Here is a 55,489-nt window from a genome sequence, read left to right as displayed (position 1 = left end):
GCCGCGATCATAACCGGATGGTGGTGGGCGTGACCGGGCCGCGCGAGCCGGGGGCCTGGTATTTCTATGACCGCCAGGCCCGGGCCGTGGTCAATCTGGGCGCCATTCGCCCGCTCGACTTCGAGCGGCTGGGCCTGACCGACACCCTGAAGGTGACGACGCGCGACGGGGCCTCGATCGAGGCCTATCTGACCGCCCCCCCCGGAGGCCGGCCCGGCCCGCTGGTGGTGCTGCCGCACGGGGGCCCCGAGGTCCGTGACCTGCGGACCTGGGACCGTCAGGTGCAGGTGCTGGCCGCCCAGGGCTGGTGGGTGCTGCGGCCCAATTTCCGCGGCTCGGGCGGCTACGGAATGGCCTTTGCGCGCGAAGGGTGGGGCCGATGGGGCGACCGCATGCAAGAAGACGTCGAGGACGCCATCGATCATGCCATCGCCCTGAAAGGGCTGGACGCGAACCGCGTGGCGATCATGGGGTCAAGCTACGGCGGCTATGCGGCCCTGATGGGGGCTGTGCGGCGGCCCGACCTGTACAAGGCGGCCATCGCCATCTGTGGCGTCGCAGACCTGCTTGAGATGCTGGAATGGGAGCGCCGCGAGGACGATACCGAAGGGCGGCTGGTCTATGACTTCTGGACCAAACGCATCGGCGATCCGGCGACGATGGAGACCGAACTGGCCTCGGCCTCGCCCCGCAGGCGGGCGGCCGAGATCGCCTGTCCGGTCCTGCTGGTGCATGGCGTCGACGATCCCGTCGTGCCGGTCGTCGAATCGCGCCGCATGAAGGAGGCGCTGGACCGGGCGGGCAAGACGGCCGAGCTGATCGAGGTCGAGGATGCCGGACACGCCGACTGGCCGGCCGCGAAGGAGCAGGAGCTGCTGGAACGCTATATCGTCCTGCTGAAACAGGCCTTCGCCTGATTTTCAGCCGCACACCGGGCAGGTCGGGTCCGCAGTGACCGTAACGGTGCGACTGCGCCCGGCCAGGGCGTCATGGATCCACAGACGGCCGGTCAGGGGCTGGCCCGCGCCGGTCACCCGCTTGATGGCTTCCAGCGCCGCCATACTGCCGACCAGACCGGCCAGGGCGCCGACCACGCCAACGCGGGCGCAGGTTTCGGCATCGGGCGGCACTTCGGGCACCAGACAGCGGTAGCAGGGCCGCCCCTCGAACACCCCGACCTGTCCGCTCCAGGCGCCGAGGGCCCCTGAGACCAGCGGAATGCCGGAGGCCACACAGGCCCCGTTGACCGCCATGCGGGTGTCGAAGTCATCCGTGCCGTCGATCACCAGATCCCAGCCGGCCAGACGCGACGCCGCGCTGTCCTCGGTGAGGCGTTCGGCAAAGGTCTGGACGTCGACGTGAGGGTTGAGCGCCGTCAGTCGCCGGACCGAGACCGCGACCTTGGGCGCGCCGATGTCCGGCGTATCGAACTGGATCTGACGCTGAAGGTTGGACAGGGCCACCGTGTCGTCGTCGATCAGGCCCAGGGTCCCGACCCCGGCTGCTGCCAGATAGAGGGCCGCCGGGCCGCCGACGCCGCCCATCCCCACGACCAGCACGCGCGCGGCCTTGAGCCTCTGCTGGCCGGGGCCGCCGACGTCGGCGAGCACCAGATGGCGGGCGTAGCGTTCGATCTCGTCTTCGGAAAAGGTCACGCAGCCTGTCTAGGACGCTTCCGTCCATCAGGCGACAGCGAAGGTAACCCTAGCCGTCGGTTCCCGTCCGCACCGCCGAATCGTCCTCACCCCGGGCGCATTCGGCCAGCAGGGATTCCGCGAGGTCCACGGCAATACGGCCTTCCGACAGGTCGGCCAGATCGAGACGCGTGTTCCATGTCTCCAGATGGCAATGGGCCATCGGCGCCTGGAAAAGGCGGTCGGCCACAGGGCGGTCAGCCAGAACGCGCAGGTTCGCATGGCGGGGATCGCCCGTCAGCCTGTTCATGAGCCGGTCGATGTCGATACGCGTGCCCTCGATGACCTGAACGATGTGGCCCGCCTCGATCGCGATCGCGCCCGTCAGATGGTCACGGCGATTGTTGACCTCGGACACCCCGAGGACGTGAGCCATGGACAACAGGCTTGTACCGAGCGAGCCCATGGCGTCGCTCACATAGGTGAGACGATAAAGCATAGAGGTCCTGCGGAATGGATGTGCGCGACAAGGCGCAATTGTCGGAATTGAATTCTACTGTAACTGTTTACATGGGCCAAAATGTGGCGGTCGCCGGGCCGTTACAATTCAATCAGTTGAGGTTGCAGGGCTGGATCGGCGGCCCCATCTGGGCGCCATGAACCAGACAGACGATTCCGCCTCTCACTCCGGCCCCGGCTGGCACGGGACCACCATTCTGGCCGTTCGCAAGGGCGGCACCACCGTCATTGCCGGGGACGGACAGGTCTCCATGGGCCCGACCATCGTCAAGGGGGCCGCGCGCAAGGTGCGGACCCTGGCCGGGGGGCGCGTGGTGGCGGGCTTTGCGGGCGCAACCGCCGACGCCTTTACCCTGCTGGAACGGCTGGAGGCCAAGCTCGAGCAATACCCGGATCAGCTGGCGCGTGCCTGCGTCGATCTGGCCAAGGACTGGCGCACGGACCGCTACCTCCGGCGGCTGGAGGCCATGCTGCTGGTGGCGGACAAGACGTCGATCTTTACCGTCACCGGCGTGGGTGACGTTCTGGAGCCCGAGCACGGCGTGGCGGCGGTCGGATCGGGCGGGAATTTCGCCTTGTCTGCCGCCCGCGCCCTGATCGAGAACACCGACCTGGATGCCGAGGCGGTGGCCCGCAAGGCCATGGCCATCGCCGCCGAGGTCTGCGTCTACACCAATGGCAATCTGACCGTCGAAACGCTGGGAGACCGAAAATGACCGATCTGTCGCCCCGTGAAATTGTCTCCGAACTGGACCGCTTCATCGTCGGTCAGGCCGATGCCAAGCGCGCCGTGGCGCTTGCCCTGCGCAACCGCTGGCGCCGCAAGCAGGTGGCCGAGCCCCTGCGCGACGAGGTGACGCCCAAAAACATCCTGATGATCGGGCCGACGGGCGTCGGCAAGACCGAGATCGCCCGCCGGCTGGCGCGGCTGACCGGATCGCCCTTCCTCAAGGTCGAGGCCACCAAATTCACCGAGGTCGGCTATGTCGGCCGGGACGTGGACCAGATCCTGCGCGATCTGGTCGAGGCCGCCCTGGTGCTGGTGCGGGATCGTCGCCGGGGCGAGGTGCGCGCCCAGGCCGAGCGCGCGGCCGAGGACCGGATTCTGGACGCCCTGGTCGGCGCGGGCGCCCAGTCGACCACCCGCGATGCCTTCCGGGCCAAACTGCGCAAGGGCGAGCTGGACGACAAGGAAATCGATCTGGCACTGGCCGACACGGCCTCGCCCGTTCCGGGGCTGGATCTGCCGGGCATGGGCCCGGGCGGCAATGTCGGCATGATCAATCTGACGGAAATGCTGGGCAAGATGGGCGGTCCGCGCACAAAGACCGTGCGCCTGTCGGTCAAGGCGGCCCATGCCCCCCTGATCGCCGAGGAGTCGGACAAGCTGCTCGACAATGACAGTCTGGCCCGCGAGGCGGTTCAGCTGGCGGAAACCGAGGGCATCGTCTTCATAGACGAGATCGACAAGGTCGCCGCGCGCCAGGATCGCGGCGGCGCTGACGTCAGCCGCGAGGGCGTGCAGCGCGACCTGCTGCCCCTGATCGAGGGCACCACGGTCGCCACTCGCTACGGACCGGTGAAATCGGATCATGTGCTGTTCGTGGCCTCGGGTGCCTTCCACGTGTCCAAGCCCAGCGACCTGCTGCCCGAGCTGCAGGGGCGACTGCCGATCCGTGTCGAGCTGAAGGCCCTGACGCGCGAGGACTTCCGCCGCATCCTGACCGAGCCCGAGGCCAATCTGATCCGCCAGAACCAGGCCTTGCTGGCGACCGAGGATGTGACCCTCGAGTTTACCGACGATGCGGTCGAGGCGATGGCTGACGCCGCCGTGGCAGCCAACAGCGCCATCGAGAACATCGGCGCCCGGCGGCTGATCACCGTGGTCGAACGGGTGCTGGAGGAGACCAGTTTCAAGGCCGCCGACCTCTCTGGACAGACGATCCGCTTTGATGCGGAGGCGGTCCGCGAGCGGCTGGGCGACCTGACGGGTGACACGGATCTGAGCCGCTACATCCTGTAGCGCTGCGGGCGCCGGCCTGTGGCACCCGGGCCGCAGGCCAAAAACTTATGGCCCGCAGGGGAGCCTGTTCAGGGGCTGGTCATTGAAGGGCCGTAAGGTCGGCCAGACTGGCTGTTTCCGTATGACCCCGCCTCGACCGGAAGGCATGGCCCATGATGAAGACCCCGCTCCGCCTGTTTCGCCGGATCATGCAACCGGACGAGCTCGACATGATCGAGCACTATGAGACCCGCGGCGAGCGGTTGGCGGACCTGTGGGTACACCTGATCGGCCTCGGTCTGGCCGGTATCGGCGGCATTGTTCTGGCGGTGATGTCGTCCTTCTCGGCCGACAGTGCAGGCCTGATCGTGGCGACGGCGGTCTACGCCCTGTGCCTGATCGCCATGCTGACGGCCTCGACCGTCTACAACCTGACCCGGCCCTGCGCCGCGCGGCCCCTGCTGCGGCGGCTGGACGAGGCCGCCATCTTCCTGATGATCGCGGGCAGCTATACCCCCTTCACCACCCAGCGGTTCGAGGGCGCCTGGTCGACGGGCTTCACCCTGCTGATCTGGGCGCTGGCGCTGGGCGGGGTGGCCGCCAAACTGGTGCTGCCGCGCCTGTCGGACGCGATCTGGAGCACCGTCTATGTGATCTTCGGCTGGCTGGCCGTGCTGGCGCTGAAACCCATGCTGGACACCGTCCATCCGGCGGCCCTGATCCTGCTGGTGATCGGGGGGCTGGTCTATACGTCGGGCGTGTTCGTCTTCATCAGCCCCAAGGTGAAGTTCCGGCGCGCCATCTGGCATGGATTTGTCGTGGCGGGGGCCGGTGTGCACTGGGCCGCCGTGCTGGTCGGGGTGGTGCTGGTACCCGGCACCTGAGGTCCTTTCCGTCGAGTCTGGCGCAAACCCGTTTCGCGCGCGATAGTGGCGGCGGTTTCACCACAAGGACATCAGCGTGACGGATGCCAAGCCCGGTGGCGACACGATCGTCATCAAGAAGTACGCGAACCGCCGACTCTACAACACGGCCACCTCCTCCTATGTGACGCTGGACGACCTGGCGGCCATGGTACGCGAGGGCGTTGATTTCGTCGTCTATGACGCCAAGACCAACGACGATCTGACCCGTACCATCCTGACCCAGATCATCTTCGAGGAGGAGAGCCGGGGCGAGGCCCTGCTTCCCGTGCAATTCCTGCGGCGGCTGATCGGCTTTTACGGCGGACAGATGCAGGGGGTGCTGCCCAGCTATCTGGAGATGTCGCTGGACACCTTCTCGAAGCAGCAGGAGCAGTTCCGCAGCCAGCTGAACCGGGCGTTCGGCACCGGGGCCGGGGCCGGGCTGATGGAGGATGTGGTGCGCCAGAACATGGCCATGTTCCAGCGCGCCATGACCCTGTTCCCGGGCTTCAACCCCTATCGCAGCGATACGGGCGAGACGACCGAGGCGCCGGAAGCCGCACCGGCCGCACCCCCCCGCGCGGAGGATGCGGCCCTCGACGAAATGCGCCGCCAGATGGACGAGATGCGCGCCCAGATCGACCGGCTGGCCCAGGGCAGCGCCCGGTCGGCGAAGAAGGGCGGATCGGACCCCGCATGACCGACCGCATCCCGCCGGTCGGTCCTTCGGCCCCCGTCAGCGGCGCGGTGCCGGACCGTCGCGAGCGGCGGCGGCGCGAGGATGAGCGGCGTCAGGCCGACCGGCGCGCCGAGGGCCGGGCGCTGGTGCCCCGGGAAGACGATGCCGGGTCCCGGGATGAAACTGCCGGTCCGGCGGCAAGCCCTGCCGCGGCCCATACCGTCCCGCCGGTCAGTGCCTCGGGGGCCTTCGAGGCGCAGATGCTGGGCCAGACCGGTGTCCGCAAGGGCCTGAGAGGCGGCCCGCCGGTGCTGGATGCCGCGCGCTCGGCCTATCTGGGCACCGAATATACGGGCGAGAAGGACCGCCGCCCGCCGCCGGGCCAGGCCAAAAAGACCGAAATCTGAGCGCCGGATCGCGCGGCATGACCCTTGCTGGGCACGGGATCCCTGTCCCGTACCGGAGCCTGGACCATGCCGATGGCCACCCTCATGTCGCTCGTCGCCCGCACCACCGATGTGCTGATTGTGGCGCTGGTGTTCAGCGTGTTCGGCTGATCAGCCGCCGCCGAAGTCCAGATCCTTGCGGGCGGCGATGATCGTCACGATGAAGCCCGCCAGCACGTCCAACATGATCATGATGGTGATCAGGAAGAAGGTGGACGTGGCAAAGCTGGGGATCAGCAGGAACTGCACCAGACAGACGACGAACAGGATCATCGACAGGGCGTGGTTGATGATGGCGACCTTCTGGCTGGAGGTCGACTTCAGCAGTTCGAAGAACAGGAAAATCAGCCCGAAAAACAGGATCATGTCGCCGACGCCGACATTCCAGCGCACGCCCGAGGCCATGGGAATGCTGAAGACGGCCTGACGCAGCGCCGGGTCAGCCCCCAGCGACGGATCCCCGCCGAGCAGGCCGGTCAGGACCACGACATTGTAAATCAGCCACGGCACGACCAGCAGCGGTACGGCAATCCACATAGCCTGTTCCCTCCATGTCCGCAGGGCGAACGTCCGCACCGATAGTGAGGCCGGTTAACCTTTCCGGCAACCCTGTTCCCCTGTGCCGTGTCCGCGGGCGAGGGCGCGGTCCCCGCTCAGACCTCGGTGATGTGGCCGGGGTTCCGGGCCCGGGATTTCAGCCACATGACGCCGAGCAGGTCCGACAGGCTGGCCATCAGCCGCTCCCAGTTGGTGTATTTGGACTGGCCTGTGTCGCGCGCGCGATGCGAGATCGGCAGATAGCGGTTCTGATAGCCCTCGCGGATCATCAGGGCCGGCAGGTAGCGGTGGATGTGATCGAAATAGGGAAGCCGCAGAAAGACATCGCGGCGAAAGGCCTTGAGCCCGCAACCGGTATCGTCGGCATCGTCGCCCAGCAGTCGCTTGCGGATGCGGTTGGCCCAGCGCGAGGCCCACAGCTTGGCCCCCGTGTCCTGCCGGCGCTGTCGAACGCCACCGACCAGCGCGACCTCGGGCGGGGCGGCCAGCAGGGCGTCGACCAATTTGGGCGCCTCTGACGGCGGGTTCTGGCCGTCCCCGTCCAGGGTCACCACCACCTCGCCCCGCGCGGCCAGCACGCCGGTGCGCACCGCCCGGCTCTGGCCCGCATTGGTGCCGTGTGACAGCACGCGCAGCGTGGGAAAACGCGCCTTCAGGCCCTCCAGCAAGGCCAGGGTCTGGTCGCGGCTGGCGTCATTGACCAGCACCATTTCATGGTTCCGGCCGGCAAAGGCCTCGGCGATTTCGGTGACCAGGGCTTCGACCGCCCCGGCCTCGTCATGCACGGGAACGACCACGGAGATGAGGGGCGCAGCGGCTGTCATGGCCGCTGTCTAGCGGGTTTTGTGCGGAAGGGGGAGGGTCGCGCGCGCGGCCGGTCACGCTCGCGCGAGGCGGCTGACGCAATCGGAAAGTGCGTGATAGAAGCGGAGCCATGACCGGACTGGATCTCGCCCATCGACTGCGCGGCTGGCGCGGCCTGGCCCTTGCCGCCCTGGTGGCGTTCGTCGCCGGCCTGCCCGGCCTGTTGCTGTTGCCGCCTCTGGACCGGGATGAGAGCCGCTATGCGCAGGCGACGTCCCAGATGCTGGAGACCGGCGACTTCGTCGACATCCGCTTTCAGGACGAACCGCGCTGGAAGAAGCCGGTCGGCATCTACTGGATGCAGGCCGCCGCGGTCGCGGTGACCGGCAATGCCGAGAACCGCGCCATCCAGCCCTATCGGCTGCCCTCGCTGCTGGGAGCGATGATCGCGGCCCTCGCCTGTGCCTGGGTCGGCACAGCCGTCTTCGGCACCCGCACCGGCGTGCTGGCCGGGGCGATACTGGGGGCCTGTTTCCTGCTGTCGACCGAGGCCGGGATCGCCAAGACCGACGCGGTCCTGATGGCCTGTGTGACCGCGGCGATGGCCGCCCTCATGCGCATCTATCTGGCGGTACGCGCCAATGATCCGCCGCGCCGGCCGCACAAGCTGATCTTCTGGGGGGCACTGGGCCTGTCGATTCTGGTCAAGGGGCCGATCGGCCTGGTCGTCATCCTGCCCGCCATTCTGGCCCTGTCGGTCTGGGACCGGGACTTCCTCTGGCTGAAACCGCTGGGCTGGGGCTGGGGACTGGCGCTGGTCGCCCTGATCGTCGGCCCGTGGGCGCTGGCCATCACGGTCGCCACTGACGGTGGCTTCTGGCGCGAGGCCATTGCCGGGGATCTGGCGCCCAAGGTGGCGGGGGGCCATGAGAGCCACGGCGCCCCTCCGGGCGTCTATCTGCTGCTGCTGCCCCTGCTGTTCTTCCCGGCCACCCTGCTGCTGCCGGCCTCGATCTCGACGGCCTGGCACCGGCGGACCGAACCGGCCATCCGCTTCCTTATCTGCTGGCTGGTGCCCGGCTGGCTGATCTTCGAGCTGACGCCGACCAAGCTGGTCCACTACACCCTGCCGACCTTTGGCGCGCTGGCGCTGCTGGCCGCCGTGGCCCTGACGCGGCCCATCGGCGCCCTCTCGCGCCGGGTGGGGGCCGTCCTCGGTCTGGTCGCGGCCGGGCTGATCGTGGCCATCACCGTCTACGGGGTGTCGAACTACGCCACCTCGACCGCCCAGACCTGGGCGGCGATCACCATGGTCTCGGCCGTCGCGGCCGCTGCCGTCGGGGGCTTCCTGCTCCTGAACAAGGCGCCGGTAGCGGCTCTGGTCACCGCTTTGGCCCTGGGCGTTCTCAGCCACACCGCCCTGTCGGGCACGATCCGGCAGCTGCGTCCGCTGGCCATCGCCCCGCAGCTGACCAAGGTGTTGAAGGAGGCCAATCTGCACCCGCGTCAGGGGCTGACCACCAGCCCCGTGGCGATTACCACCTTCCACGAGCCCAGCTTTGTCTTCCTGACCGGGCGCACCACCCAGCTGACCGATGCCGAGGGCGCTGCCCGTGCGCTGTCCGAGGGACGGCCGGCCATCGTCGAGGCGCGCGACGCCGAAGCTTTTGCCCAGGCGGCGGCGCGGCTGGGCGTGACCGGCCGCGCGGTCGGCGAGGTGAGCGGCCACAACTATTCGACCGGCGATGACGTGGATTTGACCGTCTATGCGCCCCCGGGCGCCGATGTGCCGGTCGAGGGCGCGCAATGAGCCGCCGGATCGAGATTGTCGAGGTCGGTCCCCGCGACGGCCTGCAGAATGAAAAGATGGTGCTGGAGCCCGCCGTCCGCGCCGAGCTGGCCCGCCGGCTCGAGACCGCCGGCGCGCGCCGCATCGAGGCCGTCAGTTTCGTCCACCCGAAATATGTGCCGCAGATGGCCGGCGCCGAAGAGGTCATGGCCGCCCTGCCCCCCGAGCCGGGCCGCAGCCGGATCGGCCTGGTGCTGAACGGGCGAGGCTATGACCGGGCCATCACCACGGCGGTCGATGAGGTCAATGTTTCGGTCGCCGCCACCGACGGGTTCGGGCTCAAGAACCAGGGGCTGGACCGGGCCGGACAGCGCGCCATGGTCGAGGCCATCGTCGCCCGCCGCCACAATGCCGCCCCCGGGGATGCTGCGCCGTCGCTGTCGGTGACCCTGTCTTGCGTCTGGGGCTGCCCGTTCGACGGCGAGGTCAGTGTCGATCAGGTCGCCGACATGGTGGGCGCCTATGCCGCCATGGGCATTCGCGAGATCGCCCTGGCCGACACCATCGGCGCCGGCGACCCATGGGCGGTTACGAAAAAGGTCGAGGCGGCGCGCAAGGCGGCGCCCGATGCCACGCTGCGCCTGCATTTCCATGACACCCGCAACACCGGTCTGGCCAATGCCCATGCGGGGATAGAGGCCGGGGTCGACGTTCTGGACGCCTCGGTGGGCGGCATCGGGGGGTGTCCGTTCGCCCCCGGGGCCACGGGCAATATCGCCACCGAGGACCTGGTCTATATGCTCGAGCGCGCGGGCTTCGAGACCGGCTATGACCTCGACGCCCTGATCGAAACCGCGCGCTGGATCGGCGAGAAGATCGGCCGCCCCGCCCCCAGCGCCCTCAGCCGCGCAGGGGGATGGCCGGGGGGCTAGGTTTTCACTTAGCGCGGCCGCGTGCCGTGATATAGTTGACCATTAAAGAGAGGTGAGCGACTCATGGCAAAGCAAGGTCAGCACGTCGTGCCCCAAGGCTCTTCATGGAGTGTGAAGAAAGCCGGATCGGCCAAAGCGTCCAGCACTCATGCGACACAAGCTGCAGCCATAGCGGCAGCTACTCGGATCGCGAAGAACCAGCGAACTGAGCTGTATATTCACGGTCAAGACGGTCGTATCAGAGAGCGAAATTCTTACGGTAAGGACCCGCATCCTCCGAAGGGATGAAAATGCCGCCCTTCGAACGATCAGTCTTCATAAACTGTCCATTCGACGAGGACTTCGCGCCGATCCTTCAAGCGATGGCATTTTGCGTGGTTTTCCTCGGCTTCTGGCCGAGACTGGCCCCCGAGAATGCCGACAATGCATCGGGACGACTGGATCGAATTGTGGAGCTTATCGGCAGTTCGAAATATGCGATCCACGATTTGTCTCGCTGTAGGGCGAAAAGCGAAGGCGATCTCGCCCGAATGAATATGCCTTTCGAGCTTGGTCTCGACTACGGGTGTCGAAAGTTCGGTGATGACTCTCAGTCGTCCAAATCAATCCTGATATTCGAGCACGAGAGATACGAGTATCAAAAAGTCCTATCCGACATATCAGGATGGGACATCCGGGCTCACGGGAGTGATTTTGAAAAGGCGATGGCACATGTGAGAGACTGGCTAGTCGGACATGCTGGTGCCGAGCGCCTCGGACGTGCGCTTGTAAGCGGGAAATATGTCGCGTTCCAAGAGTGGTACTGGGAGATGCAACTTGCCGCCGGCTCATCCGAGGAGGATATCAGAGAATACCCGACGGGCGAGATGATCACCGCGATGCACGAATGGATGGCTGCGGGCCAACCCACGTAGTCCGCAGCTTTACAAATTCATCAGCGCCGGGTCACCGCCCTGGGCCGCGATATTGTTCGAGATGGCCTTTTCAGCCGCGAAGCGGATCAGGCTGTGGGGACCGCCGGCCTTGGGACCGGTGCCCGACAGGCCCTCGCCGCCGAACGGCTGGACGCCGACCACGGCGCCGGTCATCGAGCGGTTGATGTAGACATTGCCGGCGGGCACCAGCCGGATGACCTGATCGGCAAAGGCCTCGATCCGGCTGTGCACGCCCAGCGTCAGCCCGTAGCCACGCGCGGCCAGCTTCTCGGTGACCGACTTCAGCTCGTTCGGGCCATAGCGATAGATGTGCAGGATCGGGCCGAAGACCTCCTTTTCGAGGAAGTCGGAGGTCGGAATCTCGGCGATCACCGGGGCAAACAGGTCCCCGCGACCGGCGTCTGCCGGAAGGTTGCCCCGGGCAATGACCTTGCCCTCCTTTTCCAGGCGGGCAACGTGGTCCTCCAGCACCTTGCGGCTCTCGGCGTCAATCACCGGACCGATGTCGGTCGAGGGATCGGCCGGATCCCCGATCACGAGGGCATCCAGCGCGCCCTTCAGCCCGTCGACCAGTACCTGGGCGCCGTCCTTCGGCACATACAGGACACGCAGGGCCGAGCACCGCTGGCCGGCGGATCCGAAGGCCGACACCAGCACATCGTCGATCACCTGTTCGCGCAGGGCAGTGGTGTCCACGAACATGGCGTTCAGACCGCCGGTCTCGGCGATGAAGGGAAGGATCGGACCGGGCCGGGCCGCGATGGCACGGTTGATCGCCCAGGCCGTTTCGGTGCCGCCGGTGAAGGCGACGCCGTTGATCCCGGGGTGCGACACCAGCTTGGCGCCGACCGTCTCGCCCCGGCCCGGCAGGAGGGCCAGAACATCAGGCTCGAGGCCGCAGCGCTGGAACAGGCGGACCGCCTCGGCGGCGATCAGCGGGGTCTGCTCGGCCGGTTTGGCCACCACGGCATTGCCGGCAGCCAGTGCTGCGGCCACCTGACCGGTGAAGATGGCCAGCGGGAAGTTCCACGGGCTGATGCAGGCGAACACGCCGCGCCCGTGCAGCATCAGCCGGTTGGTCTCGCCCGCCGGACCGGTGAGCGTCTCGGGACCGGCAAAGTCGCGCTCGGCCAGCATGGCGTAGTAGCGGCAGAAGTCGGCGGCTTCGCGCACCTCGGCCACGCCATCGTTCAGCGTCTTGCCCGCCTCGCGGCTGAGCAGGGCGACCAGACGGTCGAGGTCGGCTTCCAGCCCGTCGGCCATGGCGCGCAGGACATGGGCGCGCGCGGGGCCGCCCTGACGGTCCCAGGCCAGCTGGGCGCGGCCGGCCTTTTCGATGGCGGTGTCGATCTCGTCCGGCGAGGCCTCGGACACATGGCCCAGAATGTCGTCACGCCGATAGGGGTTGGTCACATCCTCGGCATGAACGCCGGCGTGCAGCAGTCCCCCGATCATGGGGCCCGACGTCAGCCGTTCGCGGTCCACCAGTTCGAGCGCCTCGGCATGGGTTTCGCGATCGCTCTTGCGGGTATAGTCGCGGCCCAGTGAGTTCAGGCGGTCGCCGTACATCGCCCGGGGCACGGGAATGCGGGCGTGGCGGTCGGGCTGGGCCTCGACCAGCGAGACGGGATCGGTGGCGACCGATATCGCGGGCACCCGCTCGTCCATCAGCACATGGACGAAGGACGAGTTGGCGCCGTTCTCCAGCAGGCGACGGACCAGATAGGGCAGCAGTTCCTCGTGTCCGCCGACAGGGGCATAGGCGCGCACCACCGGACGGTCGTCCTTCCAGCGGGCCTCGGCCGCGTCATAGAGGGCCTCGCCCATGCCGTGCAGGCGCTGGAACTCGACCTTCACATCGGCGCGGCGCGCCATGCGGTGGATCGCGGTCAGGGAGACGGCATTGTGCGTGGCGAACTGGCCGTACAGATGCGGGGCCGCATCGATGATGGCCTGGGCGCAGACCAGATAGTTCACGTCGGTCGCGGCCTTGGTCGTATAGACGGGGTAGTCCGCCCGCCCCATGACCTGGGCGCGCTTGATCTCGGTGTCCCAATAGGCGCCCTTGACCAGCCGGACCATCAAGCGCCGGCCCGAGGTCCGGGCCAGCTCGGCGACGCGGGCCACCACTTCCGGGGCCCGCTTTTGATAGGCCTGGACCGCCAGGCCCAGCCCCTTCCATTCGCCGAGGTCGGGGTCGTTCGCCAGCCGGTCGAGCAGTTTCAGCGAAATGACGAGGCGGTCGGCCTCTTCCGCGTCCATGCAGAAATTCATGTCGTATTCGGCGGCGATCAGGGCCAGCCGCTTGACCCGGGGATAGAGCTCTTCCCAGACGCGGCCGCTCTGCACTGCCTCATAGCGGGGCGACAGGGCCGACAGCTTGACCGACACGCCGTGGCCGGTCTGGGGCCCCCTGGACTCCGGGCGCTGGGCCCGTCCCTTGCCGACCGCATGGATGGCGTCGGCGTAGATTTTCTCATAGCGCTCGGCATCGGCGGCCGTACGGGCGCCCTCGCCCAGCATGTCGAAGCTGCACAGCCATTTTTCACGGTTGGCGCGCTTGAGGGCACCGCCGATGGTACGGCCCACGACGAACTGCTCGCCCATCATGCGGACGGCAGCGGCCACGGCCTGGCGGATCACGGGCTCGCCGACCCGGCCCGCCACCCGGCGCAGGAAGCCCGGCAGGTCACGGCGGGCGTCCTCGTCCACCTCGACCAGGCGTCCGGTCAGCATCAGCCCCCAGGTCGAGGCATTGACGAACAGGCTGTCGGACTGACCCATATGCTTGGCCCAGTCGGCCGATCCGATCTTTTCGGCGATCAGCTTGTCACGCGTGTCCTCGTCCGGCGTCCGCAGCAGGGCCTCGGCCAGACACATGAGGGCCAGCCCTTCCCGGGTGCCGAGCGAGAACTCCTGGAGGAAGCTCTCGACCACGCCTTCGAGGCGATAGTCCTTGCGGGCCGACTCGACGAGGGTGACGGCTTCGTCCACGGCGGCGGCACGTTCCTCGCCGGATAGCGGGATCTGGCTAAGCAGCGCGCGGACCGACTGGGTCTCGTCAACGAATTTGGACTGGTCGAGCGCGTCCCAGTCCTGCGAGAGGGCGGATTCGTCAAACGGGGCGGAGATATAATTCAGGGCCATCCGGCCCCCATAACGACTTCTTTGGGGGAGCGGGAGGGGGGTGCCGACAAGTCTTTCCTGCCACGCTTGCCGCGTTCATCGCTCGCCTTCGCCCGCGCTTCGGGGTAAGTCTTCGGCCCGGAAAGACACAAAGGCTGCAGCGGCCCCTCCATGCGCATTATTCTGGCCACCGACGCCTGGGAGCCCCAGGTCAACGGCGTCGTCCGCACCCTGACCCGAACCGTGGCGGAATGCCGCGGCATGGGCCATGAGGTCGAGGTCATCGAGCCCAGCCAGTTCAAGACCATTCCCTGCCCCACCTATCCGGAAATCCGGCTGGCGCTGGGCGCGGAAGAGGAAATTCGCGAGCGGCTGCGCGCGTTCGAGCCCGACGCCGTCCACATCGCCACCGAAGGCCCGATCGGCATCGCCACGCGGCGCATCTGCGTGGAGTGGAAGCTGCCGTTCACGACCAGCTACCACACGAAATTCCCTGAATATATCTCGGCGCGTTTCCCGGTCCCGGTGCAGGTCGGCTATGCCTATATGAAGTGGTTCCACAAGCCGTCCGGACGGCTGATGGTGGCCACCCCGACCCTGCGCGACGAACTGGTCGAGCACGGCTTCCGCAATGTCTCGCCCTGGTCGCGGGGCGTGGATACCGAGCTGTTCAATCCCGATCTCCCGCGCATCTACGACGAGCTGGGCGGCAAGGACTGGCCCCGGCCCTTCTGGCTGAACGTCGGCCGGGTGGCGGTCGAGAAGAACATCGAGACCTTCCTCGAACAGGACCTGCCCGGCACCAAGATCGTGGTCGGCGACGGCCCGGCCCGCGCCGAGCTCCAGGAAAAATACCCCGAGGCCAAATTCCTGGGCGCCCGCTTCGGCGAGGAGCTGGCCCGCTGCTTCCGCGACGCCGACGTCTTCGTCTTCCCCAGCTGGACCGACACCTTCGGGCTGGTGATCCTCGAGGCCATGGCGACCGGTACGCCCGTGGCGGCCTTTCCGGCCCATGGACCGATCGACATCATTCCGGGCTCGGGCGCCGGCGCCATCGATGACGATCTGAAGAAGGCCTGCATGGCCTGTCTGGAGCTGGATCGCGCAAACGTCCGCGCCTATGCGGAGAAATTCAGCTGGCGGGCCTCGGCCGAGCAGTTCGTCGAGAACCTCGAACCCTATCCCGAGCCCGAGCGCGGTCGCTTCTGGCGACGGCTGCGCCGCATCACCCGGCTGCGTCGGCGGGCCCAGGCTGCATGAGACTGCCGCTCGCGCTTACCCGGTGGATCTACCGCCGCCGTCTCGCGGGTCGCCTTCGCCCGGACGCCGCCTCGCGCTTCAGTCTTGTCTTTCACGATCGGCGCTGGGAATCGGCCGAGAGCGCATCCGGCCCCGGTTCGGAACGCGCCTCGGAGCCTGTGCGTCACACGCTCAGGGTGCTGGAACGCCTCCTGGAGGAGCGGGACATCCACTCGATCGCCGACGTGGCCTGTGGCGACTTCAACTGGATGCCGATGCTGCTGGGCGCCCACCCCGGGCTGGCCTATGTCGGCTATGACGTCGTGCCGGAGCTGGTGCGCCTGAACCGCCGCCGCTACCCGCACGTCCGGTTCGAGACCCTCGACATCACACGGCGGGCGCCCGAACGCGCTGATCTGGTGCTGTGCAAGGATTTGCTCAATCACCTGGACGAAGCCGATGTCCACAGCGCGCTGCGGCACATGGTGGCGTCGGGAGCGCGCTATCTGCTGATCACCAGCAACAGGGGCCACGCCAATGCGGCGCTTTCCCCGCGCCATCCCCACGGATCACGCCACCTGGACCTGCAGGCACCGCCCTATAGCCTGCCCGAGCCCCTGGAGTCGGATCACTATCTGGCGCTGTGGGAGACGCGCGCGGTGGCAGAGCACCTGGCCGCGCGCGCCTGACACCCGGGTCTACTCGGGGCGAGCCATCGGGGTGTGGGCCCGGGCGGCTTCACGCTGGGCGACCAGCTCGGCTTCCGGCAGCGGCACCAGGCCACGATCCTGCAGATAACCTCCGGGGCCCGAAGCGGCGTCCGAGACGAACTCGGCGACGAACTGGTCCAGACCCGGCGTGACGCCGATATGGGCCTTCTTGACGTAGATATACATCGACCGGCTGATCGGATACTCGCCCGACGAAATGGTCTCGAGCGTCGGATAGACGCCGTTGACGCTGGCGGCCTTCACCGACTCGCTGTTCTGCTCGAGGAAGGAATAGCCGAACACGCCGACCGAGCCAGGGGTCCGGGTCAGGGTCTGGACGATGGCATTGTCATTCTCGCCCGAGTCGACCCAGACGCCGTCCTCACGCAGGGTATGGGCGCGAGCCTCGAACGCATCCTCGTCGCTTTCCGCCAGGGCCGCGAGCGTCGGCAGGTTTTTCGCGGCCGGCGCCATGGCCAGTTCCAGCCAGGAATCGCGCGTGCCCGAGGTGGGCGGCGGGCCATAAACCAGGATGCGCGCAGACGGCAGGCCCGAGCGCACCTGATCCCAGCTGGTGTTCGGGTTGGCGATGAAGCCGTCCCCGCCGGGCACGTCCTTGGCCAGCGCCAGATAGAGGTCGGCGCCCTGGAAGGCGAAATCCGCGCCGTCGCGGGCCGTGGCGATCACCAGACCGTCAAAGCCGATCTTGATCTCGATGATCTCGGTCACGCCATTCTGGGCGCACAGATCGTATTCGGACGGCTTCATCCGGCGCGAGGCGTTGGCGATGTCCGGGGTCTGGGGGCCGACGCCCTGACAGAAGGCCTGGATGCCGCCGCCGGTGCCCAGCGACTCGACGCGCGGCATGGCGCCACCGGTGTTGCGGGCGAAATTCTCGGCCACGCGGGTCGTGAAGGGGAAGACGGTCGACGAGCCGGCCGCCCAGATGCCCTCACGGGTGCCGGAACCGCCCTGATCCCCGCAGGCGGCAAGGGCAAGCGCCGACACGGCGGCGACAGTCAGAATGCTGAGACGCATGAAACAATCCTCGTATACGGATGACAGCCTGGCGCCCTTAAAGCAGACGTTTGCGCATGACTTGTGACAGCATGTCGATCAGCGTCACCGCCACGATGATGATGATCGCGATGGTCGAGACCGTATTGTAGTCGAAGGCCTGCAGGCTCTCGAACAGGACCTGGCCGATCCCGCCCGCGCCGATCAGGCCGAGCACGGTCGCCGCGCGGCTGTTCGACTCGAACCGGTAGAGCGCAAAGCTGGTCCACAGCGGGGCCACCTGGGGAATCACGCCCCAGGCGATCTCGTGCAGACGGCCGGCGCCGGTCGCCTTGACCCCGTCGATGGGGCCGTTGTCGATCGACTCGACCGCTTCCGAGAACAGCTTGGCCAGCACCCCCGCGGTGTTGAGGCCGATGGCCAGCACACCGGCCAGCGGGCCCAGACCCACGGCCACGATAAACAGGGTGGCACTGACCAGATCGGGAATGGAGCGCAGAAGGTCCATGACGCGTCGCACCGGCCAGACCAGCCAGGCGGGCGCCAGATTGCGCGACGCCATCAAGCTGAGCGGCACGGCGAGGAAGACGGCCAGGAACGTGCCCCACAGGGCGATCTGGACCGTAAGCCACATCTGGCCGACCAGCAGCTTCCAGTCCGAGAAGTCCGGCGACAGGAAGTCGCGGCCATAGTTCCGCATGTTCTCGCCGTTCGAGAACAGATTACCCAGATTGGGCATGTCCACCCGGCCGAAGCTGGCGATCAGGATCACAGCAAGCCCGCCCCAGAGCAGCAGGTCGAGCGACCAGGCGGAGACGGATTTCTCGGGTGGCGGGGGCACTTCGGCCGCATCCCGCACCTCGGGCGCCGGCGCCGGACGAAGGTTGGCGAGGACGGCAAACAGGGCCAGCAAACCGATGAAGCCGAACGGGCCCCACTGGCGGGCCATCTGCACCAGATTCACCGGCTCGGGCGGGGCGACCTCGGGGGGCGTCCCCTCGCGGCGGGCCTGATCGGCCTTCATCTCGCGAATCGGATTGAGGTAGCTGTTATCGGCAGCACGGAACTGGGAATAGTTCAGCCCCTGCATCACGCGCCGCTGACGGTCGGCCTCGGCTCCGAACCCCTGGCCATAGCCGGTGAAGAACTCCGCGATCTCGGCCTTGAGCCAGCCGGGCAGGCTGCCGCGCACCAGAATACCGGACTCCGGAATGGGCGGGGATTCCCAGATGGTCTCGATCTGTTCGGCGATCTCGGGGTTCTGGCGGGTCAGGAAGACGGTATTGACCGAGTTCGAGGTCGCCACATCCAGCTGACCGTTGGCGATGGCAAAGGAATTGCCCTGGTGGTTTGACGACCGCACCGTGGCGAAACAGCGGCGCGGGTCGATGTTCCGCGGGCTGAAGAAATAGGTCATCGGCGCCAGGGTGCCTGAGGTCGACTGCGCGTCGCCAAGGCCGAAATCCAGCGAACGGTCGCAGCGTTCGATATCGGCAATGGTGATGCCCGAGCCTCTCCGCACAATCAGCAGCGAGGTGTAGGAGTCCTTGCCCTCGACATCGACGGTGCGGGCAATGACTTCTGCGCCGGCCCGGTCGATGGCCTGAACGGCCGGCAGGGCGGAGAACCAACCGATCTGGGTCTGGTCGGCGCTCATCGCCTCAACGAGGACGGAATAGTTCGAGCCGAAGATGGGCTCGACCGGAATGCCGAGATAGCGCTCCAGATCGTCGAGCAGCGGCTCCCACAGCGGGCCGGACGAGGCCTGGCCCTCGGCCGAGAGGATGGAGAAGACCAGTTTTTCCGGCGCATCCGGACGGGTCGGCGCGGTCTGGGCCGCAACGGGCAGGCCCGTCGTCAGGACGGCAAGGGTGGCGACAAGGGCGGGGGCCAGACGGCCGAACAGGGCGCGGATCATGCCTTGGCCTCCCAGAACGCATCCTCGAACTCGGGGCCGTAGATCTCGATCAGCCGGTCATGGTCCAGGCCGGTCGCCGGGCCGTCATAGACCAGCTTGCCGGCCTTCAGCGCCACCACGCGATTGCAGTAGCGGATGGCGTAGTCGACCTGGTGAAGGGTCACCAGCACGCCCATGCCGTCGCGCGTGTTCAGCTCGACCAGCATCTCCATGACCTTGCGGGCCGATACCGGGTCGAGCGAGGCGACCGGCTCGTCCGCCAGGATGGCGCGGGCGCCCTGGACGATGGCGCGGGCGATGGCGCCGCGCTGCTGCTGGCCGCCCGACAGGGTATTGGCGCGCTGGCCGGCATAGTCGGCCACACCCACGCGGTGCAGCGCAGCCATGGCGCGCTGGCGGTCCTCCGCCGGCCACAGGCCCATGAGGCCCTTCCATGCCGGGATGCGGCCCAGCGCCCCCAGCATGACATTGGTGAACAGGCTCAGCCGGCCGACCAGATTGAATTGTTGAAAGATCATGCCGAGACGCGACCGGGCCCGGCGCACGGCCGAGGTTATGCGGCCATTGGCCTGCACGGTCTCGCCGAACACCTCGATCCGGCCGCCCTGGTCGATATTCACCAGCCCGGTGATCGACCGCAGCAGCGTCGACTTGCCCGAGCCCGAAGGCCCGATCAGGGCGACCATCTCGCCGGGCTGGACCGACAGGGACACGCCGTCCAGGGCCTTGCGGGCCCCGAAGGTCTTGGACACGTCACGCACGGACACGAAGCCGGTCGTATCGGCGCTGGCAGAGGAGGAATTCATGAGCGGGCTGTTCGCGGTTCGACGGGCGCCCGGGACGGGGCGCAGCCTGCGCGCGGGCAGGTCTTAATGGCAGGCGGGGGCCATGCCGTCCAGACCGCATGCGCGCTCAGACCGTGATCGCCTCGACACGGCTGCGGTCGGACTTCGTCGCGGGCCCGTTGTGAATGCGCTCCAGCTGGTCACGGGCCAGAGCGCGGGCCGGTTCCCGGAACGGCCCCGGCTCGGCCGCCAGACTGGCCAGGATCTTGCGCAGACGCAGCGAGACCGCCAGATCCGAGCTCCCGTAACGGGCCGAAGTGCCCATGACGTCCTCGAGCAGGTCGCCCGGGTTGAGCGGCGACGCCAGCAGGCGGTCGCAGGTCACCGGATCCGGCTCGGCGCGGGCCCTCTCCCACTCATCCAGCAGGCGGAAGCCCGCCGCAATCACCTGAACAGCGGTCCCGGGGTCATTGACGCCCGGCGACAGGGCGCGGGCGGCGATCTCGCCCAGCACGATCAGGCCATAGCGGGGGTCCTGATCGAACGAGCGGCTCTCGCCCACGGCGAAGGCCAGTTGCCAGTCGTGACAGGCCTTGTCGTCCAGCCGGTCGAGGCTGAGCCGGGCCAGCGGTTCACCCCGGCGGACGAGGGTACCGGGCATGGCGAGGATTTCCACCCGACAGTCCGCCTCGCTCGCCAGCGACTGAAGCCGGTCGGGGTCGACGTTCTGGACATAGCCGGTAGCAGGCGACGGAAGCGGAAAGCCCGTGCCCAGCCGGCCTTCGGCACCGCCCATGAAGGGCTTGGCGGCGCGCTGGCACAGGGCCTGGCGGGCCTCGGTCTCGACCCGCTCGATCATGTGGCCGACACGGGCCAGCTGGGCCAGGGTGTTGATCCACGCCAGCAGGCGAAAGGCGACCAGTCCGACCACGCCCAGACTCACGAGGAACAGGATCGCCCGACCCCCTTCGCCATAGTACTGGGCATTGATCGCCGTGACCGAGACGATGGCATAGAGGAAGGCCCCGACAAAGGTCGACAGGGCTTTCTGCGTCCGGTCATCCGACGTCACCAGCGCCGCGACGCGGGGCGTGGCCGATCCCGAGACCGACGTATAGGCTGTGACCATGGCCCCGACCGAGAAGGTGGCCACCGCCAGCAGGCTGGAGGCCAGGATGGTCAGGATTTCCTCGACCGACTCATTGCCCAGCCGCTCGGCCATCTCGTCTGGCACGAAGGGCGCGCCCCAGGCAGCGATCAGGGCCGCCCCGACCCCCAGCCCGGCATAGGCCGTGGCCCTGACCCAGAGCTGGCGGGTCAGCTTGCGCCAGTAGAAGAGCCAGCGATTCATGAGACGGGGGCGATGGGCATCCGCCTAGCCTGCCTGAAGGTCGGGGTCCTGGACAAGCGATTCCGCAGGCGCCTCGGGCAGGGTCAGGCTGACCTCCGCCCCGCCGCCCGGGGCCCGGTCGATCGACAGCCGGCCGTGGGCCTGCCGGGCAAAGGCGTGGACCTGGGCCAGACCCAGACCCTGGGCGCCCGGCCGGGTGGTGAAGAAGGGCTCGACCGCGCGGTTGCGGGCCTCATCGGAAAAGCCCGGTCCACTGTCCCGCACCGAGAGCAGCCAGCCGCCTTCCAGACGCGGCTCCAGACGCACCGCCACCGAGCCCCGCCCCTCCACGGCCTCGATCGCATTGGTCACGAGCGCCCGGACGGCGCCGTCAAAGATCACCGGGTCCAGCCGAACCGGGACGGGTGTGGACGGCACCTCGACCATCAGGTCCACGTCGGGACCGGCCTCGGCCCGCAGCCTGGTCTCCAGCCCTCTGAGCAGCCGGGATACATCCATGACCTGCACGGGGGACTCGTCCTCGCCCTCGCTGAAGGCCCCCAGCCGGCGCGTCAGGCTCTCGCCCCTTTGCCCGGCGGCAAGCGCCGCCTCGCCCAGACGCCGGATACGGCCCGGGTCGTCGGCCTGCTTCAGCATCATGTCGAGCGCACTGGTCATGACGCCGATCAGGGAATTGAGGTCCTGCACCAGTCCGCCGGTCAGACGGCCGACATCGGCCAATCTGCGGCTGCCCTCGCGCTCCAACCGGGCCTCGGCCTCGATGTGGCGCACCGCCTCGCGCTGCTGTTCCAGTTCGGCCTGGACCGCGGTCAGCTGCGCCTCCAGTTCGGCCTGACGGGCCGTGGCGGCGTCCAGTTCGGCGGGGTCGATCTGCGGCGTCGCCTCGACCTGCTCTTCGTCAACCTCGGGCTCCAGCCGTTCACCGGCCAGCAGCAGGGCGCCAGCGTCGCCCGCGTCATCGGTCAGGGGCAGCATACGCCAGCGCACCTCGCCGGTGTCGATCACCGGGGCATCCTCGGGCGTGGCGGTCAGGCCCGTGCGCACGGCCTGGCTGGCGGCATGACGCTGGTCCTCGGGCAGGAAGGCCTCAACGAACATCTGGCCGACCGGGGTGTCGCTTCCGGCCGCCAAGGCCAGCGCCACCGGATTGGCTTCCTGGACCCGGCCGTCGGCGTCCACCACGACCAGCGCGCTCGATGCCGCATCGAAGACGCGGCGGATCAGGCTGTTGTCAGGGGCCGTGGGGGCGGGCGCTGTCTCGATCTGGGGCGTGGTCAGGCCGTCGGTCTCGACGATGGCGGCCATGGAGCCGATCACCTGCCCGTACTCGTTCTCGATCGGCATGGCGGTGACGGAGACCAGCATGGTGCGGCGGCTGGCCGGGTTGGCCAGCATGTGCTGGAAGCCCTTGACCGTCTGACCCCGAAGGGCGCGGGCGCTGGGCAGCAGGTCGGGCGGAACAGGCCGCCCGTCCGGAAAGGTGATGCCCCAGGTCGCCGAGTGGAACCGCAGGCCCAACAGTTCGGCATCGCGACGGCCCAGCAACTGGTGCGCGGCCCGGTTGGCGAAGACGAACTTGCCCTGGTTGTCGGTCTCGACCAGCGCCACCGGCACGGCATTGAGGGTCTCGAACAGGCGACGATCCGCGCTTTCGGCCGCCTTCTGCACCAGATCGAGCTCGGACGAGGTCGAGACGTGGCGCACCCGGTGGGTAATCGCAAACCAGGCACTGAACAGGGCCACACAGACCGAGACACCCGTCACGGCCCACAGCAGCAGGGTCCAGTTCACCTCACCTTCCAGAAACATCGACGGCCTTGGTCCCGAATTGAAGCAGTTGCGTGGTTCAGGCCCGACACCGTGCAAGAGGCGAACCGGTTCCACATCTGTTCTCGCCACAGGCGACTAGACCGGCGTCGCCATCGGGTCCAGCGGCGCCATGTCACGATCCCGAGAGGCCAGAAAAAAGGGCCGGACGTCGCCGCCCGGCCCCTCTCCGTTCAGTCTTCTGACGTCGTCAGAAGGCGACGCGCATGACCAGCTGATAGACAGGGCCGGCCGATTCCGTCTCCAGCTCGTACTCGTCATAGTCGCGGGCCAGCTGGTCGCCGACGTTGTCGAACTTGTCGAACACCTCGTCCTTGGAGGAGTCCAGCAGGTTCGAACCCGTCAGGCGGACAACGACATTCTCGCCGATCTGCTTCTCGATGAAGACCTCGAGGTCGGCGCCGTAGGTGGTGCGGACTTCCTCGGCCAGAACGCGGTCATAGGCCTCGCCCTGTTTGCGGTAGGTCGCACCGAAGGCGGCACCCCAGGTCGGCAGGTCCTGGGTGAAGCCGAAGTTCAGCACATAGTCGGACTGGCCGTTGAAGCGGCGCTCGCCGGCGAAGTCGGTGATCTCGCTGTCCAGCCAGGAGTAGTTGAGGAAGACACCGGTCGAGTCCATGCCGATGAAGTCCAGCGGGGTCGAGAGGTCGAACTCCAGCCCATAGACCTTGCCGTCGCCGACGTTGTCGACGGTGTAGATGAAGGTGCCGGGACCCTCGGAGCCTTCGAGGCCGGTGTTCACCTCCTCGATCAGGTCGGTGATGTCCCGGTAGAAGGCGTTGATGCCGACCACGCCGCGACGGCCCAGACGACGCTCGAAGCCGAGGTCAAAGCCGATGGCCGTCTCCGGCTGCAGCCCGGGGTTGCCGAGGAAGTCGCTGTCGCCGACCTCTTCCTCCAGCAGGGCCGGGGACAGACGGTCGAAGTTCGGGCGACGAAGCGTACGGGCGGCCGAGAAGATCACCCGGTCCGTGTCGTTCAGGCGCCAGCGCAGGCTGAACGACGGCAGCAGCTCGGCATAGTCGTTCTCGGTCACCTGCTGGGCCGCCGGGACCGTGCGGTCGGTCACGGTGACGTCGGTCGTCTCATAGCGCAGACCGGCTTCCCAGCGCAGGGCGCCGGACTTGCCCGACACCATGACATAGGGGTCGATGCGGTTTTCCTCGATGGTCGCATCTCCGCCGTCAACCGGGCTGAACGGGCCGAAGTCCGGAACCGTCGGGCGCGGGGCCGGCGCGTTCGGCACATTGAAGCGGATCCGCGGAGTCTCCTCGACCAGGCTGTCGCGGGTCTTCCAGTTGGCCTGGACGCCGAACTCCAGCTCCATGGCGCCGCTCAGCGCGATCTTGTGCTCGATCGCCGCCTTCCATTCCTCGTCCCGGATGTCGACGCGCTGCGAATCCAGGGTGAAGCGGTCCTCGTCGGGGAAGGGGTTGGAGTCGCGCAGATATTCCGACTCGGCCTCGAACTCGTATTGCTGGTCGTCAATCGACGCATATCCCAGCTTGAAGGTCGTCTCGCCGCCGAACATTTCGCGCTCGTAGCGGCCACGCAGCGACAGGTTGTCGGTGCGGATGTCGAGGTCGTTGTCGTTGACCACCGAGAGGTTGGCCTCGGTCTCGATGCCGCCTTCGTACTCCAGTGAGTCCTCGTCCTGGTAGCGGTCGGTCCGCACGAACACGCCCGACAGGTCCAGCATGCCGCCGGCCAGCGGCACTTCGTACGAGGCGTTGAAGGCATAGTCGGTGCCGTCGCGGACGTCGGTCTGCACCTCGGTGTTGTCGAGGGTGCCGCCCGGCTCGTCGTAGCGCATGCTGTACTTGTTCTTGGGATTGCGACGGTCCTGCACATTGGCGCCCAGCAGCAGGCGGCCCGGTCCGACCTCGCCGCCCCAGACGGCGCCATAGGTGCCCCCGAACCGGCCATAGTCGCTGTCCGGGAACATCAGGGCGCCCAGACGGATGTAGCCGCCGTCGATCGACAGGGCGTCGCGCAGGACGATGTTGATCGTGCCGGCCAGGGCGTCACCCGAACGGTTGGCCGAGGACGAACGCACCACCTCGACCCGCTCGATCAGTTCGGCGGGGATGCGGTCGACGAAGAAGGAACGGTCGACGCCCGAACCGGGCACTTCCTGACCGTCGATCAGGATCTTGGTGTAGCCCGCGTCAAGGCCCCGCAGGCGCACGCCGTCGTACTCGAGAACGTCCGACAGGAAGGCCACCGACGGCACCCGCTTCAGGGCATCGCCGACGGTCAGCGGCTCGAACCGCTGGAAATAGTCGAGGTCGTAGGACAGGGTCGGCACCACATCGTCGGTGCGATTGCGCATGGCGGGCTGGCCCGTGACGATCACGTCCTCCACGGCCGTGACCGGACCCTGGACGTCCGCGTCCTGGGCGAAGGCGGCGCCGGCCGCCAGAACGGGGGCGAGCGCCGCCCCCACGAGAAGCTTCAGTTTCATGATGATGTCGTCCCCTTGGGCGGACGTTGTCTCGTCCCTGGCCCCGGAGTGGCCGTTAGCGCCGCCCGGCAACGCCCGAACGACAGATTTCCGACCCGAGCTTGACGGTACGGCTGCGTCCTTGTGACAAGTCTTCTGATAACGGAGTGATTTTCACACGTATTTGATATATATCGTCTTTTTTCTTGATTGTGACGGTCTGCCGTGTACAGGCGGCGCACACCCTTTCCGGAGCTTTCCGCCATGCGCGCCCTCGGCCTGATCCTGACCACCATAGCCCTCGGCCTGTCGGCCTGCGCGACGAGCGAGGACCGCGGCCCGCAGGGGATGTTCGCCCCGGGCGACCCCGCGCGCGCCGTCACGGCCAGTATCGAGACACTGGTCACGACCGACCCGGAAGTGGACGCCGACGATCCTGCGCTGTGGGCGGACCCGCGCGACCCGACGCGCGCCGTGATGTTCGGCACCGACAAGTCGGACGGCCTGTATGTCCACAACCTGGACGGGTCGGTCCGCCAGTTCCTGCCCTCGGGCCCGGTCAACAATGTCGACCTTCGCGCCGACTTCCCCACGGCCCGTGGCCTGCGGGTGCTGGTCGCCGCCAGCAATGACGCGCCGGGCGCCAACGGCGTGAACCTCTATCTGTTCGATCCGGCGACCCTGACGACGGCGGACTACGGCTTCCTGCCCACGACCTACGAGCCCTATGGCTTTTGCATGGGGCGGCGGGACGACGGCTTCTATCTGGTCGTGACCACCAAGGCCGGCACGGTTCACCAGATGTCCATCGCCGACGGGCCGCAGGGCCCGGTGATCGGGCCCGAGCGGGTCCTGACCCTGGGCAGCCAGCTGGAGGGGTGCGTCGTCCATGACGCCGCCGACATGCTGTATGTCGGCGAGGAGGACGTCGGCGTCTGGCGGTTCGATTTCGATCCGTCGGGGCCAACCGAGGCCCTCGAGGTCGCCGGCGTGGACCGGATCCGCATCAAGGACGACGTGGAGGGGCTGACGATCCTGCAGGATCGGGGGGTCGACTACCTCATCATCTCCAGCCAGGGCGACAGCACCTATCCGGTCTACCGGATTCAGGGCCAGCGCCACTTCTATGTCGGTCGGTTTGCGATCGTCGACGGGCCGACGATCGACGGCGTAACCCAGACCGATGGCCTCAGCGCCTTCTCGGGCCCCATCGGTCCGTTCCCCGAGGGTGCGATCGCGTTCCACGATCACGAGGACGTGCCCAACCCCGGCCAGCAGAACTTCAAGATCGTCGACTGGCGCGTGATCCGCGAGGCCCTGGGGCTCTAGGCAGGACCGTCAAGAGGGGGCCGTTGGACGGGCGACGGCTCCTCGCTGACCGGGCGCTTGCCGACCCGCCCGTAATAGAGGCCGATGCCGGCCGGGATCAGCCAGTAGGCAAATCCCGGCAGCCACGGCATGTGCCGAAGCAGCGGCAGGGCCGCGAGCCCGGCCGAGGCCAGTCCGGCGGCGCCGCAGATCGCCCAGATGTCCCGCCCGCGAATGAGGGCAACCCGGGACGACGCGTCGACCGCCGTCGGGCGCGCCACATGGTGCAGCAGCGCATAGAGGCCGCTCAGGAAGGCGAACCCCAGGCCATAGGTGACAAAGATGCCGCGCAGGTCGCCCAGCGTGGTGATCCGCTCGCGCCCCGGCACCAGACCGCCGGTCATCCAGCTGGCCCCCGTCTCCGTCAGCAGGCGCAGGGGAAAGACATAGATCATCACCGTGAAGACGATCATCAGGCTGATCAGGGTGATGGCCCCGTCGCGGGCGGCGGTCATCCGCCCGAAGCGCCGGTGGGCCGACCAGAACAGGGCCAGCAGGGCAAAGCCCGCGGCAAAGGCCGGCACCCGCCCCAGGGCCATGTCCAGATCGGCATAGGTTTCCAGCGGGCGCGACCCGGAAATGACCAGCAGGGTCAGGGCGAAGGCGAAGGAGGCGTCGACGAAGGCATCCAGCCGGCGCGCGGCCACCTCGTGCAGAGACTCGGACATCACAGACCCTCCCCGTCCGGGAAGGTGAGCCGCAATCGGTCGGGGATCAAGCGGCCAATGCGTGGGCAGAACCGGAGCCCGGATACGACAAGGGCCCCGCCGTGGCGGAGCCCGTCATGCCCTTCGACTGGAGCGGGCGAGGCGATTCGAACGCCCGACCCTCACCTTGGCAATCAGGCGGGCCCATGGCCGCAAAAACGAAAAAAAGCCCGGCGCGCGCCGGGCCTCTTCCGAAGGTCGACTGGAGCGGGCGAGGCGATTCGAACGCCCGACCCTCACCTTGGCAAGGTGATGCTCTACCCCTGAGCTACGCCCGCACTCTCAGTCGAGAGCGGGGCGTATAGCCGAGGCGGGGCGGGGCCTGCAAGGGCCTTTTGAAAATTACCTCGGCGCCAAACGGATAGCGCCGTCAAGCCGGATGCATTCGCCGTTGATGTAGACGTTTTCGGCCAGGTGCAGGGCCAGGGCGGCATAGTCGGCCGGCGTGCCCAGACGGCTGGGGAAGGGGATGGCGGCGGCCAGGGCGTCCTGGATCTTCTGGTCCATGCCGGCCATCATCGGCGTCCACATGATGCCGGGCAGGATGGTGTTCACGCGCACGCCTTCCTGGGCCAGGTCCCGGGCGACCGGCAGGGTCATGGCATAGACGCCGCCCTTGGAGGCCGAATAGGCCGCCTGGCCGATCTGTCCGTCCTGGGCCGCGACCGAGGCGGTATTGACGATCAGGCCGCGCTCGCCGTCGGCCATGGGCTCGGCCGCCACCATGCCCAGCGCCGACTGGCTGAGCACCCGGAAGGTGCCGAACAGATTGATGCGGACGGTGCGCTCGAAGCTGTCCATGTCGTGGGCGCGCAGTTCGCCCGTGTCGCGCTTGCGGCTGACGGTCTTCTGGCCGGTGGCGATGCCGGCGCAATTGACGGTCAGGCGCTCCTGGCCATGGGCGGCGCGGGCCTTTTCGAAGCCTGCGGCCACGTCGGCGTCCGACGTCACATCGACCTTGCAGAACACGCCGCCGATCTCGGCCGCGATTTTCTCGCCTGCCTCTTCGTTCAGGTCGAACAGGGCGACCTTGACCCCCCTGGCCGCCAGCGCGCGGGCCGTGCCCTCGCCCAGGCCCGAGGCCCCCCCGGTGACGACGGCGGCAATGGAGGAGTCGAGTTTCATCAGGAGATCCTTTGTCTCTGGGATTGAACCGGAAGGGGTCGCGAACGATTTAGGACGCATGTTCGGACATGCCAAATCGCGAAACGCGGAAATCGCCCGCGGCCGCGCCCTCATCCAGCGCATCGACAAGGTCGACGAGGTGCGCGTCGAGCGCCGCTTCTGGCCAAAGCTGCGGCGCAGCCTGGCGCGGGTACCCTTTGCCGATCACCTGCTGAGCGTCTGGTACGCGGCGCGGGACCCGGAAACCCCGACCGGGGCCAAGGGGATGATGCTGGCGGCGCTGGCCTATTTCGTCCTGCCCATCGATGCCATTCCGGACGTCCTGGCCGGGATCGGGTTTACCGATGATGCTGCCGTGATCGCGGCCGTGGTCGCGACCCTGTCCGCCCATATCCGGTCGCGCCACCGCGAGGCGGCGCGCGAGGCGCTGACGCGGCTGGCCGGGGACTGTAGCCTCAGGCCGGGGACCGGGTCCGCCACCATCCCGTGACCGAATAGCGCGGCGCCCCCGCGAAGGGCGCCACCATGGACACCGCATGGTCCTGGGGCACGCGGAAGACGTTCAGGGTGCCGAAGGCGGGCATGAAGGTCTCGGTCACCGCCCCGCCCTCGTCCAGGAACATCAGCAGGCCGCCCCACTCCGCCCGCCAGCGCGGCGACAGGTTCAGCACATAGGCATAGAGCCGTCCGGCATCGTCGTGGGCGTCCGTATGGCCGTTCAGGAAATGGCCCGGCATGTAGCGGGTCGGCTGGGCGTCGACATAGGCGATCCGGTCGTCGCCCGTCAGGCGGCGCGCCATGCCGAGGAAGGCCTCGCTGTTGAACAGATCGTGCAGCTCGTACAGCGCCGGAGGCAGCGGCATCTCCATGGTCCGCGCCTGGCCCAGCCGGATGCGGTCGAAGATGAACTGGAAGCCCTCGGTCGCCTCCTCATGGGCCATGCCATACAGCCGCGCCTGTTCGGCGACCGGTTCCGCCTCGAATACGGCGACGGGCACATCGGCGTTGAACGGATTGCGAATGGCCCGGTACCAGACCATGTCGGGCCCGGTCAGGGCCTCATGCAGGACCTCGGCGCCCTCGCCCAGCAGGCCCGGCACACGGGTGCGACCGGTCCGGGACAGCCGCTCACCGGCCGCCTCCAGGCCGAGACCGGCGGCCAGCGCCAGCGTCATGGCTCGACCGTCACCACGATCTTGCCCATGGCCGAACGGTCGCCGAGGGCCTGGATGGCCTCGTGCGCGCGGTGCAGCGGGAAGGTGCGGCTGACACGCGGGCGGATCTTGCCCTCGCTCCACAGCGTCATCAGGTCGGCCATATTGGCGGCATGGGCCGCCGGGTCGCGCATGACGGCAGCGCCCCAGAAAACCCCGATCACGGCCACGGACTTCAACAGGGTCAGGTTCAGCGGCAGCGACGGGATCCCGGCCGGGAAGCCCACCACCAGATAGCGCCCGCACCAGTCCATGGCCCGAAGCGCCGGCTCGGCATAGTCCCCGCCCACGGCGTCATAGACGACATCGGCCCCGTCGCGGCCGGTGGCCAGTTTCAGCTCGCCCGACAGCTCCTTCCGGGCCGCCTTGTCCATCGGCCCGGAGGGATAGATCAGACCGTTGTCGGCGCCGAGCTCCAGCGCGAACTCGACCTTCTCATTGGTCGAGGCGGCTGCCACGACGCGCGCGCCCATGGCCTTGCCCAGTTCGACAGCCGCGGCGCCCACCCCGCCGGCGGCGCCCAGCACCAGAAGGGTCTCTCCGGGCTGCAGCTTCGCCCGGTCCTTCAGGGCGTAATAGCTGGTGCCATAGGTCATGATCAGGGCGGCGGCCGTCTCGAAGTCCATCTCCTTCGGAATGGGGATGACGGTGGCGGCGGGCACGGCGATCCGCTCGACCAGTCCGCCCCAGCCGGGCACGGCGATGACCCGGTCGCCCTTGTGCACGCCCTTCACACCCTCGCCGATCGCCTCGACCACGCCCGCGATCTCGGCGCCGGGCGCGAAGGGGCGCTCGGGCCGGAACTGGTACCTGTCCTCGATGATCAGGGTGTCGGGATAGTTGATGCCGACCGCCTTGACCTCGATGATCACCTCGCCCTTCTTCGGGGTCGGGTCGGAGACCTCCTCGACCACCAGGGTTTCGGGGCCACCAGGGGCCTTGGACAGGACTGCGCGCATGGAGGACCTTTCGGCGTAGGGGAATCCGGACGGAGCGACGGCTTGCCACCCCGATGCTCCGGACGGTAACGCTCCGGCCCCGAACTGGAAAGACAAGAACCGGCCCGGCCGGACAGCGGAGACACTCCATGACGCGACCCGCCCTGATCCTGCACGGCGGCGCCGGTGCCCGGCGCAGCCGCGACTATACCGCCGAGCGCGCCCACATGGCCGAGGTGGTGCGTGCCATGCAGGTCCGGCTGGAGGCCGGCGAGGCCGCGCTGGACGTAGCGGTCGAGGCCGTCTGCCTGCTGGAGGACTCGGGCCTCTATGTCGCCGGGCGGGGCGCCTCGCCCAATCTGGACGGGGACTATGAGCTGGACGCCAGCCTGATGGACGGCGCCACGGGTCGCGCCGGGGGCATCGCGGCCCTGCAGGGCTTCCGCAATCCAGTGCGGGCCGCCCGCGCGGTGATGGACCACACCCCGCACGTCCTGCTGGTCGGCGAGGGCGCGCGCCGCTTCTGCGAGGGCCGGAAGCTGGAGCCGGTCCCGGGCGGCGAGGACTGGTTCACCCGAGCCGGTCAGGGCGAGGACAACCATCCCCCCGGGACGCTCGCGCACGGCACGGTCGGCTGCTGCGTGCTGGACGCGCAGGGCCGGCTGGCGGCCGCCACCTCGACCGCCGGGGTGTTCGGCAAGCTGCCGGGCCGGGTCGGCGACACTCCCCTGCCCGCCAGCGGCACCTGGGCCGACGGCCACGCCGCCATCTCCTCGACCGGTCAGGGCGAGTACTTCATCCGCACCGCCGCGGCCGCCCAGGTCGCCTGGCGGGTAGCCTCGGGCCAGTCGGTCGAGGCGGCCGGACAGGCCGTGATCGACGCCATCGGCGCCATGGGTGGCGACGGCGGCCTGATCGCCCTGGACCGCGAGGGCCACCACGCCGACCCCTACAACAGCCAGGGCATGAAGCGCGCCTGGCTGACCCCCGAAGGCGAGGTGGGCGTCGCTGTGTTCGACGACTGACGCGGCTCTAGGCCGACAGGCAGACCACCTGGGCGACGCGGAGGTCGCGGCGGAGGGCGTCGGCGACGCGGCCGTAGTTGGCCAGGGTGACCGGCTCTGCCTGCGGGCGGGCGCGCCGGTCGGACATGCCCCGGATGGCCGGGCCGAAGGTATCGGGCGCGGTCGTATAGATCCGGCCGCGGCGCGGAGCCTCGGCGATGGTCACGCCCAGCACCCGGCCCCGGCGGTCCAGAACGGGCGCTCCGGACAGGCCGGACAGGGTGCCCTTAAGCCCGGCGGTGCGACCCACCTCGGCCCAGGCCAGCACCGGCTCGTCCCGCTGGCCGCGACCGCGCACCCGGAAGGTCTCTCGCCCCAGGAGACGCGAGGTGACCTCCCCGGCATGGCCCTGCGGATAGCCGGGGTGGAAGCCCCGCTGGCCCTTGCGCAGTTCCGGCGCGACCTCGACCGGCAGGGGGTCGGGCCCGCCCTCGGTGATCAGGACCGCCACATCGGCCCGGGGCGCCAGCCGCACACTGGCCGCGACGGCCCGGCCGCCGCCGACCATCAGGGCCGGCTTGCGACAGCCCTCGACCACGTGACGGGCGGTGACCCAGCGGCCCTCGCCGGCAATGGCGAAGGCCGTGCCCGAGGCGGGCTGGAAGGGAATGTCCGGCGCATTCAGGGTGATAGCCGGATCAAACGGGGTGATCGGCCCCAGCAGGGCGCCCTCGACCTCATCCGGCTCGGGCGGCGGCGGCGGGGTGTAGACTTCCTCGCGCAGATGCAGCGCCCAGACCAGGATCGCCATCGCCAGAAGACCGTAGAAGGCCCAGTCGGTCAGTCGCGACATCCGGCCCCCTAGCCCGACAGGGCGGCGGCCAGGATCAGGGCTGTGGCCAGCTTGGCCCCCACCAGCAGCACGGCGGCCGAGACCTCGCCCTCGCGGATGCGCTGGGGCAGGCCGGTCAGCAGCATGTCGACCAGCCGGAAGACGAACAGCTGCAGCACCACCGTCGCCACCCCCCAGATGACGATGTCGCGGATGGAGGTGGAGACCGACAGGCTGACGGCCAGCGGCACGGCGAGGCCGACCAGCACCCCGGCAAAGGCCACGGCGGCGGCCGAATTGCCCTCGCGGATCAAGGCGACCTCTTTCCAGGGCGTCAGCAGGGCATAGAGGGTCGCCCCCAGCACAAGGAGGGCGATGGTCACCGCCAGATGGGTCATGAGCCGCGGGAAGCCCAGGGCAAAGGCCTGGACTTCGGGACTGGTCAGAACGCTGGAGAGGGACGAGGAGTCCATGAAACCGGAGAGCGAGAGGCCTGACGATCACGGCGAACCCGCCGTCGTCTGTCCTTGCCCCAATCCAGCCCCAATCCGCAAGCGCCGCGGGGCCACAGTCTGTGACGAAAGATTACGGTCTGAACCGTCTGAACCGTCTGAATTCGGGAAAAGACCGTCTGAATGGTCTGAATGGTCTGAAATCATGTCTGCGCTCGCGGGGGATTTCGGCAACCGGACAGTATCGGCGATGCGCGAGCCAGGGCGGGAAGGACGGTTCGGGAACCGGTGGGGATGTTGAAAGGGCTAGGAAATTGGGGCGCAGGTATTGCAACAGCCGTCTCCTCCCTAGCGAAGCTGGGGAGGTGGATCGGGGGCGATAGCCACCGAGACGGAGGGGCTCTTGAGGGCGGACCTGCGTTAAAGAACCCCTCCACCGCTCCGCGGTCCCCCTCCCCACCAGAGGTGGGGAGGAGACAGGGGCGGCACATCCGCGCTCAGTCCGGCGTCGGGCGGGTGGGTTTGGCCGCGAGGGCGGCACTTTCCTTCTTCAGCGGGCGCGAGACCGGGCAGACCTCCTGCACATAGCTCTGCCATGGGAGTGCTCGCAGAGCCCAGTGGTCCAACCATCCCACATCATCGGAAGGATGTTTCCTCCACCTTTCCACAGGCCGGACGGTCGTGTCCGCAGATATCGGTCTAATCAGTCTATGGAGGCGGAGACGGTTAGATTACCTAATGTCTGTCAGCAGGCGCGGTTCGCTGGGGTCAGTCCAACGAACCGCTTCCACCTGTCGACACGCTGCGCAGCGCGCAGGGGGCGTTCGGGCGCATTTCCCGTCCCCCCTGTTGCTGCCGCAACGCCTGGCACTGAGCAAGGGTCGTCGATGCGGTTATGCACCGGATCGATCAGCATTTCCCCAATTGGGCCGGCGGATCATCGCTGGGACAGGCGGCAAGTGCCTACGCCGCGTCCTGCTCCGCTTTCCTGAGAGTGCTGGCCCGGACCTTTTCGCTTTCGCTTTTCAGCTGGCCGCAGGCGGCGAGGATGTCGCGGCCGCGGGGGGTGCGGATCGGGCTGGCGTAGCCGGCCTTGTTCAGGATGGCGGCGAAGCGTTCGATCGTCTTCCAGTCCGAGCACTGATAGTCAGTGCCGGGCCAGGGGTTGAACGGGATCAGGTTGATCTTGGCCGGGATGCCCTTGATCAGATTGAGCAGGGCGCGGGCTTCCTCGGGGCTGTCGTTGACGCCCTTCAGCATGACGTATTCGAAGGTCACACGACGGGCATTCGACAGGCCGGGATAGGCGCGGATGCCGGCCATCAGGGCCTCGAGGTCATACTTCTTGTTCAGCGGCACCAGCACATCGCGCAGGGGATCGTTGGTGGCGTGCAGGCTGATGGCCAGCATGGCCTGGGTGCGCTCGCCCAGCGCCTGCAGCTGGGGCACGACGCCCGAGGTCGAGACGGTGATCCGGCGCCGCGACAGGGCGATGCCCTCATTGTCGGAAATGATGTCGATGGCGTCGGCGACGTTGTCGAGATTGTAGAGCGGCTCGCCCATGCCCATGAAGACGATGTTCGACAGGCGGCGGTCTTCCTTGGGGGACGGCCATTCGCCGAGGTCGTCGCGGGCGACCTGGACCTGGGCGACGATCTCGGCCGCCGTCAGGTTGCGGACCAGCTTTTGCGTGCCCGTGTGGCAGAAGGTGCAGTTGAGGGTGCAGCCGACCTGGCTGGACACGCACAGGGCGCCGGCCCGGCCCACATCGGGGATGTAGACGGTCTCGATCTCGATGCCCGGGGCGGTGCGGATCAGCCATTTGCGGGTGCCGTCGTTCGACACCTGACGCTCGACGATTTCGGGGCGGGCCAGGGTGAAGGCGGCGGCCAGCCGCTCGCGCGTTTCGCGGGCGACATTGCTCATGGCGTCGAAGTCGGTGACGCCGTGGTTGTGGATCCAGCCCCAGATCTGGGAGGCCCGCATCCGCGCCTTTTCCGGCGGGCAGATGTCGGCGTCGATCAGGGCCTGACGCAGGCCCTCGCGCGTCAGGCCCGAGAGGTTGACGGGCGCGGCGGCCTTATGGGAGGCGCGGGACAGATCGAGCGTGGCGCTCACGGAAGGCATCCTGTCGAGGCGGGCGGGGCGGGTGGAAAGGCGGGGCTTATAACACAGAACCCGTCACGATTAAGGCCCCGGAGGGTTTGCACTCTCCACCGCTCATCCCCGCGAAAGCGGGGACCCAGTGTTTTGGTCCGTCCGACTTGTCTCCTGGCCCACTGACAGTCATCCCAAACGTCCTGCGCAATAACAGTTCTGGGTCCCCGCTTTCGCGGGGATGAGCGGAGGGTCCAGTATCTAGAGCAGGGCCGCGATCGCCTCGCGGGCGGCATCGCCGAGGTCGGGGCGCTTGAGCGCGAGGGCCACATTGGCGCGCAGCAGGCCGATCTTGTCGCCGCAGTCGTGGGTGTTGCCCTCATACTCATAGGCGGTGAAGGCCTGGTCCTGCATCAGGCGGGCCATGGCGTCGGTCAGCTGGATTTCTCCGCCGGCGCCCCGGCCCTGGGTCGCCAGCAGGTCGAAGATCTGCGGCTGGAGGATGTAGCGGCCCGAGATCGACAGGTTCGAGGGCGCCTCGCCGCGCGGGGGCTTTTCGACCATGCCCTTCATGGAGATGCGGCGGCCGTTCCGCTCGGCCGGGTCGACGATGCCGTATTTGTGGGTGTCGGCCTCGGGCACCTGTTCTACGCCGATGACATTGCCGCCGACCTCGGCATAGACGTCGGCCAGCTGTTTAAGGGCGCCCGGCTGACCATCGACGATCACGTCGGGCAGGATGACGGCGAAGGGCTCGTCGCCGATGATGTCGCGGGCGCACCAGACGGCGTGTCCGAGGCCCTTGGGCTGCATCTGGCGGGTGAAGCTCATCTCGCCGGCCTGGGCCAGTTCGGCGTTCATCATCTCGAGGATGTCGGTCTTGCCCTTGGCCTCCAGCTGGGCCTCCAGCTCGATCTGGTGGTCGAAATAGTCCTCAATGGCCGCCTTGGCGCGCCCCGTCACGAAGACGATGTGCTCGATCCCGGCCTCGCGCGCTTCCTCGACGATGTAGCTGAGGATCGGCCGGTCAACGACGTTCAGCAGCTCCTTGGGCGTGGTCTTGGTGCCGGGCAGGACCCGGGTGCCGAGACCGGCGACGGGAAGGACAGCCTTGCGCAGGCGTGCGGGCGTGGTGGTCATGAAGGGCTCCTGTACGGGATCACTCAACCGTGACGGACTTGGCAAGGTTCCGGGGCTGGTCGACGTCGGTGCCCTTATGGACGGCGGTGAAATAGGCCAGCATCTGCACCGGAACGGCATAGACCAGCGGCGCGATCAGGGGGTGGCACTCGGGCGCCTCGATGCGGGTGATGCCGGTGCCGTGCGGCGTCGGCGCCGACAGCGGGGCGATCATCACCACCGGCCCACCGCGCGCGGCAACTTCCTGAAGATTGGAGGCGGTCTTTTCGAACAGGTCGTCCCGGGGCGCGAGGGCGACCGTGGGGGTTTCCTCGTCGATCAGGGCGATCGGGCCGTGCTTGAGCTCGCCGGCGGCATAGCCCTCGGCATGGATGTAGCTGATCTCCTTGAGCTTCAGCGCGCCTTCCATGGCCAGCGGGAACATGGGGCCCCGACCGAGGAACAGGACGTCGGTGGCGCGCGACAGCTCATGCGCGACGTCGCGCATGCGGTCTTCCATCTGCAGCGCCTCGGCGATCAGGCGGGGCGACTCGAACAGGGCCTGGACCAGCCGGGATTCCTCGTCAGGGCCGATCCGGCCACGGACGACGCCAGCCGTCACGGCCAGGGCGAGCAGGCCGGCGACCTGGGCGGTGAAAGCCTTGGTCGAGGCGACACCGATCTCGGGCCCGGCGTGGGTGGGCCACAGATACTGTGCCTCGCGCGCCATGGACGAGCTGTGCACATTGACGAGGGCCGCGGTCGGCAGCCCAAGTCCCTTGCACCAGGTCAGGCAGGCCAGGGTGTCGGCGGTCTCGCCGGACTGGCTGACGGCCACCGCCAGGGTGTCGGGCATCAGGGCCGGCTGGCGATAGCGGAATTCGGAGGCAATCTCGACGTCGCAGGGCAGGCCCGCCAGTTTCTCGAAGGCGTAGCGGCCGATCTGGGCGGCATAGAAGGCCGTGCCACAGGCGACGATCTGGATGCGCGACACCCTGGAGAAGTCGACGTCCTGCTTGAGCACGCGGCCGTTGACGAAATCCAGATAGGCCGAGAGCGTGCGCTGGACGCTGTCGGGCTGTTCGTGGATCTCCTTTTCCATGAAGTGGCGGTACTCGCCCTTCTCGACCTGGGCGGCCGAGGCGGAGACCACGACCACCGGGCGGTCCACGGCCTCGCCGTCGGCATCGAACATGCGCGCGCCGGACCGGTCGAGCGCAACATAGTCGCCCTCTTCCAGATAGCTGATGGTCTGGGTGAAGGGGCCGACCGCCAGGGCATCCGAGCCGAGGTACATTTCGCCCTCGCCCCAGCCGACGACCAGCGGGCTGCCGCGCCGGGCGCCGAGGATCAGGCCGTCCTCGCCCTCGACCAGCACGGCCAGGGCGTAGGCGCCGCTCAGCCGGTCGAGGACCGCCTTGAAGGCCACCACCGGGTCATTGCCGCCGCCGAGCGCGCGGTCGAGCAGGTGGGCGACCACCTCGGTGTCGGTCTGGCTCTCGAAGGTGTGGCCCAGACCCTGCAGCTCGTGCTTGAGCTCGGCGAAATTCTCGATGATGCCGTTGTGGACCAGCGTCACCCGGCCGGCCTTGTGCGGGTGGGCGTTCTGGGTCGTCGGGGCGCCGTGGGTGGCCCAGCGCGTGTGGCCGATGCCGACCGTCGAGGCCAGGGGTTCGGCCTTCAGCACGGATTCCAGAGCGGCGATCTTGCCCTTGGCCCGACGGCGCTCGATGCGCCCGTCAACGAGGGCGGCTACGCCCGCCGAGTCATAGCCCCGGTATTCGAGGCGTTTGAGGCTTTCGATCAGACGGGGAACGGCCTGGCCGGTTCCGGTGACGCCGATGATGCCGCACATGTGTCCAGTTCCTCATCACAGACCATCAGGAAACCATGGCTTTACCCACGCCCCTGTGACGGTCTAAGCCGTTTTTCGCCCGGGAGAGGCGGCACCTCCCCTAGGCCAGAACGTCGGGGCGTGACACCTAAATTGCGGTTTCGCAAGGTTTCCGTGCCTGACCGGGACGCACACGGACGACAGCGGCGAAAGGATTTCCATGGCCGAGAGACGCTATTTCGGTACCGATGGTATCCGGGGCCGGGCCAACAGTCACCCCATGACACCCGAGGTGGCGCTGCGTGTGGGCCTTGCGGCCGGGCGGCTGTTCATGTCCGAGGATGACCGGCGCCATCTGGTGGTGATCGGCAAGGATACGCGCCTGTCGGGCTATATGATCGAGCCGGCCCTGGTGGCGGGTTTCGCCAGCGCGGGCATGGATGTCATCACCTTCGGCCCCCTGCCGACGCCGGGCGTGGCCATGATGACCCGCTCGATGCGCGCCGATCTGGGCGTGATGATCTCGGCCTCGCACAACGCCTTCATGGACAATGGCATCAAGCTGTTCGGACCCGACGGCTACAAGCTGTCGGACTCGGTCGAGCTGAAGATCGAGGCCATGATGGACGCCGAGCTGGACGAGGACCTGGCGCCCGCGGACAAGCTGGGGCGGGTCAAGCGGATCGACGACAGCCAGGCGCGCTATATCGAGGTGGCCAAGGCGACCTTCCCCAAGGCCCTGAGCCTGAAGGGGCTCAGGATCGTCATCGACTGCGCCAACGGGGCCGGCTACCGCGTGGCCCCGACCACCCTCTACGAACTGGGCGCCGAGGTGTTCCCGCTGGGCGTCGAGCCCAACGGCCTGAATATCAATGCGGATTGCGGCTCGACCCATCCGCAGGCGCTGAGCGCCGCCGTCAACCTGCACCGGGCCGATATCGGCATTGCGCTGGATGGCGACGCCGACCGGGTGATCATCTGCGACGAGAAGGGACAGGTCGTCGACGGCGACCAGATCATGGCGCTGGTCGCACGCGACTGGTCGGAGCAGGGCCTGCTGACAGGCGGCGGTGTGGTGGCGACTGTCATGTCCAACCTGGGTCTTGAGCGGGCGCTGCTGGCCGACGGTCTGACACTGGAGCGGACCAAGGTCGGCGACCGCTATGTGATGGAGCGCATGCGCGAGGGCGGCTTCAATGTGGGCGGTGAACAGTCGGGTCACATCATCCTGCGCGACCATGCGACCACCGGCGACGGCCTGGTCTCGGCCCTGCAGGTGCTGGCGGTACTGGTCAAGAGCGGTCGGCCGATGAGCGCGCTGGCACGCCAGTTCGACCCGGTGCCGCAGATCCTGACGAATATCCGCTATGCCGCCGGCAAGCCGATGGAGGCCGCCAGCGTCAAGGCCGCCATCGCCGGGGGCGAGGCCCGGCTGAAGGGGCAGGGCCGGGTGCTGGTGCGCAAGTCGGGCACGGAAAAGCTGATCCGGGTCATGGCCGAGGGCGATGACGAGGCCCTGGTCGAGTCCGTGGTCGAGGACATCTGCGCGGCGGTAAAGGCGGCGGCGGGCTGACCGCTCAGATGACCGAGAGCGCCTGATCCAGATCGGTCCAGAGGTCCTCGACGTTCTCGACGCCGACCGACAGCCGGATCAGGTCATCGCCGATGCCGCAGCGGGCCTTGGCCTCGCGCGAATAGTCGGAGTGGGTCATGCTGGACGGGTGGGAAGCCAGACTTTCCGACCCGCCGAGGCTGACGGCCAGTTTGAACAGCTTCAGGGCGTTCAGCACCCGGAAGGCCTCGGCCTCGCCCCCGCGCACGCGGATCGAGAAGGTGGAGCCCGGCCCCTGACACTGGGCCTCGAAGATGGCGCGCTGCTCGCCCGCACCGCCGCCCGCGACCAGCACATCGGTGACCTTGTCGTGGGCGCGCAGGCGCTCGCTGAGCACCCGGGCGTTGTCCTGCGAGCGTTCCATCCGCAGGTGCAGGGTTTCCAGGCTGCGGCTGAGCAGCCAGGCGGTGTGCGGGTCGGTCGCGGTGCCGCAGATGGTGCGCATCTCGGCGATCCGTGCCATGACCTCGGCCGTGCCGAGACAGCCCCCGGCGATCAGGTCGGAGTGACCCCCGACGTATTTGGTCAGCGAATAGAGCGACAGGTCGGCGCCGAGCTCCAGCGGGCGCTGCCACAGGGGGCCGAGGAAGGTGTTGTCGACCGCCACCACCGCCCGCTCGGCCTGATCGAGGCCCTGCACCTCGGCCACGGCGGCGGCGATGTCCACCACCTGATTGGTCGGATTGGACGGGGTTTCCAGATAGACGACCGCCAGACGCCCGCCGCCTTCGGCGGCCTTTGCGGCCGTGTCCCGAATGGCCTTGCGCAGGGCCTCGGTGCCCTCGGTGGCCAGCACCTGGGCCACCTTGACGCCGTAGCGGGGCAGGATGCGGTCGAACAGATATTCGGTGCCCCCATAGGCCGGGGCCGCATAGAGGACGGTGTCACCGGGGCGGGTCAGGGCCAGCATGGCCGTCGAGATGGCCGCCATTCCGCTCGAGAAGACCAGGGCGCGATCCGCCTTGTCCCAGACCGCCAGACGGTCCTCGAGGATTTCCAGATTGGGGTTGTTGATGCGCGAATAGATCAGGCCCAGGGCCTCGTCGGGTTCCTTTTCGCGCAGGCCATAGGCGACCTCAAAGAAGCGCTTGCCGTCCTCGGCCGAGCGAAAGACGAAGGTGGAGGCCTGGAACAGCGGGGCCTTGATCGCCCCCTCCGACAAGGCGGGATCGTAGCCAAAGCCCATCATCAGGGTTTCAGGGGCCAGGTCGCGGCCAGCCAGGGTGCGGGACTTGTGATGGCTCATGCAGATGCTCCTTGCTCGGCCAGGGTCTGGGCCAGGGTCTCGACCAGATCCTCGATCCGCTTGCGAATGTCGGGAACGGCAATCGTTTCCCAGAAGGTCGCGCGGGCGGGTGGTCCCAGAACGAACAGGGCGGGGTCGGGGGTTCCGTCGGCGGTCCGGACCCGGCCCCGGTCGTCGAGGTCCAGGCCGAGGCCGAGCGGGTCGAGGCGGGCCCGGCCGGCAGCGATCAGGGGGGCGGTCAGCGGATCGCGGGCGGGGCTGTGCCCCGGGCCGGTGCAGTCGATCAGCCAGTCGGCGGCGGTCGCCTCGACCCCCGCCCGGCCCTTGGGTCGCCAGTCGAGGGTGACGCTCTGGTCGGTGGCATCGACCGACACCACCCGGCCGGCGACGATCGTCAGACGGCCGTCGTCGGCCAGCGCCTGAATGTCCGCAGCGATGGCGGGCGCGATCCGGTGGCGATGCACGTCCCAGAAGGGTCGAAGATGGCGCACCCAGCGGGCGCGGGTCTTGAGGTCCGCCGCCTGCCAGAGAGCGCCGGTGCGGGGGCGCAGGCCCTCCATCAGCGGGCGCCAGTCGCCGTCGCGTGTGACGCGGCGGGCGGCGGCCAGGCGGCGGGATGCCGGACCGCGCATCACGTCTGAACTGACAGCCGCCGGGGTCTCGGGCTGGTCCGCATGGGCGCGCGGCCTGAGGCCCCGCCGGGACAGGGCGAGCAGCGTGCCCCGCCAGCCCCGTGCCTTCAGCCAGACGGCCATGTCGACCATGGTCAGTCCGGTGCCGATGATGATGAGGCGATCCTCGCCGCCGATACCGTCGAGCGCGCCGGGCGCCCAGGGGTCGCCGATCACCCGCCCGCCCGAGCCGGAGGCGGTGCGGGGCGCGGGGTTGCCGGTGGCGAGCACGACCGCCCGACCGGCGATGCGGCGGCCGTCGTCCAGCTCGACCGTGGTGCCGTCGATGGCGCTGACCCGGCCTGTGGTCCGGGTGATGAAGCCGGGACGGGCGGCCTCGACCGCCGCAAGCCGGTTCTGGACATAGAGGCCGAACAGGCGGCGCGGGGCGAAACCCTCCGGGTCGGCGCGGTCCGGGTGGTGGCGGGCCAGCCAGTCGGCGAAGTCGTCGGGCCGCCTCTCAACTGCGCTCATCCGGTTGGAGCGCACATTCAGCAGATGGCCGTCAAAGGGGGTGGAATAGGCGACGCCCCGACCAAAATCGCCCCCGGCATCGATGACGGTCGAGGGTAGTCCCCGCTCCGCCAGACGCGCGGCGGCCATGGCCCCGGAGAATCCGCCGCCCACGATGACGATCTGGTCGCTGTTCTGGCTCACCCGTCCCCCCGCTCGCGGGCCTAATGGACCGTCTGGCGGATGCGGTCAAACTTCCTGATTCCAGCCGCCGACCTCGGAATGGGCGGCCAGCCGGGGTTTGACCTCGCCATGGAAAAGGGCCCGCATGTCGTCGGCCGAATCGAGGCTTTCGACCACGACCACCAGCTCCGGCTTGTTGGACGAGGCCCGGACCAGCAGCCAGGCCCCGCCCTCCAGCTCGACGCGAATACCGTTGACCGTATTCAGGTCCAGAATGGCCCGGCCCAGCACGGTGCCACCGTCGACCGCGAGGGCCCGATATTCCCCGGCAATGCGCTCGACCACCGCATATTTCTCCGTATCCGGACAATGGGCATTCATGGTCAGGGAGGTGAAGGCGGCTGGCAGGTCGGCTTCCAGTTCCGACAGGCGACGCCCGCCCGCCCGATCCAGCAGGCGCAGGATTTCGCGCGCAAAGACGAGCGCGTCGTCATAACCGCGGCCGAGCGGCGGGGCGAAAAAGACGTGGCCCGACTTTTCGAAGCCGACCAGCGCCCCTTCGGCGGCCACGGCCCGCTTCATGTGGCTGTGGCCGGTCATGCCATAGATGACCCGGGCGCCGGCGGCCGCCAGCGCAGGGTCGGTGCGATAAAGGCCGGTCGACTTCACATCGACGACAAAGGTCGCGCCGGGATGGTCGGCGACCAGATCGCGCGCCAGCATGAGGCCCATGCGGTCGGCGAAGATTTCGTGGCCCCGGTCATCGACCACGCCGCAGCGGTCGCCGTCGCCGTCAAAGCCGAGCGCCAGGTCGGCCCCGGTCTCGCGCACCTTTTCGGCCATGGCGGCCAGCATGATGCGATCCTCCGGGTTCGGATTATAGCGCGGGAAGGTCCAGTCGAGATCGGTGTCCATCTCAATCACCTCGGCCCCCATGCGGCGCAGGGCCTCGGGGACGAAGGCGCCGGCCGTGCCGTTGCCGCAGGCGGCCACGACCCGGATCGGCCGGGAGAGTTTCGGCCCGGAGGCGACCTCTGACAGATATCGGTCGGCAAAGCCCTCGACCGGGATCCGGCGCCCGCCCGGGCGCTCGATCCGTCCGCCTTCCAGCGCCAGGGCCTTGAGCCGCGCCATTTCCTCCGGGCCGAAGGTGAAGGGCGGGCGGGCGCCCATCTTGACCCCGGTCCAGCCGTTCTCGTTATGGCTGGCGGTGACCATGGCGACGCCCGGCACGCCCAGGGCCTCGCGGGCGAAATAGGCCATGGGGGTCAGGCAGAGGCCGATGTCGTGAACCTCGGCCCCGCCGGCGACCAGACCCCGGATCAGGGCCGCCTTCACGTCCTCCGAATAGCTGCGGTAGTCATGGCCGGTGACGAGGCGCGGGCTGTCCAGCTCGTACAGCAGGGTCGCCAGCGCCAGCCCCAGTGTCTCGACACCCTCGAGGTCGAGGTCGGTCTCCAGCACCCAGCGGGCGTCATATTCGCGAAAGCCGGTCGGCGCGATCAGGCCGGTCATCAGGTACCTCCCGGAGCGGAAAACAGCGGATCGCTATAGGAGGAAAGCGACAGCCCTATCAAATCCCGCAGGACGCCCCGGCCCACCGCCCGGCTTGACCCCTGTCCGAGGGGGGCCTAGGCGAAAACCCCTGTCATCCGGAGATCTGCATGCCCCGCCTCGTCCTCCTGCGTCACGGCCAAAGCCAGTGGAACCTCGAGAATCGCTTCACCGGCTGGGTCGATGTCGACCTGACCGACCAGGGCGAGGCCGAGGCGCGGAAGGGCGGCTCGCTGATCGCGGACGCCGGCTTTACCCCCGCCGTGATGTTCACCTCGGTGCTCAAGCGCGCGCGGCGCACCGGCGATCTGGCGCTGACGGCTGCGGGCCTGAAGGATGTGCCGATCATCCGCGACTGGCGGCTGAACGAGCGGCACTACGGGGGCCTGACCGGCCTCAACAAGGCCGAGACGGCCCAGAAGCACGGCGAGGACCAGGTGCGCATCTGGCGGCGCAGCTATGATGTGCCGCCGCCGCCCATGGAGGCCGACCACCCGCACAGCTTCGCCGGGGACCCCCTCTATGACGGGCAGGAGATTCCCGACACCGAGAGCCTCAAGACCACGCTCGACCGGGTGCTGCCCTACTGGAATGCCGAGATCGCGCCGAGGCTGAAGGCGGGCGGGGATGTGCTGATCACCGCCCACGGCAACTCACTGCGGGCCATCGTCAAACACCTGTTCGCCGTGCCGGACGACAAGATCGTCGGCGTGGAAATCCCGACCGGCAATCCGCTGGAGATCGACCTCGATGGCGATCTGAGGCCCGTGGCCGCCCGCTATCTGGACACCGGCCGGGCGGCAGACCTGCCGCCGTTGCCGGAGGCCGGCGCATGAGCGCGGGAACCGACGACGCCCGCCACATGGCCCGCGCCATCGAGCTGGCCCGGGAGCGCATGGGCGAGACCTGGCCCAATCCGGCCGTCGGCTGTGTGTTGGTGAAGGACGGTGAAGTGATCGCCGAGGCCGCCACGGCCCCGGGCGGCCGCCCCCATGCCGAGGAACAGGCCATCCCGGCCGCCGGCGAACAGGCGAAGGGCGCCACCGCCTATGTGACGCTGGAGCCCTGCGGGGCGCGGTCGTCGGGCCGCAAGTCGTGCGCCCACTTCCTGGCCGAGGCCGGGGTGGGGCGGGTGGTGATCGCCGCGCTCGACCCCTCGCCGTTCGCCTCCGGGCGCGGCACCGAACGGCTGCGCCAGGCGGGGCTGGAGGTTGAGACCGGCCTGATGGCCGATGAGGCCCTGGCCCTGTGCGAAGGCTTCCTGCACCGTCTCGAGACCGGCCGCCCCATGGTCCGGGTGAGCGAGACGGGCGAGGGATTCGACGCCCGCTTCACCGCCTCGCCGCGCGCCGATCTGGTCGGCGAACTGACCCGGCTGGGCGAGGCCGGCTATACCCGCCTGTGGGTGTCGCCCGGCGAACTGGCCGACAGCCTGAAGGATCAGGGCCTGCTGAAGGGCTGAGGCCGGTCGCAAACCTTCCTTAAGCGTGATTGTGGCAGCGTGGGGGAATGGCCCAGGCTGCCCAACCTGTCGCGCGGCGACGACTGACCCAGAACGAGGTGGACGCGATCTGCGCCCGCCACGATCGCCTGTGGCAGGCCCGGCCGGGCGGCGCGCGGGCGGTGTTCGCCTGGATGGACCTCAGCGGGCTGACGCTGGCCGGACGCAATCTGGCCGATGCCGATTTTTCCGCGGCCGATCTGAACGGCTGTGACCTCAGCGGGGCGCGGCTGGACAATGCCACCTTCTTTGGCTGCGACATGCAGGATGCGGCCCTGTGCGAGGCCTCGCTGCGGCGGGCCGACCTGCGCGGCGCCTGCCTGCGCGGTGCGGACCTGACAGGCGCGGACCTGTTCGAGGCCGACCTGCGCGAAGGGACCATTGCCGCCGCCGACGCGCGGATGGGCTTCCGGGTGATCGAGGCGCGGGCCCGTCACGCGACCCAGGCGGCCGGGGCCTGTCTGGCCGGCGCCAATCTGGAGCGCTCGCGCCTGACCGGCGTGGTGGCGGTGGCGGCGGACTTCACGGATGCGGTGATGAAGGACTGCAAGCTGGTCCGGGCCAACCTCAAACAGGCCAGCTTCAAGGGCGCCGATCTGGCGGGGGCAGACCTTTCGGGTGCCGACCTGTCGGGCGCGGACCTCCGTGACGCGGTGCTCGTTGGCGTGAAATCCCTCTCCTGGCGGACGGACGGCGCACAGATGGACGGCGCCCTGACCGATGACCGGTCCTCGGGCGACCCCGTGTCGCGCCTGCCGGCCGCCGAAATGCTGCGCGACCACGCGGTCTGGTGCGAGACCGGCGGGGCCGAGGGCAAGCCGTCCGTCTTTGACAGCGTCGACCTGCGCTCGCTGCACTCGATCCGGGGGCTGAATCTGACCGCCCTGTCGGCGCGGGGGGCCATCTTCTACGGCCTCGACATGGAGGGGGTGCAGATGCAGGGCGCCCATCTCGAGAATGCCGACCTCAGGGCCTGCCGCCTGCGCGGCGCCGACCTTCGGGGGGCCCGCCTGGCCGGGGCTCGGCTGAACGGGGCGGACCTGCGCCAGGCCCAGCTGGGACCGTTGCTCTTGTCGGCCGAACGGCTGCTGCCGGTCGACCTGACCGGGGCGACACTGAGAGGCGCCGACCTGTCGGGGGCCGATCTCAGAAGCGCCCGGCTCGCTCGCGCAGACCTCAGCCGCGCCCGCCTGCATGGCTGCCAGATGAAGATGACCGACCTGTCCGAGGCGGTGCTGACCGGCACCCTTGGCCTCGACGTTCCCGGAGACCCTGAATGAGCTTCACCCGCCGCACCCTGGGACAGGGCGATCTGGACATGCTGGTCATGGCGCATGAGCGGTTTGCCGAAGGTCGGGCCGGCGGGCGCCGTCTGGCGCTGAAATTCATGGACCTGAACGGGCTGAACCTCGCGGGGCGAAATCTTGAGGAAGCCGATTTCACCGGCTGCTCCCTGCGCGGAACGCGGCTGGCGGGTGCCCAGCTGAGCCGGGCGGTGCTGTTCTGCTGCGACATGCGCGAGGCGGACCTGTCGCGCGCCGTGCTGGTGCGGGCCGACCTGCGCGGGGCCTGCCTCCGCGGGGCGGATCTGGCCAGCGCCGACCTGACCCAGGCCGATTTCCGCGAGGGGGTGATCGCCATTCCACACGCGACCAAGGGCCTGGCCTCGGTCAAGCACGAGACCCATCAGGGCAATGCCGACGGCGCCACCTTTACCGGCGCCACCCTGAACGGCGCGACCCTGGAGGGCTTCAGCGCCTTCAAGGTCGATTTCACCGACTGCGCCATGAAGGGCACCCGGCTGAACCGCGCCAATCTAAAAGAGGCCGATCTGTCGGGCGCCATGATGGAAGGTGCCGATGTCGGGGGCGCCAATCTGTCGGGCGCGCGGATGGTGGGCGCGGTCCTGACCCATGTGGTGCTGGATACGGCGCGCATGGACAAGACCGACATGACCGGCAGCCTGCGCGAGCCGACGGCCGAGGCCATCGCGGGCGCCGAACAGCTTCACGAACAGGCGCTGGACGCCAATGCCTGGGCCGAAAGCGGCGGGGTGCTGGGCGCGCCGGGCAATTTTGAGGGCAAGGATCTCAGGCCGCTGGGCGCACGGCTGAAGGGGCTGCGGCTTCCGGCCATCAATGCGCGCGGTGCCTGTCTGGTGGGGATGGACCTGTCGGGCATGGGCCTTCAGGGCGCCAATCTGGAAGGCGCGGACCTGCGGGGGTGCAATCTGCGGGGCACGGACCTGCGGGGCGCGCGCATGATGCGGGCCTTGCTCAGCCATGCCGACCTGGACGGCGCGACCCTGGCCCCCCTGCCGCTGGGCGGCGGGCGTTCCATGCCGACCAATCTGACCGGAGCGGGCCTGCGCTACACGCGCCTGATCGCCGCCGACTTTACCGGCGCCGTGGTCGAGGACGCCGACATGACGGGCGCGCGTATGGACGACGCCGTGCTCAGCGACGAGCAGCGCGCCCGGCTGACGATGCGCCGCGCGGCAGCCTGAGGCCCGCAGGTCTTGCCCCGGGGCGGGGCACGGCCTATCCCGGGGCCATGAGCGCGCCCCTGATCTGTCCGTCCATCCTGGCCTCTGATTTCGCCCGATTGGGGGAGGAGGTCGCCGCGCTGGAGACCGCCGGTGCCGACTGGGTCCATGTGGATGTCATGGACGGTCATTTCGTGCCCAATCTGACCATCGGTCCGGATGTGGTGAAGGCGCTGCGGCCCCACACCCGGCTGCCGTTCGACGTCCACCTGATGGTGGCGCCGGTCGATCCCTGGCTGGAAGCCTACAAACAGGCCGGGGCGGATGTGCTGAGCGTGCACCCGGAGTCGGGTCCGCACCTGCACCGGACGCTGGGCCGCATCCGCGATCTGGGCGCCAGGGCGGGGGTGGTGCTCAATCCCGGGACGCCGGTCGGCATTCTGGATGAGGTCATCGATCTGGTCGATCTGGTGCTGATCATGTCGGTCAACCCGGGTTTCGGCGGCCAGAAATTCATCCCGGCCTCGCTCGACAAGATCGCCCGCGTCCGGAAGCGGCTGGACGCCGCCGGATCGAAGGCCGTGCTGCAGGTCGACGGAGGCGTGACGGCGGACAATGCGGCAGATTGTGTCGCCGCCGGTGCCGATGCCCTGGTGGCCGGGACCGCCGTCTTCCGCGGGGGCCCCTCGGCCTATGCTGACAATATCGCGGCCCTGAAAGCGCACTGATGGCGGGGATCGGCCCGTTTGCCCGACCCGAGGCCTCGGTCCCCGAGGGCCAGATTCCCGGCCTTCGCGGTGCACCGCCCCGGACGCCCGTGCGGCCCTCCGGCGCCCGTCCGGGGCTGAAGATCTGGCCGCTGGTGGCGGGACGGCTGCTGACCCGGCAGATCTGGATCGAGCTTTACGGCCTGCCCGGCTATGGCCAGACGCTGAAGGGCCGGCCCTGGGGCCTGAAGCCTTCGGCCTTTGCCGCCACGCCGCGGGACTTTCGCCCGGTCGAGGCCGCCGGGCTGGGCAAGAGCGTGCTGCAGGGCCGCTTCACCCTGACCGGCATCAGCCTGGACGTGCCTGCGCCGCAGGACCCGTGGGATCGCCCCAGTCCCTCGCGCGGCTTTGCCGAGGCGCTGCACCGGTTCGACTGGCTGCCGCCGCTGATGGTGGAAGGCGAGGCCGGGGCGCGCGAGGCGCTGCGGCTGACGCTCGGCTGGGGCCGGGTGTTCCATCGCTGGGCGCCCTTTGCCTGGGACCCTGACCGTATGGCCCGCCGCCTGCTCAACCTGGCTCCGGCACTGCGGCGCATGGGCTCGGGCGCGAGCGAGGAAGAACGGGGTCAGCTGGCGGTGCTGGTGGCGCGGCAGGCCCGCCAGCTGCTACGCCCGCCCGCCCCCGCTGCCGGGGCGGCGACCCGGGCGGCGGCCGTCGTCGCCATCGGTTGTGCGCTGGCCGGGCCGTCGGGCACCCGCCTGCGCCAGCGGGGGCTGAAGCGGCTGTCCCGGGCGCTGGATCGCTCGCTTCGCCCGGACGGCACGCTGATGTCCCGCAGCCCCGAGGCGGCGCTGGAGCTGCTGTTTGACCTGCTGACGGTGAAGGACGGGCTGACCCAGCTGTCGGAAGCTGTACCCGATCCGGTCGAGGCGGCCATCGCCCGACTGGCCGACACCGTCCGGTCCCTGACCCTGCCCGATGGACGCCTGCCGGGCGTGCATGGCGGAGGGCCCTCGACCCCGGCCCGCATTTCAGCGGCGCTGGCGGCGGCCGGACTGGATCCCAACGCCGACGACCCGGCGGACAGTGGTGGCTTGATCGGTGGTCTGGCACGTATGCGCAGCCCGCTGCTCAGCCTGATGATCGATGTCGAGGCGCCGCCCAGGGGGGCCTGGAGCGAGGCAGCCTGTGCCCAGCCGCTGGCGCTGGAGATCGTCTGCGGCCGGGACCGGCTGATCACCGGCTGCGGATGGACGCCCCGGGCCTTTGAGCGACAGGGACTACGGCTGACCCCCGGCCATTCGACCCTGACGCTCAGCGAGACCTCGCTGGGCGAACCGCTGGGCGGCTGGCAGGCGGAGCTGCTGGGGCCCCGGCTGATGGCCCATCCGTATTCGGTGTCGCATGAGACGCGGCAGGGCGACGGCGCCCTGTGGCTGGAGGCCCAGCACGACGGCTGGTCGCCGCTGTTCGGCCTGGCCCACCAGCGCCGGCTTTATCTGGATCAGAGGCTGGACGAACTGCGGGCCGAGGAGCGGCTGTTCCCGGCCGACAATGCGCCGAGCCCGCCGCCGGTGATCGCCGCCCCCTATGCCGTACGCTTCCAGCTGGAGCCCGGCGTACAGGCGTCGCTGGCGCGCGACCGGCGCTCCATCCTGTTGCGCGGCCATTCCGGACGGGGGTGGTGGTTCCGCACGGACGGGCCCGATGTGGCCATCGAGCCGTCGGTGCACAGTGTCGAAGGGCTGACGCGTCGCGCCCTGCAGATCGTGGTGCGGGGCTCCGCGCGGACAGACGCGGAAACGCGCATCCGCTGGAAGCTGAATCCTGCGGGCGCGTCAGGCGATCCGGTGATCGAATAGGGTCGGTTAGCGGTGCCGGCCGCGATGGCGTTCGGCGCGGCTTTTCTCGGTGAAGGCGGCGGCCACCATGGTGGCCAGCGCCGGATTCCGCAGGAAGATGAAACCGCCGGCCAGGGTCGCGACCGAGGCCAGGATCGGCCGGTTGCGGAACAGGGTGAGCGCCCGCCCCGCCAGACCGCCGGTCAGGCTGGAGCCTTCGTCTTCCTCTTCCTCGTCCTCGCCGTCGGCCTTCCGCAGGAAGATCATGACGACGGCGGTGGCGATCAGGGCAAACAGCAGGAAGGTCAGGGCGGCGGCCGCGAGCGGCACGACCAGCAGCGACAGGGCGAAATAGATCACCCCGCCAAAGCAGATCAGGGCCACAAACGCGGCACCGGCCGCCACCGCAACGGCGACGGCCTTCTTGACCAGTCCACCGAGCATCAGTGCCGGCGACCGGCCAGAAGCATGCCGATCACGACGCCGATGCCGAGGGCGATGCCCGTCGATTGCATCGGGCGCTCCTGGACGCGTTCGACCAGATAGCGCTGGGCTTCGTCGAAGCGCTCGGCGGCGTCGTCGTAATATTCACGACCCCGCACGCGGGCCTGCTCGTAATAGGCCTCGGCCTGACCCCGGACTTCACCGGCCTTCTCGCGAAGGCGGGCTTCGGCGGCCTCGGCGCGGGCGCGCAGGCGCTCGCCCTCTTCGCGGGCTCCGACCTTGATGTCTTCCTTCAGGGTCTTGAGGTCGTTCTTGATGTCTTCGCGGGCCTTGGTGGTGGCCATGGTGACGCTCCCGGGTCTGCAAGCTTGACGATAGATAGGGAATATATGAGGCCAACGCCACGGGCGCCAGCGGGTTCCCGCACTGCACCATGGAATCCGGGCCGTTGACGGCATCGGGGCGTTGCGAGGGCCGGCCACCGGGCCTAGCTTCCCGACATGACCGCCTGGCTGATCCCGCCCCCCGAAATCCCGTCCCTGCCCGTCGAGGGGGAGGAGCGGCGCTTTGGCGTGAGGCGCATCCTGTGTGTCGGCCAGAACTATGCCGCCCATGCGCGCGAAATGGGGGCCGATCCGGAGCGGCCGGCGCCCTTCTTCTTTTCGAAGCCGGCCATGGCGCTGGTGACCGACGGCCGGGACCCGACCTATCCCTCTGAGACCGCCGACCTTCACCACGAGGTCGAGCTGGTGCTGGCGCTGGGCGAAGGAGGCCGGATCGTGGGCTGTGCGATCGGCTGCGACCTGACCCGACGCGACCTGCAGGCCGAGGCCAAGGCGAAGGGCCGGCCGTGGGATGCCGCCAAGGGGTTCGACCAGTCCGCGCCGTGTGCCTCCCTCCGACCCGGCCCGCCGCCCGGCCCCGAGGCTGTCATCCGCCTGTCGGTGAACGGCACCGTTCGCCAGTCGGCCCCCCTGGCCGAAATGATCTGGAACCCCGAAGGCATTGTCGAACAGGCCGCGCGCCTGTGGGATCTGGGCCCCGGCGACCTGCTGTTCACGGGAACGCCCGCCGGGGTCGGACCGATCGTCGCGGGCGACCGGGTCGAGGCCATGATCGACGGCCTGCCGTCCCTGTCCTTTACCGTCGCGCCCCGGGTGGGAGGCCCCTCATGATCCTTCACGGCTATTTCCGCTCGGGCACCAGCTATCGGACCCGGATCGGGCTGAACCTCAAGGGCCTGAGCTATGAGACGCGGGGCATCGACCTGCGCACCGGCGCCCAGAAGTCCGGGACCTATCTGGCGATGAGTCCGCAGGGTCTGGTCCCGGCCCTGGAGGTGGACGGCGGCGTCCTGATCCAGAGCCCGGCGATTCTGGAATGGCTGGAGGAGACCCATCCCCGCCCGCCCCTGCTGCCCGAGGCGACCATGGACCGGGCCACGGTCCGGGGCATGGCGGCCCTGATCGGCTGCGACGTCCATCCGCTCAACAATCTCAGGGTTCTGAAGGCGCTCCGCAGCCAGTTCGAGGCCGATCAGGCGGCTGTCGACGGCTGGGCCGGGCGGTGGATCGAGGACGGGTTCAAGGCGCTGGAGACGCTGGTGGCGCGCCACGGCCGGGGCTGGAGCTTCGGCGACACGCCCGGCCTGGTCGACTGCTATCTGATCCCGCAGATCTATTCCGCCCGCCGGTTCCATGTGCCGCTCGACGCCTTTCCGCGCCTTCTGGCTGTCGAGGCCGCCGCCGAGGACCACCCGGCCTTCGTCGCCGCCCACCCCGACCGCCAGCCCGACGCGGACTGACCGGATAACTGTGTGCGGTAAGGTTCTGGAAAACTCTCGGTGAGGCGCCCTTAAACATTCGGCGTCAGGATCGGCGGGTGAACACAGAGATCTCCGTCCCTCCCGCCGCCCAGCTGGCGCTCGCCGTCGTGCCCATGCCGACGCGCGACGGCATGGCCGGTTTGCCCCAGCGGGAGTCGGACCTTGCGCAACTTCTGCAGACGGCCGCCGATGGCGGGATCCGCCGGGTCCTGACCCGCCCGCAGGGCGACGAGGAACGCAGCCTGTGCCAGGCATGGCCCTTCCCCTCCCCCTTCCAGGTGTCGGTGACGACGCTGGACGCCGCCGAGGGCGCCGACCGGATCGAGGCCCGGGCGCGTCGCTCGCTGGAGCGACTGGGTCTGCCGCGGGGCGAGGTTCTGATGGTGCGCGATGGCCGCGATCTGGCCGGTGCCGAAGGCCGCGCCCTGTGGGACCGTCTGGTAGCCCTGAAGGCCAAAGGGCTGTTCCGGCGGATCGGCATCCGGTCGCGTCTGGAAGACAGCCCGGTGCTGGTCGCCCGCCGCCTGCAGCCGGACCTGATCCAGCTGCCGCTCAATATTCTGGACCAGCGCGCCCGCCGCGACGGTGTACTGGCCGCGCTCGCCGAACAGGGGGTGGCCGTGCAGCTGGCCTCGGTTCTGGCCAACGGCCTGCTGTTTGCCGGATCGGACGAAATGGTCGGGGCCAGTGCCTCGGACGTCGTCCTTCTGTCGCGCCTGCGCCGGCGGCTGGCCGAGGCGCGTCTGGACCCCATGCAGGCGGCGCTCGCCTATGCCGGCGACAGTCTGACGGGCATGGCCGAGGGATCGAGCCTGGTGGCCTGCGTCACCTCGGCGGCGGAAACCCGCGCCCTTCTGGCGGCGGTCAATGCACCCCGGCCGCAACTGGACTGGACCCTGTTCGACCAGGGCGGACGGCTGGCGGCGGCCGGCGACGCGACCACCGCCTTTTCCGACGTCAGTAGCGCAGCCTGACGCCCACCGCGACGGTGCGGCCCGGCTCGCCATAGCCCAGTACGCGCTGGAAGCGCTCATCCGCCAGATTGTCGATCCGGCCGGTCAGCTCGATGTCCGGCGTCAGGGCCCATGACCCGAACAGATCGGCGGTGACGAAGCCGTCGCGGGTGCCGCCGGAATCCGGCTGGTCGCTCTCGGCCCGCACCGTCAGGCGCGTGGACAGCCGATCCCCGACATAGCCGAGGCCCAGCGAGCCCTTGTGCTCGGGCACCCGCAGCAACGGCAGGTCGGTGGTGGCGTCACGCGCGTCGGTCCAGCCATAGCTGAGGCTGAGGTCGAAACCGGCCCCCAGAAGGGCCCGACCCTCGACCTCGACGCCGTCGGTCTCCGTCTCGTCCAGATTGATGTAGACGCTGTCGAAGGTGACGGGATCGAAGCGATAGACGATCTGGTTCTCGACCGTCAGCCGATAGAGGGTGACCCGGCCCTCGAGGCGGCGATCCGCGCTGGTCCACCCCAGGGCGACCTCATGGCCCTCGCCCTCTTCCGGCACGAGGGCGGGAAGGGGCGCGCTGGAAAAGCAGAAGTCACAGACCGACTGGCTGACGCTGGGCGCACGAAAGCCCGTCCCCCAGGCACCGGACAGGCCGAATCCGGCCCCGAGATCGGCGTGGGCCGTGACCCGCCCCGTCGTGGCCGATCCGAAGTCGTCGGTGTCGTCATGGCGAAGCGCCGCCGACAGGGTCACCCGCGGGCCGACCGGAAACTGCACGGTCCCGAACGCCGAGGTAGTGCCCAGCTCATCCGACAGGCCACTGTCCAGGTCCGCCGCCTCGGTGCGGCGCTCGAGACCGGCGGCCCAGTTCAGGCGCCCCTCGCCGCCCGTGCCGTCCAAGTCCCACCGCCAGACCTGGCGGTCCCCCTGGAACCGTGAGGCATAGTCCGAGCGGGTTTCGCGCTCCAGATCGCTGGCCGAGAGGCTGAGCCGGTGGCGGACGCCCCCGGTCTGCACGGTCATCCGGCCAAAGCCGGACCAGGACTCGCCCTTGGACACATCGTCCGTATCGGCGAGCGCGAAGGCGGGCGCGGGAAAGCCGTCGATCTCGACCCGGCTCTTCGTCCAGCGCAGCGCGCCGTCCAGACCGACGCCGTCCACGGGCGACAGGCGGCCGCGCAGACCCGTGGTCAGGGTTTCATAGCCGTCGTCCTCGGTGCCGATTGCTGCGGCCGACACGCCGTCGGTGCGAAAGCCCGAGACGCTGAGGCTCAGGGCCGACCGGTCGCCCGACCGGCCGACCGACAACGCGCCGCGCTGCGTGTTCAGCGATCCTGCCTCCAGCTCGGCCCGCAGACCGTCCACCTCGCGCGTGGTGAAGGCGATCACCCCACCGATGGCGTCCGAGCCCCACAGCGAGGACTGCGGCCCCGACAACACCTCGACCCGCTCCATGTCGATCAGGCTGAGGTTGGCGAAGTCATAGGCCCCGTTGATGTCGGCCGGATCGTTGACCGGCACGCCGTCGATCAGGACCAGCGTCTTGCCGGGCCCCGCGCCGCGCAGACGCAGCTGGCTGACCCCGCCGAAGGCGCCGGTCCGGGCGATCGCCGCCCCCGGAACCTCGTCCAGCAGGTCGACGGCGAAGCGCGCGCCGCGCGCCTCGATGTCGGCGGCGGTGAACACCCGCGACCCGGGGGTCTGTGA

52 protein-coding genes, 1 tRNA gene and 1 pseudogene (2 of these 54 running past the window's edge) are annotated in these 55,489 nt (G+C 68.8%); 26 read left to right on the top strand and 28 right to left on the bottom strand.

Annotated features, from left to right (window positions below; all coding sequences use genetic code 11):
- Window positions 1-917, top strand: partial view of an alpha/beta fold hydrolase gene (locus tag J7346_RS06405; protein WP_209118900.1) — the 3' portion only. The gene continues 1,129 nt to the left of window position 1, outside the view; 917 of the gene's 2,046 nt are visible here — the last part of the coding sequence; its start codon lies beyond the left edge, outside the window; the stop codon is at window positions 915-917.
- Between the two features lie 3 nt (window positions 918-920).
- Here J7346_RS06405 and moeB read toward each other — a convergent pair whose 3' ends face one another.
- Together moeB and J7346_RS06395 are read right to left on the bottom strand one after the other, a co-directional pair.
- Window positions 921-1,655 carry a molybdopterin-synthase adenylyltransferase MoeB gene (gene moeB / locus J7346_RS06400; protein ID WP_209118898.1) on the bottom strand — a complete coding sequence of 245 codons (735 nt, stop codon included), beginning with the start codon at window positions 1,653-1,655 and terminating at the stop codon, window positions 921-923.
- 49 nt (window positions 1,656-1,704) lie between these two features.
- Entirely contained in the window at window positions 1,705-2,133 is a 429-nt protein-coding gene (locus J7346_RS06395; protein WP_209118897.1) for a BLUF domain-containing protein, read from the bottom strand.
- 157 nt (window positions 2,134-2,290) lie between these two features.
- Between J7346_RS06395 and hslV the strand changes: the two genes are divergently transcribed.
- From hslV to J7346_RS15120, 6 genes are all read left to right on the top strand, one after another.
- Window positions 2,291-2,869, top strand: a complete 579-nt coding sequence (gene hslV, locus J7346_RS06390; RefSeq protein WP_209118895.1) for an ATP-dependent protease subunit HslV — start codon at window positions 2,291-2,293, stop codon at window positions 2,867-2,869.
- Window positions 2,866-4,176 (top strand): ATP-dependent protease ATPase subunit HslU, encoded by a 1,311-nt coding sequence (hslU, locus tag J7346_RS06385; protein ID WP_209118893.1) that lies wholly within the window; start codon window positions 2,866-2,868, stop codon window positions 4,174-4,176. Before hslV ends, hslU begins: the two co-directional genes overlap by 4 nt.
- A gap of 152 nt (window positions 4,177-4,328) precedes the next feature.
- Window positions 4,329-5,039 carry a hemolysin III family protein gene (locus J7346_RS06380; protein ID WP_209118891.1) on the top strand — a complete coding sequence of 237 codons (711 nt, stop codon included), beginning with the start codon at window positions 4,329-4,331 and terminating at the stop codon, window positions 5,037-5,039.
- Window positions 5,040-5,115: 76 nt separating this feature from the next.
- Window positions 5,116-5,760, top strand: a complete 645-nt coding sequence (gene phaR / locus J7346_RS06375; RefSeq protein ID WP_348521463.1) for a polyhydroxyalkanoate synthesis repressor PhaR — start codon at window positions 5,116-5,118, stop codon at window positions 5,758-5,760.
- Complete coding sequence (locus tag J7346_RS06370) at window positions 5,757-6,146, top strand: hypothetical protein (protein ID WP_209118889.1); 390 nt, start codon at window positions 5,757-5,759, stop codon at window positions 6,144-6,146. The genes phaR and J7346_RS06370 overlap by 4 nt, the downstream gene beginning before the upstream one ends.
- A gap of 24 nt (window positions 6,147-6,170) precedes the next feature.
- A complete protein-coding gene (locus J7346_RS15120; protein WP_280636471.1) occupies window positions 6,171-6,296 on the top strand; it encodes a hypothetical protein in 126 nt (41 codons plus the stop codon).
- Here J7346_RS15120 and J7346_RS06365 read toward each other — a convergent pair whose 3' ends face one another.
- Together J7346_RS06365 and J7346_RS06360 are read right to left on the bottom strand one after the other, a co-directional pair.
- Entirely contained in the window at window positions 6,297-6,722 is a 426-nt protein-coding gene (locus J7346_RS06365; RefSeq protein ID WP_209118887.1) for a hypothetical protein, read from the bottom strand.
- Window positions 6,723-6,838: 116 nt separating this feature from the next.
- Complete coding sequence (locus J7346_RS06360; RefSeq protein WP_209118885.1) at window positions 6,839-7,567, bottom strand: glycosyltransferase family 2 protein; 729 nt, start codon at window positions 7,565-7,567, stop codon at window positions 6,839-6,841.
- Window positions 7,568-7,677: 110 nt separating this feature from the next.
- Between J7346_RS06360 and J7346_RS06355 the strand changes: the two genes are divergently transcribed.
- From J7346_RS06355 to J7346_RS06340, 4 genes are all read left to right on the top strand, one after another.
- Window positions 7,678-9,357, top strand: a complete 1,680-nt coding sequence (locus tag J7346_RS06355) for a glycosyltransferase family 39 protein (protein ID WP_209118883.1) — start codon at window positions 7,678-7,680, stop codon at window positions 9,355-9,357.
- On the top strand, window positions 9,354-10,268 hold the full coding sequence (locus J7346_RS06350) for a hydroxymethylglutaryl-CoA lyase (protein WP_209118881.1): 915 nt from the start codon (window positions 9,354-9,356) through the stop codon (window positions 10,266-10,268). Before J7346_RS06355 ends, J7346_RS06350 begins: the two co-directional genes overlap by 4 nt.
- 63 nt (window positions 10,269-10,331) lie before the next feature.
- On the top strand, window positions 10,332-10,556 hold the full coding sequence (locus J7346_RS06345; RefSeq protein ID WP_209118879.1) for a DUF2188 domain-containing protein: 225 nt from the start codon (window positions 10,332-10,334) through the stop codon (window positions 10,554-10,556).
- Between the two features lie 2 nt (window positions 10,557-10,558).
- The gene (locus J7346_RS06340) at window positions 10,559-11,182 is read left to right on the top strand and encodes a hypothetical protein (protein WP_209118877.1); all 624 of its coding nucleotides are present in this window, start codon (window positions 10,559-10,561) and stop codon (window positions 11,180-11,182) included.
- A gap of 9 nt (window positions 11,183-11,191) precedes the next feature.
- On the opposite strand, the gene putA is transcribed toward J7346_RS06340, so the two are convergent.
- Window positions 11,192-14,350, bottom strand: coding sequence for a bifunctional proline dehydrogenase/L-glutamate gamma-semialdehyde dehydrogenase PutA (gene putA, locus J7346_RS06335; protein WP_209118876.1), 3,159 nt, complete (start codon window positions 14,348-14,350; stop codon window positions 11,192-11,194).
- Window positions 14,351-14,500: 150 nt separating this feature from the next.
- On the opposite strand from putA, the gene J7346_RS06330 reads away from it, so the two are divergent.
- Together J7346_RS06330 and J7346_RS06325 are read left to right on the top strand one after the other, a co-directional pair.
- Complete coding sequence (locus J7346_RS06330) at window positions 14,501-15,589, top strand: glycosyltransferase family 1 protein (protein WP_209118874.1); 1,089 nt, start codon at window positions 14,501-14,503, stop codon at window positions 15,587-15,589.
- Window positions 15,586-16,257: a class I SAM-dependent methyltransferase gene (locus J7346_RS06325; RefSeq protein ID WP_209118872.1), complete on the top strand. Its 672-nt coding sequence runs from the start codon at window positions 15,586-15,588 to the stop codon at window positions 16,255-16,257. The genes J7346_RS06330 and J7346_RS06325 overlap by 4 nt, the downstream gene beginning before the upstream one ends.
- A 9-nt stretch (window positions 16,258-16,266) precedes the next feature.
- Here the strand turns inward: J7346_RS06325 and J7346_RS06320 are convergent, their stop codons facing one another.
- The 7 genes and pseudogenes from J7346_RS06320 to J7346_RS06290 form a co-directional block, all read right to left on the bottom strand.
- Window positions 16,267-17,316: a substrate-binding domain-containing protein gene (locus tag J7346_RS06320; RefSeq protein ID WP_209118870.1), complete on the bottom strand. Its 1,050-nt coding sequence runs from the start codon at window positions 17,314-17,316 to the stop codon at window positions 16,267-16,269.
- Between the two features lie 37 nt (window positions 17,317-17,353).
- The gene (phnE, locus tag J7346_RS06315) at window positions 17,354-18,154 is read right to left on the bottom strand and encodes a phosphonate ABC transporter, permease protein PhnE (protein ID WP_348521465.1); all 801 of its coding nucleotides are present in this window, start codon (window positions 18,152-18,154) and stop codon (window positions 17,354-17,356) included.
- A gap of 198 nt (window positions 18,155-18,352) precedes the next feature.
- Window positions 18,353-19,213, bottom strand: a pseudogene (phnD, locus tag J7346_RS06310) (phosphate/phosphite/phosphonate ABC transporter substrate-binding protein); the annotation flags it as partial.
- A complete protein-coding gene (gene phnC, locus J7346_RS06305) occupies window positions 19,210-20,019 on the bottom strand; it encodes a phosphonate ABC transporter ATP-binding protein (protein ID WP_209118868.1) in 810 nt (269 codons plus the stop codon). The gene phnC and the pseudogene phnD, both read right to left, overlap by 4 nt.
- A 106-nt stretch (window positions 20,020-20,125) precedes the next feature.
- Entirely contained in the window at window positions 20,126-21,349 is a 1,224-nt protein-coding gene (locus J7346_RS06300) for a DUF2254 domain-containing protein (protein WP_209118866.1), read from the bottom strand.
- Between the two features lie 24 nt (window positions 21,350-21,373).
- Entirely contained in the window at window positions 21,374-23,158 is a 1,785-nt protein-coding gene (locus J7346_RS06295) for a PAS domain-containing sensor histidine kinase (protein WP_209118864.1), read from the bottom strand.
- Between the two features lie 208 nt (window positions 23,159-23,366).
- Window positions 23,367-25,640, bottom strand: a complete 2,274-nt coding sequence (locus J7346_RS06290; RefSeq protein ID WP_209118862.1) for a TonB-dependent receptor — start codon at window positions 25,638-25,640, stop codon at window positions 23,367-23,369.
- 243 nt (window positions 25,641-25,883) lie between these two features.
- Here J7346_RS06290 and J7346_RS06285 point away from each other — a divergent pair, with 243 nt between their 5' ends.
- Window positions 25,884-26,948, top strand: coding sequence for a phytase (locus J7346_RS06285; protein WP_209118861.1), 1,065 nt, complete (start codon window positions 25,884-25,886; stop codon window positions 26,946-26,948).
- Here the strand turns inward: J7346_RS06285 and J7346_RS06280 are convergent.
- From J7346_RS06280 to J7346_RS06270, 3 genes are all read right to left on the bottom strand, one after another.
- Window positions 26,945-27,655 (bottom strand): TMEM175 family protein, encoded by a 711-nt coding sequence (locus J7346_RS06280; protein WP_209118859.1) that lies wholly within the window; start codon window positions 27,653-27,655, stop codon window positions 26,945-26,947. The two genes, J7346_RS06285 and J7346_RS06280, sit on opposite strands and share 4 nt — an antisense overlap.
- Before the next feature lie 242 nt (window positions 27,656-27,897).
- A tRNA-Gly gene (locus J7346_RS06275) sits at window positions 27,898-27,972 on the bottom strand.
- Between the two features lie 64 nt (window positions 27,973-28,036).
- Entirely contained in the window at window positions 28,037-28,819 is a 783-nt protein-coding gene (locus J7346_RS06270) for an SDR family oxidoreductase (protein WP_209118857.1), read from the bottom strand.
- A gap of 58 nt (window positions 28,820-28,877) precedes the next feature.
- Here J7346_RS06270 and J7346_RS06265 point away from each other — a divergent pair, with 58 nt between their 5' ends.
- A complete protein-coding gene (locus J7346_RS06265; protein ID WP_209118855.1) occupies window positions 28,878-29,309 on the top strand; it encodes a YkvA family protein in 432 nt (143 codons plus the stop codon).
- On the opposite strand, the gene J7346_RS06260 is transcribed toward J7346_RS06265, so the two are convergent.
- Complete coding sequence (locus J7346_RS06260) at window positions 29,275-29,994, bottom strand: 2OG-Fe(II) oxygenase family protein (RefSeq protein ID WP_209118853.1); 720 nt, start codon at window positions 29,992-29,994, stop codon at window positions 29,275-29,277. The two genes, J7346_RS06265 and J7346_RS06260, sit on opposite strands and share 35 nt — an antisense overlap.
- Complete coding sequence (locus J7346_RS06255) at window positions 29,991-30,992, bottom strand: NADPH:quinone oxidoreductase family protein (protein ID WP_209118851.1); 1,002 nt, start codon at window positions 30,990-30,992, stop codon at window positions 29,991-29,993. The genes J7346_RS06260 and J7346_RS06255 overlap by 4 nt, the downstream gene beginning before the upstream one ends.
- 128 nt (window positions 30,993-31,120) lie before the next feature.
- Between J7346_RS06255 and J7346_RS06250 the strand changes: the two genes are divergently transcribed.
- A complete protein-coding gene (locus J7346_RS06250; RefSeq protein WP_209118849.1) occupies window positions 31,121-31,996 on the top strand; it encodes an isoaspartyl peptidase/L-asparaginase in 876 nt (291 codons plus the stop codon).
- A gap of 7 nt (window positions 31,997-32,003) precedes the next feature.
- Here the strand turns inward: J7346_RS06250 and J7346_RS06245 are convergent, their stop codons facing one another.
- The 5 genes from J7346_RS06245 to glmS form a co-directional block, all read right to left on the bottom strand.
- Window positions 32,004-32,828: a serine protease gene (locus tag J7346_RS06245; protein ID WP_209118847.1), complete on the bottom strand. Its 825-nt coding sequence runs from the start codon at window positions 32,826-32,828 to the stop codon at window positions 32,004-32,006.
- 8 nt (window positions 32,829-32,836) lie between these two features.
- Window positions 32,837-33,280 (bottom strand): DUF350 domain-containing protein, encoded by a 444-nt coding sequence (locus J7346_RS06240; RefSeq protein WP_209118845.1) that lies wholly within the window; start codon window positions 33,278-33,280, stop codon window positions 32,837-32,839.
- Between the two features lie 942 nt (window positions 33,281-34,222).
- The gene (rlmN, locus tag J7346_RS06235; RefSeq protein ID WP_209118843.1) at window positions 34,223-35,377 is read right to left on the bottom strand and encodes a 23S rRNA (adenine(2503)-C(2))-methyltransferase RlmN; all 1,155 of its coding nucleotides are present in this window, start codon (window positions 35,375-35,377) and stop codon (window positions 34,223-34,225) included.
- Window positions 35,378-35,617: 240 nt separating this feature from the next.
- Window positions 35,618-36,496, bottom strand: coding sequence for a UTP--glucose-1-phosphate uridylyltransferase GalU (galU, locus tag J7346_RS06230; RefSeq protein WP_209118841.1), 879 nt, complete (start codon window positions 36,494-36,496; stop codon window positions 35,618-35,620).
- 19 nt (window positions 36,497-36,515) lie between these two features.
- Window positions 36,516-38,330 (bottom strand): glutamine--fructose-6-phosphate transaminase (isomerizing), encoded by a 1,815-nt coding sequence (glmS, locus tag J7346_RS06225; protein ID WP_209118839.1) that lies wholly within the window; start codon window positions 38,328-38,330, stop codon window positions 36,516-36,518.
- Window positions 38,331-38,529: 199 nt separating this feature from the next.
- Between glmS and glmM the strand changes: the two genes are divergently transcribed.
- On the top strand, window positions 38,530-39,882 hold the full coding sequence (glmM, locus tag J7346_RS06220) for a phosphoglucosamine mutase (protein ID WP_209118838.1): 1,353 nt from the start codon (window positions 38,530-38,532) through the stop codon (window positions 39,880-39,882).
- A gap of 4 nt (window positions 39,883-39,886) precedes the next feature.
- Here the strand turns inward: glmM and J7346_RS06215 are convergent, their stop codons facing one another.
- The 3 genes from J7346_RS06215 to J7346_RS06205 are packed head-to-tail and all read right to left on the bottom strand — an operon-like array spanning window position 39,887 to window position 43,989.
- Window positions 39,887-41,167: a cystathionine gamma-synthase family protein gene (locus tag J7346_RS06215; RefSeq protein ID WP_209118836.1), complete on the bottom strand. Its 1,281-nt coding sequence runs from the start codon at window positions 41,165-41,167 to the stop codon at window positions 39,887-39,889.
- Window positions 41,164-42,495, bottom strand: a complete 1,332-nt coding sequence (locus J7346_RS06210; RefSeq protein ID WP_209118834.1) for an FAD/NAD(P)-binding protein — start codon at window positions 42,493-42,495, stop codon at window positions 41,164-41,166. Before J7346_RS06210 ends, J7346_RS06215 begins: the two co-directional genes overlap by 4 nt.
- Window positions 42,496-42,540: 45 nt before the next feature.
- Complete coding sequence (locus J7346_RS06205; RefSeq protein ID WP_209118832.1) at window positions 42,541-43,989, bottom strand: phosphomannomutase/phosphoglucomutase; 1,449 nt, start codon at window positions 43,987-43,989, stop codon at window positions 42,541-42,543.
- Between the two features lie 149 nt (window positions 43,990-44,138).
- On the opposite strand from J7346_RS06205, the gene gpmA reads away from it, so the two are divergent.
- From gpmA to J7346_RS06175, 6 genes are read left to right on the top strand one after another with little or no spacing between them, the layout of a single operon-like run.
- Window positions 44,139-44,864: a 2,3-diphosphoglycerate-dependent phosphoglycerate mutase gene (gpmA, locus tag J7346_RS06200; RefSeq protein WP_209118830.1), complete on the top strand. Its 726-nt coding sequence runs from the start codon at window positions 44,139-44,141 to the stop codon at window positions 44,862-44,864.
- Window positions 44,861-45,490: a bifunctional diaminohydroxyphosphoribosylaminopyrimidine deaminase/5-amino-6-(5-phosphoribosylamino)uracil reductase RibD gene (gene ribD / locus J7346_RS06195; RefSeq protein ID WP_245157685.1), complete on the top strand. Its 630-nt coding sequence runs from the start codon at window positions 44,861-44,863 to the stop codon at window positions 45,488-45,490. The genes gpmA and ribD overlap by 4 nt, the downstream gene beginning before the upstream one ends.
- A gap of 47 nt (window positions 45,491-45,537) precedes the next feature.
- Window positions 45,538-46,809 (top strand): pentapeptide repeat-containing protein, encoded by a 1,272-nt coding sequence (locus tag J7346_RS06190; protein WP_209118828.1) that lies wholly within the window; start codon window positions 45,538-45,540, stop codon window positions 46,807-46,809.
- A complete protein-coding gene (locus tag J7346_RS06185) occupies window positions 46,806-48,035 on the top strand; it encodes a pentapeptide repeat-containing protein (protein ID WP_209118826.1) in 1,230 nt (409 codons plus the stop codon). Before J7346_RS06190 ends, J7346_RS06185 begins: the two co-directional genes overlap by 4 nt.
- Window positions 48,036-48,082: 47 nt before the next feature.
- The gene (gene rpe, locus J7346_RS06180; protein WP_209118824.1) at window positions 48,083-48,742 is read left to right on the top strand and encodes a ribulose-phosphate 3-epimerase; all 660 of its coding nucleotides are present in this window, start codon (window positions 48,083-48,085) and stop codon (window positions 48,740-48,742) included.
- Window positions 48,742-50,583 (top strand): heparinase II/III family protein, encoded by a 1,842-nt coding sequence (locus J7346_RS06175; protein ID WP_209118822.1) that lies wholly within the window; start codon window positions 48,742-48,744, stop codon window positions 50,581-50,583. Before rpe ends, J7346_RS06175 begins: the two co-directional genes overlap by 1 nt.
- 6 nt (window positions 50,584-50,589) lie before the next feature.
- Here the strand turns inward: J7346_RS06175 and J7346_RS06170 are convergent, their stop codons facing one another.
- Together J7346_RS06170 and J7346_RS06165 are read right to left on the bottom strand one after the other, a co-directional pair.
- Complete coding sequence (locus tag J7346_RS06170; protein WP_209118821.1) at window positions 50,590-51,006, bottom strand: hypothetical protein; 417 nt, start codon at window positions 51,004-51,006, stop codon at window positions 50,590-50,592.
- Entirely contained in the window at window positions 51,006-51,350 is a 345-nt protein-coding gene (locus J7346_RS06165) for a DUF883 family protein (protein WP_209118819.1), read from the bottom strand. The genes J7346_RS06170 and J7346_RS06165 overlap by 1 nt, the downstream gene beginning before the upstream one ends.
- Window positions 51,351-51,506: 156 nt before the next feature.
- On the opposite strand from J7346_RS06165, the gene J7346_RS06160 reads away from it, so the two are divergent.
- The 3 genes from J7346_RS06160 (at window position 51,507) to J7346_RS06150 (ending at window position 53,805) form a co-directional block, all read left to right on the top strand.
- Complete coding sequence (locus J7346_RS06160; RefSeq protein WP_209118817.1) at window positions 51,507-52,181, top strand: fumarylacetoacetate hydrolase family protein; 675 nt, start codon at window positions 51,507-51,509, stop codon at window positions 52,179-52,181.
- Window positions 52,178-52,810, top strand: coding sequence for a maleylacetoacetate isomerase (gene maiA / locus J7346_RS06155; protein ID WP_209118815.1), 633 nt, complete (start codon window positions 52,178-52,180; stop codon window positions 52,808-52,810). The genes J7346_RS06160 and maiA overlap by 4 nt, the downstream gene beginning before the upstream one ends.
- Before the next feature lie 77 nt (window positions 52,811-52,887).
- On the top strand, window positions 52,888-53,805 hold the full coding sequence (locus J7346_RS06150) for an aldo/keto reductase (RefSeq protein WP_348521462.1): 918 nt from the start codon (window positions 52,888-52,890) through the stop codon (window positions 53,803-53,805).
- Here the strand turns inward: J7346_RS06150 and J7346_RS06145 are convergent.
- Window positions 53,789-55,489, bottom strand: partial view of a TonB-dependent receptor gene (locus J7346_RS06145; RefSeq protein WP_209118813.1) — the 3' portion only. The gene runs 159 nt beyond the window's last position; only the last 1,701 of its 1,860 coding nucleotides appear in the window; its start codon lies off the right edge, out of view — the gene reads right to left on this strand; it ends in the stop codon at window positions 53,789-53,791. The genes J7346_RS06150 and J7346_RS06145 overlap by 17 nt on opposite strands.

Origin of the sequence: Brevundimonas sp. A19_0, assembly GCF_017744255.1 — a bacterium.
Taxonomy (GTDB): Bacteria; Pseudomonadota; Alphaproteobacteria; order Caulobacterales; family Caulobacteraceae; genus Brevundimonas.
This window is presented reverse-complemented; position numbering and strand designations above follow the sequence as displayed.

What these genes read in the sequence shown, in the direction of transcription:
- J7346_RS06395 (WP_209118897.1), bottom strand. Translation starts at nt 2,133, where the DNA reads ATGCTTTATCGTCTCACCTATGTGAGCGACGCCATGGGCTCGCTCGGT.
- hslV (WP_209118895.1), top strand. Translation starts at nt 2,291, where the DNA reads ATGAACCAGACAGACGATTCCGCCTCTCACTCCGGCCCCGGCTGGCAC.
- hslU (WP_209118893.1), top strand. Translation starts at nt 2,866, where the DNA reads ATGACCGATCTGTCGCCCCGTGAAATTGTCTCCGAACTGGACCGCTTC.
- J7346_RS06380 (WP_209118891.1), top strand. Translation starts at nt 4,329, where the DNA reads ATGATGAAGACCCCGCTCCGCCTGTTTCGCCGGATCATGCAACCGGAC.
- J7346_RS06370 (WP_209118889.1), top strand. Translation starts at nt 5,757, where the DNA reads ATGACCGACCGCATCCCGCCGGTCGGTCCTTCGGCCCCCGTCAGCGGC.
- J7346_RS06365 (WP_209118887.1), bottom strand. Translation starts at nt 6,722, where the DNA reads ATGTGGATTGCCGTACCGCTGCTGGTCGTGCCGTGGCTGATTTACAAT.
- J7346_RS06360 (WP_209118885.1), bottom strand. Translation starts at nt 7,567, where the DNA reads ATGACAGCCGCTGCGCCCCTCATCTCCGTGGTCGTTCCCGTGCATGAC.
- J7346_RS06355 (WP_209118883.1), top strand. Translation starts at nt 7,678, where the DNA reads ATGACCGGACTGGATCTCGCCCATCGACTGCGCGGCTGGCGCGGCCTG.
- J7346_RS06350 (WP_209118881.1), top strand. Translation starts at nt 9,354, where the DNA reads ATGAGCCGCCGGATCGAGATTGTCGAGGTCGGTCCCCGCGACGGCCTG.
- J7346_RS06345 (WP_209118879.1), top strand. Translation starts at nt 10,332, where the DNA reads ATGGCAAAGCAAGGTCAGCACGTCGTGCCCCAAGGCTCTTCATGGAGT.
- J7346_RS06340 (WP_209118877.1), top strand. Translation starts at nt 10,559, where the DNA reads ATGCCGCCCTTCGAACGATCAGTCTTCATAAACTGTCCATTCGACGAG.
- putA (WP_209118876.1), bottom strand. Translation starts at nt 14,350, where the DNA reads ATGGCCCTGAATTATATCTCCGCCCCGTTTGACGAATCCGCCCTCTCG.
- J7346_RS06330 (WP_209118874.1), top strand. Translation starts at nt 14,501, where the DNA reads ATGCGCATTATTCTGGCCACCGACGCCTGGGAGCCCCAGGTCAACGGC.
- J7346_RS06325 (WP_209118872.1), top strand. Translation starts at nt 15,586, where the DNA reads ATGAGACTGCCGCTCGCGCTTACCCGGTGGATCTACCGCCGCCGTCTC.
- J7346_RS06320 (WP_209118870.1), bottom strand. Translation starts at nt 17,316, where the DNA reads ATGCGTCTCAGCATTCTGACTGTCGCCGCCGTGTCGGCGCTTGCCCTT.
- phnC (WP_209118868.1), bottom strand. Translation starts at nt 20,019, where the DNA reads ATGAATTCCTCCTCTGCCAGCGCCGATACGACCGGCTTCGTGTCCGTG.
- J7346_RS06300 (WP_209118866.1), bottom strand. Translation starts at nt 21,349, where the DNA reads ATGAATCGCTGGCTCTTCTACTGGCGCAAGCTGACCCGCCAGCTCTGG.
- J7346_RS06295 (WP_209118864.1), bottom strand. Translation starts at nt 23,158, where the DNA reads ATGTTTCTGGAAGGTGAGGTGAACTGGACCCTGCTGCTGTGGGCCGTG.
- J7346_RS06290 (WP_209118862.1), bottom strand. Translation starts at nt 25,640, where the DNA reads ATGAAACTGAAGCTTCTCGTGGGGGCGGCGCTCGCCCCCGTTCTGGCG.
- J7346_RS06285 (WP_209118861.1), top strand. Translation starts at nt 25,884, where the DNA reads ATGCGCGCCCTCGGCCTGATCCTGACCACCATAGCCCTCGGCCTGTCG.
- J7346_RS06280 (WP_209118859.1), bottom strand. Translation starts at nt 27,655, where the DNA reads ATGTCCGAGTCTCTGCACGAGGTGGCCGCGCGCCGGCTGGATGCCTTC.
- J7346_RS06270 (WP_209118857.1), bottom strand. Translation starts at nt 28,819, where the DNA reads ATGAAACTCGACTCCTCCATTGCCGCCGTCGTCACCGGGGGGGCCTCG.
- J7346_RS06265 (WP_209118855.1), top strand. Translation starts at nt 28,878, where the DNA reads ATGTTCGGACATGCCAAATCGCGAAACGCGGAAATCGCCCGCGGCCGC.
- J7346_RS06260 (WP_209118853.1), bottom strand. Translation starts at nt 29,994, where the DNA reads ATGACGCTGGCGCTGGCCGCCGGTCTCGGCCTGGAGGCGGCCGGTGAG.
- J7346_RS06255 (WP_209118851.1), bottom strand. Translation starts at nt 30,992, where the DNA reads ATGCGCGCAGTCCTGTCCAAGGCCCCTGGTGGCCCCGAAACCCTGGTG.
- J7346_RS06250 (WP_209118849.1), top strand. Translation starts at nt 31,121, where the DNA reads ATGACGCGACCCGCCCTGATCCTGCACGGCGGCGCCGGTGCCCGGCGC.
- J7346_RS06245 (WP_209118847.1), bottom strand. Translation starts at nt 32,828, where the DNA reads ATGTCGCGACTGACCGACTGGGCCTTCTACGGTCTTCTGGCGATGGCG.
- J7346_RS06240 (WP_209118845.1), bottom strand. Translation starts at nt 33,280, where the DNA reads ATGGACTCCTCGTCCCTCTCCAGCGTTCTGACCAGTCCCGAAGTCCAG.
- galU (WP_209118841.1), bottom strand. Translation starts at nt 36,496, where the DNA reads ATGACCACCACGCCCGCACGCCTGCGCAAGGCTGTCCTTCCCGTCGCC.
- glmS (WP_209118839.1), bottom strand. Translation starts at nt 38,330, where the DNA reads ATGTGCGGCATCATCGGCGTCACCGGAACCGGCCAGGCCGTTCCCCGT.
- glmM (WP_209118838.1), top strand. Translation starts at nt 38,530, where the DNA reads ATGGCCGAGAGACGCTATTTCGGTACCGATGGTATCCGGGGCCGGGCC.
- J7346_RS06215 (WP_209118836.1), bottom strand. Translation starts at nt 41,167, where the DNA reads ATGAGCCATCACAAGTCCCGCACCCTGGCTGGCCGCGACCTGGCCCCT.
- J7346_RS06205 (WP_209118832.1), bottom strand. Translation starts at nt 43,989, where the DNA reads ATGACCGGCCTGATCGCGCCGACCGGCTTTCGCGAATATGACGCCCGC.
- gpmA (WP_209118830.1), top strand. Translation starts at nt 44,139, where the DNA reads ATGCCCCGCCTCGTCCTCCTGCGTCACGGCCAAAGCCAGTGGAACCTC.
- ribD (WP_245157685.1), top strand. Translation starts at nt 44,861, where the DNA reads ATGAGCGCGGGAACCGACGACGCCCGCCACATGGCCCGCGCCATCGAG.
- J7346_RS06190 (WP_209118828.1), top strand. Translation starts at nt 45,538, where the DNA reads ATGGCCCAGGCTGCCCAACCTGTCGCGCGGCGACGACTGACCCAGAAC.
- J7346_RS06185 (WP_209118826.1), top strand. Translation starts at nt 46,806, where the DNA reads ATGAGCTTCACCCGCCGCACCCTGGGACAGGGCGATCTGGACATGCTG.
- rpe (WP_209118824.1), top strand. Translation starts at nt 48,083, where the DNA reads ATGAGCGCGCCCCTGATCTGTCCGTCCATCCTGGCCTCTGATTTCGCC.
- J7346_RS06175 (WP_209118822.1), top strand. Translation starts at nt 48,742, where the DNA reads ATGGCGGGGATCGGCCCGTTTGCCCGACCCGAGGCCTCGGTCCCCGAG.
- J7346_RS06170 (WP_209118821.1), bottom strand. Translation starts at nt 51,006, where the DNA reads ATGCTCGGTGGACTGGTCAAGAAGGCCGTCGCCGTTGCGGTGGCGGCC.
- J7346_RS06165 (WP_209118819.1), bottom strand. Translation starts at nt 51,350, where the DNA reads ATGGCCACCACCAAGGCCCGCGAAGACATCAAGAACGACCTCAAGACC.
- J7346_RS06160 (WP_209118817.1), top strand. Translation starts at nt 51,507, where the DNA reads ATGACCGCCTGGCTGATCCCGCCCCCCGAAATCCCGTCCCTGCCCGTC.
- maiA (WP_209118815.1), top strand. Translation starts at nt 52,178, where the DNA reads ATGATCCTTCACGGCTATTTCCGCTCGGGCACCAGCTATCGGACCCGG.